The sequence below is a fragment of the Geodermatophilus marinus genome, assembly GCF_003428645.1.
Classification (GTDB): Bacteria; Actinomycetota; Actinomycetes; order Mycobacteriales; family Geodermatophilaceae; genus Geodermatophilus.
In genome coordinates, this window is sequence record NZ_QVQH01000015.1 from 56,282 (window position 1) to 111,354 (window position 55,073).

The window sequence follows — 55,073 nt, forward strand, 5'->3', positions numbered from 1 at the left end:
CGACTGGACGGAGAGGACGGCGACCATGCGCAGAACGGTCGCACAGCGGCCACACGCTCTTCGAAGGCCCTCCGCCCGACTACTGGCCCCCGCGCTGCGCCTCGTCCACGAGCCAGGCGCGCACCTCGGGGCTGGACCGGATGCTCCACGTGCCGTCCGCGCTCCGCCGGGCGGTCACCGAGGCGCCCCCGACGTCGCTGAAGGCCACCGCGACGCGGTAGGTGTGCACGGTGCTCGACGCGTCGGTCAGGACGTAGCACATCCTGACGCCCATCGCGGGATCGCTGAGCTCGTGTCCGGGGTCGCCCAGCACCTGGCACGGTGCAGTCGGACGGAATCCGTAGTCCTCGAGGAAGGCTTCGACCGCATCCCCGGACGACTCCGTCGCGGGGAGATCCGCAGCCGCACCCGTCGGAGCGGGTGGCTCTCCGAAGACACGGATGTCGGTGAACAGCCAGGTCCCCACGGCTCCGGCCAGCGGGAAGGCGGTGGCGACCACGGTGGCCGTCGCGGCCACCGCCGCGGCAGCCTTCGAGGAGACCGTGGCGAGAGCGGAGGGGCCGCGAGTCGGTGGGGATCCCCTGATCACATCCAGCACCTTCTGCAGCGCCTTCCCGAGGCCTGCCACCCAGGCCCACAGGGCGAGCAGCACCGTGAGGGTCTTGGTGCGTTCGGTGGCGGCCTTCTGGTGCGCCTCGGCGTAGGCGACGAGTCGGTCCAGGAGGCCGCGGGGGCGGTTGACCGCATCCGTCTCCTGGACGACTGCTCCGCCCAGCGCGATGTCGTACAGGGCCCGGTGGTCGCGGTCGAACGCGCTGGTGAGCAGCCCCAAGCCGGCCAAGCCGAGGAGGAGGTAGCCGGGCCCGGACCGGGCGAACGCCCACCAGGCCGACCTGTTGCCGCCCGGCCGCACCACCCGGAGCCCGAGGAGCGCCTTGCCGAGCGTCTGCCCGGTCCACCAGGTCAGGGTTCCGTGGTAGAGGACGAAGACGCCGAGCGGCAGTATCGGCGGGAAGGGCTGACCGACCGCGGCCACTGCCGCGACCACGACCAGCAGGTCGATCGACCCGGCGGCGACACGGGCTGGCAGGCGGGCCGGTGCGAGTTCCTCGGGAGGAGGTCGTCCCGAGCTGGGCGCCTGCATGCCCGACGACGGCTCGGACCCGCGGTTCCCGGTCGACTCGTCGTCCACCACGAACCCCCTGACCGACGAGCCGCGGGTTCGGCACGAAGCCCGAGGGTCGTCGTACGCGAGAGCTGTCGAGCCGCTCCCGTGTGGACCTGTCGCCCTCCTCGATGTGCTCTCTTCGACGCCGACACCGAGGGGCGGCCTCCGGATGTCCTCGTGGATGGGCCCGGCGTCGCCATCGCTCGTCAGCGACCTCGTCGATGCGGCCCAGCGGGCCGTGGCCGGCAGCCGGCCGGGGCACCGGCGACCGCCGGGAGCGGCCGGGCAGGATGGGTGGCATGGCAGTGCCTCCCCTGACCTCCTCCGGTGTCGTCGGCGCGGCGGGCCGGGTCGCCGAACCCGTCGAGCTGCGCACCGGCGACCTGCGGCTGGCCGGGCGGCCGGTGCCGGTGACCAGCCCGGCCCGCGTCTACGTCTGCGGCATCACGCCCTACGACGTCACCCACCTCGGGCACGCGGCCACGTTCGTCTGGGCCGACGTGCTCGGGGCGGTGCTGCGCCTGTCCGGCGCCGAGGTGGTCAGCAGCCGCAACGTCACCGACGTCGACGACGTCCTCACCCGTGCCGCCGACGCGCGGGGCCGGCACTACGACGAGTTCGCGCTGTCCCAGGAGTTCGCCTTCGAGCAGGACATGCGGGCGCTCGGCGTCCGCCCGCCGACGCACGCCCCGCGGGCGCGCCACCACATCCCGCACGTCCAGCAGCTGGCCGCGGCCCTGCTGCGCGCCGACCGCGCCTACGTCCGCGAGGGGTACGTGCTCTTCCGCGCCGGGGACGTCGCTGCCCGGGCCGGCCTCGACCCCGACCGGGCCCGGCAGCTGTCGGCCGAGTTCGGCGACACCCCGGACGGCGACCCGGCCGACGCGCTGCGGGAGGACCCGTCCGACGTGCCGGTGTGGCGGCCGTCGGGCGAGCGCGACCCCGCCTGGCCGAGCCCCTGGGGCTGGGGCCGGCCCGGCTGGCACGCCGAGTGCGCAGCGATGGCCACCGCCACGCTCGGCCACGGCGTCGACGTCCTCGTCGGCGGGGCGGACCTCGCCTTCCCCCACCACGCCCACCAGGCGGCCATGGCCGAGGCCGCGGCCGGCATCGCCCCCTTCGCCCGGGCGCAGGTGCACGTCGGTGCCGTGCACCAGGACGGGGCCAAGATGGCGAAGTCCACGGGCAACCTCACCCTCGTCTCCGACCTGCTGGGGCGGGCGACCGGCCCGGTGCTGCGGCTGCTGGTGCTCGACCGCCCGTGGGGCCGCCCCTGGGAGTTCCGCCCCGGGCTGCTGGGGGAGGCGCAGGCCAGGCTGGACGCGCTGTTCTCCGCGGCGGGCCGGCCGTCCTCCTCCCCGGCCGCCGCGCGGGCCGTCACCGACCGGTTGCTGGACGACCTCGACGTCCCGGGCGCCCTCGACGTGGCCGTGGCCGAGGGCGGTGACGCCGCCCGGCTGCTGGTCCGGGTGCTGGCGCTGGGCTGACGCCGCCGGGACCCCGGCCTCGAGCACCCGACCGGGCCCCGGTCCGGGCCCGGGTCGGAGGTCCCGGCCCGGGCCGGACGTCCGGCCGGGTCCGCCGCGGTCGGTGCAGGCCAGGATGGCGGGGTGCCCGGGACCTGCTCGCACCCCGTGTTCGCCCGCGTGTACGCCCGGCTGGCCCCGGCGATGGACCGCGCCGGAGCCGCCGGGCACCGCCGCCGGCTGCTGGCCGGCCTCTCCGGCCGGGTGCTCGAGGTCGGGGCCGGCTCCGGCGCGGACTTCCCGCACTACCCGGCCACGGTGACCGAGGTCGTCGCCGTGGAGCCCGAGCCGCACCTGCGGGAGCTGGCCCGCCGGGCCGCGGCGTCCGCCCCGGTCCCGGTGACGGTCGTGGCCGGCACCGCCGAGCACCTGCCGGCCGCCGACGGCTCGTTCGACGCGGCCGTCTGCGCCCTGGTCCTCTGCAGCGTCCCCGACCAGGGCGCGGCGCTCGCCGAGCTGCACCGGGTGCTCCGGCCCGGCGGCCGGCTCGCCTTCTGGGAGCACGTCCGCGCCGGCACGCCGGGCAGGGCCCGGGTGCAGGACGTCCTCGACCGCACCGTCTGGCCCCGGCTGGCCGGCGGCTGCCACACCGGGCGGGACACCGCGGCCGCGGTGGCCGCGGCCGGGTTCCGCCTCGCGCCCGTGGAGCGGTTCCGCTGGCCGGACACCCGGCTGCCGGCCCCCACCTCCCCGCACGTGCTGGGCAGCGCGGTGCGAGCGTGACCCTGGTGGAGCTCCCGCCCCGGCCGCCGACGCCGGCGACGGGGCTGGCCGCGACCGCGGTCGCCGAGCGGGTCGCCGCCGGCCGGACGAACGCCACCACGGTGCGGACCAGCCGGACGGTCGGCCAGATCGTCCGGGCCAACGTGTTCACCTTCTTCAACGGCCTGCTCGCGGTGCTCTTCGTGCTGGTGCAGCTCACCGGCCGCTGGCAGAACGGGCTCTTCGGCGGGGTGGTGGTCGCCAACGCGGTGATCGGCATCGTGCAGGAGCTGCGGGCCAAGCGGACCCTCGACCGGCTCGCGGTCCTCAGCGCACCGCGCGCCCGGGTCCTGCGTGAGGGCACCGAGACCGAGCTGCCGGTCGCCGACGTGGTTCTCGACGACCTGCTCCGGCTGGCGACCGGCGACCAGGTGCCCGCCGACGGGGTGGTCCGGGAGGCGGCCGGGCTGGCGGTGGACGAGTCGCTGCTCACCGGGGAGTCCGAGCCGGTGGCGAAGGCGCCGGGGGACCCGGTCTGGTCGGGCTCGTTCGTCGTCGCCGGCCGGGGCCTGGTCCAGGCCACCGCCGTGGGCGACGACGCCTACGCCGCCCGGCTGGCGACCGAGGCCCGCCGCTTCAGCCGGACCTGGTCGGAGCTGGTGGCCGGGACCGACCGGCTGCTGCGCTGGATCGCCGTCGGGCTGCTCGTCGTGGGCCCGCTGGTGCTGTGGAGCCAGTTCCGCAGCCCCGACAACGACGGCTGGCGGGACGCCGTCACCGGCACGGTCGGCGCGCTGGTCGGCATGGTCCCCGAGGGCCTGGTGCTGCTCACCACGCTGGCCTTCCTGCTCGCCACGGTGACCCTCGCCCGCAGGCAGACGCTGGTGCAGGAGCTGTCCGCCGTCGAGGCGCTGGCCCGCGTCGACGTCGTGTGCCTGGACAAGACCGGCACGCTGACCCACGGCGACGTCCGCGTCGACCGCCTGGTCCCGCTGCGCGAGGGGGGCGACGGCGAGGTGGCCGCGGCGCTGGGCGGCCTCGCCGCCGCCGACCCCGCCAACGCGACCGCCGCCGCCCTCGCGGCCGCCTTCCCCGCGCCGGCCGGCCCGCCGCCGGTGTCCGTCGTGCCGTTCTCGTCGGCGCGCAAGTGGTCGGCGGTCACCACCCCGGGCGGGACGTGGGTGCTCGGCGCCCCCGAGGTGGTGCTGCCGGCACGCACGGGTCCGGAGGAGGCGTCGGCGCGGGCGCGCGCCGACGCGCTGGCCGCCGAGGGGCGGCGGGTGCTGCTGCTCGCCGCGGCCGGCGGGCCCGCGGGGGAGGACGGCGGTGAACCGGCACTCCCCGGCGGCCTGCGCCCCGCGGCGCTCGTGGTCCTCGCCGAGCGGCTGCGCGAGGACGCCGCCGACGTGCTGCGCTACTTCACCGAGCAGGGTGTGGCGCTCAGGGTGCTCTCGGGCGACAACCCCCGCACGGGGGGCGGTCGCCGCGGCCGTCGGCGTGCCGGGGGTGACCGGGGCCGCGGACGCCGTCGACGCGCGCACCCTGCCCGAGGACCCCGACGCGCTCGGCGAGCTGCTGGAGTCGGTCGGCGTGGTGGGCCGGGTGACCCCGCACCAGAAACGGGCCGTGGTCCAGGCGCTGCAGCGCCGGGGGCACGTGGTGGCGATGACCGGGGACGGGGTCAACGACGCGCTCGCGCTCAAGGACGCCGACATCGGGGTGGCCATGGGCAACGGCTCGCCGGCCACCCGTGCGGTGGCCCAGCTGGTGCTGCTCGACGGCCGGTTCGCGCACCTGCCGGTCGCCGTCGCCGAGGGCCGCCGGGTGATCGCCAACATCGAGCGGGCGGCCAACCTCTTCCTGGTCAAGAACGTCTACTCGCTGGTGCTCGCCCTGATCACCGTGGCCACCGCGGTGGCCTACCCGCTGGCCCCGGTGCAGCTGACTCTCATCTCGGCGGTGACCATCGGCATCCCCGGCTTCGTCCTGGCGCTGGCGCCGAACCGGCGGCGGTACGTGCCCGGCTTCCTGCCCCGGGTCCTGTGGTTCTCGCTCCCGACGGGGGCGATCACCGGGGCCGTCGCCTACGCCGGCTACGCCGCCGCGCGGTGGCTGGAGCCCGGCACGGGGGTGGCCGGCGCGCGGACGGCGGCGACCGTGGCGGTCCTCGTGGTGGCGCTCTGGACGGTGGTCGTGCTGTCGCGGCCGCTGACGGCGTGGAAGGTGGCGCTGGTCGCCGCCCTGGCCGGCATCGCCGGGCTCGCGGTGGGCGTGCCGCTGGTGGCCGAGGACGTGCTGCTGCTGGTGGTCACCCCGGTGCTGGTGCTGCTCGGGCTGGTCGCCGGCGCCGCAGGGACGGTCCTCGTCGAGGTCGTCTGGCGGGCGACCAGGGACGTCCGGGCCGCCGCGGGGACCAGGCCGCGCGGGTCCGCTCGTCCGCCGGCGCGCCGGGCACCGGTTGCCGGGGTGCCGGGTCCCCACCGGGCCCGGTGACGGCCGTCCCTGGGCGCGCCGGTACCGCGGACGGGCAGGCCCCTCCGCGGTACCGGGTCGGTCGGGTCAGAAGGGTGGGGGGTCGTCGGCGGGGTCGGCCGGCGGCGCGGGCGCACCGGCGAGCAGGCGGGAACCGGTGACCGGCAGCATCGGCGGACGGCCGCCGGGCGGTCCTCTGCGTGGGTCGGGCCCCGGCGGTGCGGGCGGCCCCGGTGCTCCCGTGCCGCCGGGTGGGCGACCTCGCGCCTCGTGCTGGACGGGTGGCCGGCTGGTCCGGGTCACTCCGCTGGGGGCTTCCACGGTCAGGACGCCGTCGGGGCCCATCCGGACGAGCCACCCGGGCGCGTGCGTCTTGAGCCGGTGATGCCGTCGGCACAGGCAGCACAGGTTCGCGCAATCCGTCTCGCCGCCGCAGGCGTGCGGTACGACGTGGTCCAGATCCGCCCACCCGGCCCGGTTGCCGCAACCGGGGTGGCGGCAGGTGCGGTCGCGGGTCCGGACGAACAGCCGCTGGGCGTCGGTCGGCCGGTAGGCGTCGGTGGGCGCGGGCCGGTCCAGCACCGGGCAGCCGCAGTCCCCGCCGGGATGGGCGGGGCAACCGCGGCGGGCCAGCCGTTCGAGCTGCCGACGGTCGACCACCGCGCGCAGCGTGCCGTCCGGATCGGTCAGCGCGATGGACAGGCTGCCGCCGGGCGGGGCCTGCAGACCACCGGGGCACAGCGAGTCGAGCTGGGTGAGCAGCTCGCGCAGGTGGCCGGCGGTGATCGGCTCCCCGTTCACGCTCCCGGTGGGGGCGGGGGCCGAGCCGGGTGGGCGGAACGCCGCCGGGGGCGAGCCGCCGTCGGCGAGGAACCGGGCGGGGGTCAGCGCATCGAGCGGCGCGACGACCTCGAGGTGGGCGGTGACCGTCTCGCCGTCGACCGCCCAGGGCCGCAGGACCAGGTCGGTCAGCGCCGCCACACGCAGCACGCCGAGCGGGCGCGGGTCCCCGGCGGCCTTGGCCGCGCGGGCGTGCGCATCGGCGACGCCCCGGCACGCCACCGCCAGGGGGTGCGACATCCGCGCCACCAGCTCGCTCATGCCGTCGCCGAGCGGTTTGACCGTCACGTCCGCCGCGGCCTCCGCATCCCGGCGGCGCCGTTCGCCGGCGTCGGCGTCCCGGGCGAGCAGCTCCCGGATCACCAAGGCTCGCAGCGCGGACACCGACAGCTCGCCGGCGATGGGCAAGACCGCGGCCTCCACCGCTTCGATCACCCGGGGATCGGTGCCGCGCGCCTTCCAGCCGAGCTCCCGGGCGATGGCGCGGGCCCGGGGCCAGTCCAGCCGCCCGTCGGCCAGGGCGGCGCGGGTCGCGGGCAGTTTCTCGACCAGGGTGAGCGCGTCGTCGGCGGTCACCGAGGCCTGGGTGCGGCTGCAGTTCAGGACCAAGGCCAGTTCGTCGGCGAAGAACTCGCTGGCGCCGTCCGGGGTGCCGGGGCCGGGCAGGTCGTGCACGGGAGCCCCCGGCTGCTCCGGCCGCCGGTCGGCGGAATCGGGCCGGTCGGCCGCCAGCCCGGCGATCAGCTCTGCCTCGTAGGCGGCGAGCCGGGCCTTCAACTGCTGCACCCGGCCCAGCTCGAAGGCCTTCTCGCCGGCCGACCGTGCCTCCACCGGTAGCACCTCCGACAGGCGCGCAGCACGCTCGCCCGGCGGAGACTCCTGGGCGGCAGCCCCGGCCAGGTCGGCCACGGCCAGACCGACCCCGAACGCGCCACCGGTGAACACGACCCGAAGCTATCCGGCAGGTACGACACTTCCGGGCGCTGACCAGGGACGACGAGCGACGGTGCGACCCGGCGTGGCGGGACGGCCGTCCCCGGGGGAGGGGACCTCCAGCCCTGAGCCGCCCGGCGCCGGGGCGCGGACGCTGAGGGGGTGAGCAGCGACACCGCCCTCCCCGCGGGGCGCCGGGCCACGCCGGACGCCGACCGGGTGCTCTTCCGCCGCTGGGTGGTCGCCACCACGGCCGGGGAGGCGCTCGGCTTCCTCGTGCCCACGCTGGCCGTGCTCGCCGGGGCCGACGACCCGGGCGACCCGCGGGCGTACGCCGCCCTCGTGGCCGCCGGCGCGGGGGAGGGGGCGGTGCTCGGCTGGGCGCAGGGGGGCGTCCTGGCGCGGGTGCGGCCCGGCCTCCCGCGGCGGGACTGGACGCTGCGGACGGCGGCCGCTGCGGCGGTCGCGTGGGCCCTCGGGCTGGCCCCTGCCGCGCTCGGTGACGCGATCGGCAGGTGGCCCGGGAGCGTGCAGGTGCTCGCCGGGCTGACCGCCGGGCTGCTGCTGCTGGCCTCGCTGGGCGTGGCCCAGTGGACGGTGCTGCGCCGCGTGGTCCCCCGCAGCGCCCGCTGGATCGGGTGGACCGGGGCCGGCTGGCTGGCCGGGCTCGCGGTGTTCGCCGGCCTCACCACGCCGCTCTGGCAGCCGGGCCAGGCGCCGGCGGTCGTGGCCGCGATCGGCGTCGCGGGCGGCGTCGCCATGGCCGTCACCGTCGCGGTGGTGACGGGGTACGGGCTGGTGCGGCTGTTCCGGGCCGCGCCCGAGGGCGCTGGTCACCCGGGTGGCGCCGGGGGGACCGGCTCGCGGCGGGCACCGGGCTGACCGGTCCGGCGACCCGGCGCCGCAGGTGCGGCCGCGGTCACGACCAGGTCGTCCCCCCGCGCCCGTCGGAGACCGGCCGGCGGCCCGAGGGCGCCGCCGGCCCGGCCACCGGCCAGCCGGTCGGTCCGGCGTGGTGCGGGGCGGTCGGCGGACCGGGTGGGCGGGTGCTGTTCTCCACCACGGCGTCCCGGCGCCGCCGCGGTGTCGGGGGCCCGGGGACGGCGCGCCCGATGCGGAGCACGTTCTGCGGGTGGGCGCCCCCGGTGAGGGCCGAGCGCAGCTGCTCGCGGGTGCGGGGCACCTCCACCGCCTGCGTGACGGGGCTCGCGGCCCAGCCGAGCCGGGTGAGCCCGAGCAGCACCCGCTCCAGCGCCTCCCCCGCCCGCAGGCAGGCGTGCTGGTCGTCCTCGCGGCTGGCGAGCAGCACGAGGGTCTGGTCGGGGCCGGAACCGTGGTCGGCGGGCAGCGCCCCGGCGCCGGTGGTGTCGAAGTCGCGCAGCGGCAGGTCGCCGCGCTGCCGGTCGTCGCGCTGCCGGTCGTCGCGCTGCCGGTCGTCGCGCTGCCGGTCGTCGCGCTGCCGGTCGTCGACGTGCGGGACCGCCGACGCGGGGACCCCGTCGCCCGCGCCGCGACGGCGGGTGGTCCACCGCCGGATCTCGGCGCGGTAGGCCGCGTCGGCGTTCTGGAGGTGGTCGGCCTTCCGGGTGAGGCGGGCGAGCAGGCGCCGGTGCTCCTCGCGCACCACCGGGAGCAGCTCGGTGCCCTCCTGCGCGGCCTCGGCGGTGAGGTGCCGCAGGAGGTCGTCGGGCACCGGGGTGCCGCTGAAGCGCCGGCGGTCGGTGTGCCGCTGCGGGACGGCGGCGGCCAGGGCGGCCAGGGCGGGGTCCGGGCCGCTCGCGACCGGGTGGACGACGGCCAGGAGGTCGGGGTCCTCGGGATCGGGGAGCCGGTGCACCTGCGCCGCCCACCCGCCGGCGGCCAGGGCCACCCGGGCGTTGAACAGGGCCGCGCCGACGCTCTGGGCCAGTTCCCGGCCGCCGGGGTCGACGGTGGTCAGCTGCCGGGTGCGGTCGGCCCGCAGGTCGAGCCGGTCGGCGTGCAGCACGATCCGCCAGGGCTGCGTGTTGTGGACCGACGGTGCCGCCATCGCGGCGTCGGCGGCCTCCTCCAGCAGGTCGGGCAGGGGCCGCGGGGGAGCGGCGGGGGAGGGAGGAGGTGCGGGGGGAGGTGGGAGAGCCATGCGAGTCCCTCCTGGGGTGGACCGGTCCGAGCCTCCGCCCGGCGGCCCGGGCGCCGCACCGGGCGGCGGTCCCCGGCCGGGACGACCAACGACCCCGTCGCCCCAGGGACCCCGGGGACCCCGGGGCCTGCCGGAGGGGCGCTGCCGGATGCGCTGTCAGCTCGGCGGCGTCACGTCGCCGGTCCGCGCCCGTGCGGGGCGTGCGGCCGGAGGGTGGCGTCGGGCCCGGGGAACACGACGCTCCAGCGCTCGTCGTCCAGCCAGTGGACGACGTAGGGCGGGCTGCCGTCGGCATGGGGGACGGCGGTGATCAGGCCCGTGCGGACGCCGTCGTCCACCCTCCGGCTGTGCACCACCAGCCAGTCACCCACCTCGGCGTGCACGGCGGCCTCCTCGGTCTCGGACGGGTCCCGGCCAGGACACCAGGCCGGGACGAGGCCGGCGGTGGGCACCACGGCCGGGCGGCTCTGCCGGCACGGACGTCGGGCCCTGCGTGCACGGCCGGCACGCCCTCCACCTCGGGGCCATCGCCCGGCCGGTCCCCTCAGTGCCAGGTCGGCTGCGGGGGACCCGTCGAGGCCCACCACGACCCGGCCGGGGGGTCGGTCCGCGCTGCCCGTGCCGGCCACGACGCCCTCCCGGTCCCCGGCGGCCGGTCAGCGCGGGGACGGGACGGGCGCCGGGCCGCCGACCCGCCCCTCGACCAGGCACGTCACCCCGGCCACCCGCGTCCGCGGGTCCTGCACGCGCCGGCGCGCCTGGTCGAGCACCGTGCCGCTGTGCCGCGGGACGCAGACCAGCACCGGGTGGTGCGGGCGGACGGCGGGCAGCGCGAAGGCCCGCGTCACGAGCTGCTCGCCGAGCTCGGCCGGCAGGCCGGGCTCGTCGGCCCAGAACTCGACGACGACCTGCTCGTCCTGCTCCGTCACGCGGGCCTCGGCGACGGTCCCCGCGGGCGTGACCGCCGTGACGCGGCTGGGTCCGCTGTGCAGCTCCCACGGGGTGCCGGGCGGTGGACGTCGGGCCATCGTGACCTCCTGTCCCGTGCGCGGGTCCGCGCGGCGGGTCTCCGGTGCGGTCCCCGTCCCGTAGCCGCCGCCGGGGGACGGGAGCCCGGGTGGCGGCTGCGGGTGCCGGGTGTGCGGGTGCCGGTTCACCCGTGCTCGACCCGGATCTTCCGGGGCTCGTTGCGGACCTCCGCCGACGCCACCGGGACGCGGATCTCGAGGACGCCGTCCTTGTAGCCGGCCGTGATGTCGTCCTCGGTGGCACCCTCGGCGAGCGGCAGGGTGCGGCTGAAGCTGCCGTAGCGCAGCTCGCGGCGGGTGTACCCCTTCTCCTCGGTCCGCTCCTCGACGCGGCGCTCGGCGTCGATGCGCAGCATCCCGCCGGAGACGGTCAGCCGGACGTCCCGGTCGGGGTCGATGCCGGGCAGCTCGGCGCGGATGACCTGGGTGTCGTCGTCGCGGTACTCGTCGACGCGGATGACGGCCTCGCCGGGCGCCTCGCCCAGCAGCCGGCGCATCGGCATGGTGCGCATCCACTCGTCGAAGAGGCGGTCCAGGCGGCTCCACGGCGACTCGAGGGTCGGCTTGCCGCGTTCCTGCAGGGCGGTCATCGGTCTCCTCCTCCGTGACGGTCCGGCTCGGGTACCTCCACCCTGGGTGGGCGCCGGGCCGGTGGAGCAGGGCCGGAGGTCCTGTCCGGAAGACCCGTTGCACCCTCTCCCCGGGGCGCTCACATCACCAGGTGCGCCGGCTCGCCGCTGACCTGTTCGAGGTCACCGCCCGCGGTGTCGAGCAGGCGGCGGGCCAGGTCGGACAGCGCCCGGGCCACCGCGATCTCGTCCCCGATCTCGGGGACGTCCGGATCGGCGGGGTTGAGGCGGGCGAAGCCGACGCCCACGAGCCTGTCGTCGCCCTCCCGGTCGGTGTCCTGCGTCTCGAGGTGGGCCACGGCGCGCGTCCGCCCGTCGTGCTCGCCGATGTCGACCCGGACGCTCCAGGTCTTGGCCTTGTCCATGTCAACCTCCTCGGGGGAGCGGAGCGCTGCCGACCCTGCTCCTGCCCCCGCGGGCGCAGAAGCGGCCGGAAGGCCGGACGCCGAGGGACTTCCGGCCCCTGCCCGGGCCTGGCCGCGGGCCGACGGTGGTCCCGTGACCGCACAGTCGCGGGACCTGCGCCCGGGCCCCCCGGTCCCGCGGGCACCGGTGCCCCCCGGCGTTCCCCGGGCCGACGGCGCCGGTGGTCGCCGTCGGGTCCGGGTGCTCCTGTCGGACGGCGTGCCGGCCCTGATCCGGCCCCTCGACCCCGAGGACGCCGGCCACCCGGAGCACCCCGGCGCAGCCACGGGCCGGCCCACGGCCCCGGGTGCCGTGACTCCGGGTGCCGTGACCCCGGGCGCCCTGGCCCCGGGTGCCCTGGCCCTGGGCGCCGTCGTGCGCGGGCGGGTCGTCGGCACCGTGCGGATGCTCCCGGTCGGCGGCGAGGCCGCGGAGGTCGGCGTGGTGGTGGCGCGCGAGTGGCGGGACCACGGTGTGGCCACGGCGCTGCTGGAGGAGCTGGCCGCGGTGTGCCTGCGGGCCGGGATCCGCACGCTGCTGGCCGACGTCCCGGCGGACGACGGCCGGACCGTGCGCGTCCTCAGCGACCTGGGGCTGCCGCTCGGCGTGACCCGCGAGGGTCCGTCCCTGCGGATCGAGGTGGCCCTGCACCGCGACGCGCGGTACGCCGCCGCCACCGAGGAGCGCCACCGCCGGGCCGCGGCCGCCTCGCTCCGGCCGGTGCTCCGCCCGAGGTCGGTCGCGGTCGTGGGCGCCGGCTCCGGGGAGCACTCCGTCGGGCGGGCGGTGCTGCGCAGGCTGAAGGACGCCGGCTTCCCGGGTGCCGTGCTGGCGGTCAACCCGCACGCCGCCGCCGTCGAGGGGGTGCCGTGCCGGCCGCGGGTCGCGGACCTCCCGTGCGGCACGGACCTCGTCGTCGTGGCCGTGCCGGCCGGGGCCGTCGCCGAGGTCGTGCGGGACTGCGGGGAGCGCGGGGTCCGGGGGATCGTCCTCCTCTCCTCGGGGCTGGCCGCCGTCCCGGGGCTCATCGAGCAGGTGGCCCGGCTGGTCGACGAGCACGGGATGCGGCTGGTCGGCCCGAACACCGTGGGCGTCGTCGGACCGGGCGGCGCGGGGCGGCTCGACACGACCTTCGCGGCGGGCACCGCCGAGCCCGGGGACGTCGGCCTGGTGGCGCAGTCCGGTGGCATCGCGATCGCCGCGACCACCGCCTGGCAGCACCTCGGCCTGGGGCTCTCGGCGATGGTCGCGGTCGGGGACGCCCTCGACGTCGGCGTCCGCGACGTGCTGGCGTGGTTCGACGAGGACCCCGGCACCTCGCTGGTCGCCGTCTACGCCGAGTCCGAGCCGGACCTGCGCGGGCTGGTCCCGACCGCGGCCCACCTGGCGGCCCGGGTGCCGGTCGTCGCCCTGACCTCGGGCACCTCCCCGGCGGGCCGGCGCGCCGCCACCTCGCACACGGCGGGGTCCGCGACGCCCGAGGTCGTCCGGGAGGCGGCCTACACCGCGGCCGGCATCGCGTCGGTCGGCGATCCGGGCGACCTGGCGACGGTGGCGGCGCTGCTGCGCGGGCAGCCGCTCCCGGGCACCCGCGCGGTCGCCGTCCTCACCAACGTCGGGGGCGGGGGCGTGCTGGCCGCCGACGCCTGCGTCGCCGCCGGGTTGCGGGTCGACCCGCTGCCCGGTGACGTGCAGGAGGGCCTGCGGGCGCTGCTGTCCCCGCTGGCGACGACGGGGAACCCCGTGGACACCGGTGCCGCGGTGGACGCGCCGGTCTTCGCCGACGCGCTGCGGCTCCTCCTGGACAGCCCCGCCGTCGGCGCCGTCGTCACGGTGACCGCCCCGACGGCGGTGAGCGACCCGGCCCCCGGCGTCGTCGCCGGGGCGGCGGCGGCCGCGGCCGCCGGGCGGGCCACCCCCGTGGTCGACGTCCGGCTCACCCGGGCCACCACCGTCGAGCGCCTCGAGCTGCCGGGCGCCCCGGAGGGCCGCTTCCTCGTGTCGGTCACCAGCCCGGCCGCGGCGGCGCGCGCCCTCGCCGTCGCCGCGCGACGCCGGGAGTGGCTGACCCGGCCGGCGGCTCCCGCGCACGCGCCGGCCTCCGTCGACGTGCGGGCCGCCCGGGAGGCGCTCGCCGCGGTCCTGTCGCGCGCACCCGCGGGCGACTGGCTCCTGCCGCCCGAGGTGTCCGCGCTCTGCCGCGCCGCGGGCCTCCGGGCGGTCCCGTCCGCCTGGGTGCGCAGCGCCGACGAGGCGCGGACCGCCGCGCGCACCCACCGGGGGCCGGTCGTGGTGAAGGGGTACGTCGCGGGTGTCGTGCACAAGGGCGACGCCGGCTACCTGCGCCTGCCGGTGGACGGGCCCGCCGAGGCCGCCGCGGTGGTCGCCGGGTTCCGGGCGCGGGCGGGGGAGGCCTGGCTGGGCGCCGTCGTGCAGCCGCTGGTGCCGCCGGGTGACGAGCTGCTGGTCGGTGCGGTCCGGGACCCGTCCGCGGGGCCGGTCGTGGTGCTGGGTCCCGGCGGCCGGGCCACGGATGCGCTCGGGCACCGCGTCCACCGGCTGGCGCCCGTGGGCGACGCCGACGCCGAGGGGATGCTCGACGGCACCGGGCTGTGCGACACGGCGCACGGCCGGGCCCTGGACCGGCCCGGAGTCACCGACTGCGTGCGCCGGGTCGGCTGGATCGCCGACGTCCTCCCGGAGGTGGCCGAGATCGAGGTCAACCCGCTGGTGGCGACGTCGCGTCGGGCCACCGCCCTGGACGTCCGGGTCCGGGTCGAGCCGCCGGGCTGACCGGGCCGGGCCAGCCGAGCGCGGCGCCGCCCGGGTCGCCGGTCAGGCCCAGGGGGCGTCCGGTGCGTCGATGGTCTCGTCCACCGGCAGCCGGGCGCTGGCGGGCACCGGCTCGGCGGCGAGCGGGGCCCAGCCCAGCCGCACCAGCAGCTGCGGCTCGCCGTCGTCGCCCAGGCAGGTCGAGCGCAGCTCGGCCCGGGTGGCGGGCACCTCCAGCGGCTGGCTGACGGGGTCGGTGGCCAGCCCGGCGCGGGTGGCGGTCAGCAGGACCGCGCTGAGGGCCTCGCCGGCGCGCAGCTGGTCGACCGGGTCGTCGGCGGCCGTGGTCAGCAGGGCCAGCACGGTGCCGTCGGACTCGCCCCGGCCCAGGGCGTTCTGCGCCTGCTCCCCGGCCGAGAAGCGCCGCACGGGCACGGTCCCCGCCGGGTCGGTGGGGACGTTGGCGGCCGGGACGCCGTCCCGGGCCGACCGGCTCCGCCCGGTCCAGACGGCGGTCTCCCGCGACAGGCCCGGGGTGAGCGCCTGCTCGACGGCCGCCTCCCGCACCAGCCGGGCCACGGTGAGCCGGCGGCGCTCGTCGTCCAGGACGACCAGCCGGGCACCCTCGGCCGCCGCGGCGGCGGCGAGGTCGGCCAGGAACCCGGTCGGCACGGGCCAGGTGGAGAACACCCGGCGGTCGCTGCGCCGGGTCTCGATCGCCCGGGCCAGGGCGAGGTCGTCGGCGGCCGGGCGGGCCGGCACGGTCTCCACCGCGGCGAGGTGGCCGGGGGAGTGCCGGTCGGGCAGCCGGTGCACGCGCGCACCCAGCCCGGTGGCCAGCAGCGCCACCCGCAGGTGGTGCAGCGCGGCGCCGCAGCTGATCCGCAGGTCCCGGCCCTCGGGATCGGTGGCCGGCAGCGCCCGGGCGGGGTCGGCGAACAGGTGGAGGGACGACGGGCCGATGCGCCACCGCCACGGCTGCGAGTTGTGCACCGACGGGGCCCGGTTGGCCAGGGCGACCACCGTGCGGGCGGTGCTGCGGTCGAGGGAGGCGGTGAGCACGGCAGCTCCTCGGGCGGTGGGGCGGGTGGGTCCCGGGCGTGGTCAGCGGCCGGGGGCGGGGGGAACGGCCGAGGTCCCCCGGGCGGCGGGCCGCTCGTCCCCGGCGGGGGAGGCGGCGCGGCGGACCGTGGGCAGGGCCGCGGCGATCCCGTCGGCCCAGCGGTCGACGGCAGCCCAGTCCCGGTGGTCGCCGGGGCGCCCGCCCAGGGCCAGCCAGAACAGCCGGCCCCACAGCGGCATCCCCCGGAGCACGACGACGCCGCCGAAGAGGCGGTGGTCGCGGGGGGCGAGGCCGCTGGGGAAGCCCCGCTCCACCCGCTGCAGCTCGCGGTCGGTGACCAGGCGGCGCACCGGGTCGCGCGGGGCCACGCCGGCCACGCTGAAGCACCACAGCGGGCGGTCCCCGAGCGTGACCCGGGCCCGGCGGAGGAGGTGCGTGGCGGCCGGCAGCCACGCCATGTCGTGCACGGCGCTCCCCAGCACGACCGCGTCGAAGGAGCGCACGTCGAGCTCCGGGTCGGCCGGGCGCACGACGACCTCGGCGGCGTCCCCGACCACCTCCCGCAGCCGGTCGGCGATGCGATCGGCGATCCCCCGCGTCGAGCCGGCCGCCGTGGCGTAGGCGACGAGCACCCTGGTCCGCTCCATGACCGCACGCTGCCCGGCCGGCGCCGGGACCGCGAGGGGCCGGAGGTCGCGAGGGACCGGGCACTCCGTCACGCAGGACCTTGGACCCTGAGCACCGGCCGCCGCCGACGCCCTAGCCTGGGCGCGTGTCTGAGAGCGACGGCGGCCGGGCGGGCGGCGCGGGGCGGGAGCAGATCCGGGTGTTCCTCCTCGACGACCACGAGGTGGTCCGGCGCGGGGTGGCCGACGTCCTGGAGGGCGACCCGGGGATCACGGTCGTCGGGGAGGCGAAGAACGCGGCCGAGGCCCTGGCCCGGGTCCCGGCCCTGCGGCCGGACGTCGCCGTCCTGGACGTGCGGCTGCCGGACGGGGACGGGGTGTCGGTGTGCCGCGAGCTGCGCTCGAAGATGCCCGACCTCAAGGTGATCATGCTGACCAGCTACAGCGACGACGAGGCGCTCTTCGAGGCGATCATGGCCGGTGCCTCGGGCTACCTGCTCAAGCAGATCCTCGGCTCGGACCTGGTCAGCGGGGTGCGCGCGGTGGCCGCCGGGGGCTCGCTGCTCGACCCCACGGCCACCACCGCCGTCCTGGACCGGTTGCGGCGCGCCGCCGAGCCGGCCGGTCCGCTCGCCAAGCTCAGCGAGCAGGAGCGGACCGTGCTGGAGCTGATCGGCGAGGGCCTGACCAACCGGCAGATCGGCGAGCGCATGTTCCTCGCCGAGAAGACCGTCAAGAACTACGTCTCCCACCTGCTGGCCAAGCTCGGCCTCGAACGGCGCACGCAGGCCGCGGTGCTCGCCACCGAGCTGCGCAACACCCCGCGCACCCCCCGGTAGCGGGGGTCACCCGCGGGGTGCTCCTTCAGCGCAGCGGCGCCCACCAGCGCAGCCGCGTGCCGGACCCCGGCAGCGCCTCGACGGTGCACCCGCCGCCCCGGCGCACGGCTCGGTCGGTGAGGTTGCGCAGGCCGCTGCGGGCGGCCCGCGCGTCGATGCCCCGGCCGTCGTCGGTCACCTCGAGCACCACCTCGTCGGCCACGTCCAGGGTGATGGTGACGTGCCGGCCCCCCGAGTGCCGGGCGGCGTTGCTCACCGCCTCCCGTGCCACCGCCTCGAGGTCGGCGACCAGGTCGCCGGTGACCAGGCTGTCGACCGCGCCGGACATCCGCACCGTCGGCCGCAGGGCGTCACCGGCGGTCTCGGTGACGACGTCGAGCACCCGCCGCCGCGGGCTGGCGCCCGGGTCGGCGCCGTCGGCGCTGTGCAGGTCGAAGATGGTGGTCCGGATGTCGCGGACCGTCTCGTCGAGCTGGTGGACCACCTGGCGGATCCGCTCCTGGGCGTCGGCGTCGGGCACCCGCGGCAGGACCGCCTGCAGGCTCAGGCCGGCGGCGAAGACCCGCTGGATGACCAGGTCGTGCAGGTCGCGGGCGATGCGGTCGCGGTCCTCGTAGACGTCGAGCTGGCGGGCCAGGCGCCGGCGGGCGGCCATGTCGAGCGCCGCGGCGATCTGGTCGCCGAAGGTGGACAGCTGCGCCCCGAGGGCGGCGGGGAACGGGGCCTCCCCGGCCCGGCGGGCGGCGATGACGACGGCGTCCTCCGCGTGGCTGCCGCGCAGCCGCACGCCGGTGCACGGCCCCCAGGGGATGTGCGCGTCGGGGCCCTCGTGGTCCAGCCCGCTGCCGTCGACGGTCACCACGGCGTCGGCCGCGGTGACCGCGTCGAGCACCGGGTTGGCGGCCGGGTGCAGGTGGACGCCGACCGACGGCTCCAGCCCGTCCCCGGCCTGGGCGCGGACGGTGTACGTGCCGTCGTCCGCCGGCCCGACGAGGACCCACGCACCGTCGGCCCGGGTCAGCTCGGCCACCCGGGCGGCGACGAGGGCCAGCGCCTCGTCCTCGCCGGCCTCGGACAGCAGGCACGCGCGGACGTCGGAGACCGCGGTCATCCAGCGGCGGCGGGCCTCGCCCTCCTCGTAGAGGCGGGCGTTGTCGATCGCGATGCCGGCCGCGCCGGCGAGGGCGGTGAGCACGGCCTCGTCCTCGGCGGTGAACTCCCCGTGCCGCTTCTCGGTGATGTAGACGTTGCCGAAGACCTCGCCGCGGACGAGCACGGGGACCCCGAGGAAGGAGTGCATCTCGGGGTGGTGCGGGGGGAAGCCCACCGACGACGGGTGCTGGGCGAGGTCGCGGATGCGCAGCGGGTACGGCTCGGTGATCAGCAGCCCGAGGACCCCCTTGCCCTCGGGGAGGGACCCCATCCGGGCGGCGAGCTCGTCGTCGATGCCGACGTGGATGAAGGCGGCGAGGCCGCCGCCGGGGGAGAGGACGCCGAGCGCGCCGAAGCGGGCGTCCACCAGGTCGACGGCCGCCTCGACGATGCGCCGCAGGGTGCTCTCCAGGTCCAACCCGGTGGAGACGCTGAGGAACGCGTCGAGCAGGTGCTGGACGCGGGTCTGGCTGCGGGCGACGGTGGCCAGCCGCTCCTGGACCTCCTCGAGCAGCTCGGTCAGGCGCATGCCCGCCAGGGGCGACTCGACGGCCCGCCGGGACCCCGGGGTGCTCGTCATCGTCGGACCACCTCCTCGGCCCCCGAGACTGGCACGGTCCCCGGACCGGGAGGAAGTGCTGTGCCCGGCGTCACCCGGCGTGACCGGCCCGCCGGAGCCGGCCCCCGTCGGGGGAGGGGTGGACGACGGCGACCGCGGGGTCGGGGACGGCCCGCCAGCCGCTGACCATGCCCAGCTCGACGCAGATGTAGCGGCGGTCCGGCCGGAGGGCGCCCGGCCAGGGCAGCCCGTCGAGCGCGGCCACGTCCACGGGGTCGGTCACCGACCGGGCCGGGCCGACCACGGTGACCGTCCAGCCGGTGCGGGTCTCCGCGTCGAAGGCGTCGGCCTGGAAGGCGACCACCGCGCCCCGGGTGCCGGGCACCATGCGGCTGCCGGCGCGGGCGGGGATGACCACCCGGTCGCCGTGCAGCCGGAAGGTCACCGGCTGGATCGCCGGGAGCGCGTCGCAGGTGAAGCCGAGGCGGCCGATCCGGACGCCGGCCAGCAGGTCGCGGCACTCGCCGTGGTCGAGCAGCTCGACCAGGCGGTCGGGGTCGGTCGTGGGCACGCTGCTCTCCTCGCACCGCGGCTCCGGCCGCGGAAGCCGTGGAAGGCGGCACCGCCGTGTGCTCGACGGTGCCGCCGCTCGACCACCGGCCGGGACGGCCGGGGCGGCGGGGGCCGGACGTCCCGCGTCGGCCGGTGTCAGCCGCGCGGGTCCGGCGCACCGACCGACGCCGGTTCACCGGCGAGCTCACCGGCGACCTGCTCGGCCCAGGCGCGCACCGCGGCCCAGTCGCGGACGTCCCCGACGGGGGCGCGCATCGCGGTGACCATGGCCCGCTCCCCGACCGAGAGCAGCGCCGGGTCCAGCCGGCCGGGGAAGACCCGGTGGCCGCGGGCGCGCACCAGCGCGGCGACGGGGACGGCGTCGTGCGGCTCGTCGGGCGGGTGCGGCGGGGGGCCGATGGGGCCGCTGGAGAACAGCCAGACCGGCCGGCCCCGCAGGACCTCCGCCCGCTCCGAGACGTACTCCCGCGCCACCTCGAGCCACCGGCCGGCGTAGACGGCGCTGCCGAGGACGACGGCGTCGTAGGGCGCCGGATCGGGCCGGGACTCGAGCGTGGCCGGCACCGCGGTGAGCCCGGCGGCCCGCCCGGCCGGCGAGGCGGCCAGGTCCCGGGCCAGGGCGCGGGCGATCTCGTGGGTCGCGCCGTGCCGGCTCGCCGCGGTGACCAGCACCCGGGGTCCGTGCGCCGCGGTCACCGCGACCCGCCGAGGGGGACCACGGCCACCGGGCAGCCGGCCCGGTGCAGGACGCCGTAGGTGGTCGAGCCCAGCCGGGCCAGCCGGTGCCGCCGGTGCCCGACGACCAGCAGCTGGGCGCCCAGCGCGGCCGCGACCAGCGCCCGCGCGGTGCGGTCGCGGACGACGAGCTCGCGGACCGGGACGGCGGGGTCCTTGTCGTGCCAGCCGGCCAGCGCCTCGGAGAGCAGCCGTTCCTCGGCGTCGAGCACACCGGCCCAGTCGGCCACCGGGCCCAGGGACTGGAAAGCGGTGTCCAGGGCGGCGTCCTGCCAGGCGTGCACGGCGACGAGGTCGGTGCCGCGGGCCGCCGCCGCGGCGAAGGCGACGGCGAGCACCTCCTCGTCGCCGGGGCGCCCCTCGACGCCGACGACCACCGACCTCCGGTCCCGGGCGCGCACCGCGGTCTCGTCCGGGAGGACCACCACCGGGCAGGGCGCGTCCAGGACCACGCCGCCGGCCGTGGAGCCCAGGAGCAGCCCGGACAGCCCGCCGCTGCCGCGACTCCCCACCACCAGCAGCTGGGCGCCGGCGCCCTCGGCGCGCAGCACCTCCACCGGGTGCCCGTCGCGGACCTCCCAGCCCACCCGGCCGGCGCCCAGTGCGGCCTCCGCCCCGGCCGCGGTCTCGGCCACGAGGGACTCCGCGCTGCGCCGGACCGCCCCGGCCAGCCGCCCGGCGGAGGTGGTGAGGTCGGCCGCGGGCCAGCTCAGCGCGTGCACGAGGCGCAGGGGCGCGCCGCGCAGCCCGGCCTCCTCGACCGCGAGGGCGACCGCGCGGGCCGCCTCGGGCGAGGCGTCGACACCGGCCACGACCGGCCGCTGGGGGACGCTCACGTCGGACCTCCTCAGTGCTGGCTCGGGACGGCGGTGGCCGCGGGCAGGACGCGCACGCCGATGACGCCGCTCACCGTGCGGGCGAGGGCCCGCACGGCCTCCTCCTCGGTCTCCGCCGAGGTCTCCGGGACGCCGCCGGTCCGCTGGACCGTGGCGATCCCCTCGCTGACCTCGACGTGCCAGGCGTCGGGCTCCCCGGTGTAGGCCTCGACGAGCCGCAGCAGGTCGCCGCGCAGCTGCGCGTCGTCGCGGACCAGGGTGCGCAGCAGGTCCCGGCGGCTGACGATGCCGACCAGGCGGCCGCCGTCGACCACGGGGGCGCTGCGCAGCTGCTCGTCGACGAAGAGCCGGGCCACGTCGGCGACGTCCGCCGTCGCCTCCACCGCGCGCACGGCGCGCGTCATGACGCCGTGGACGAGCACCGGCGGCGGGGCCGCCGCGGTGTCCTCCTGCCGCCGCAGGTGCGGCCGCGGGTCCTGCGGCAGGCGGTCGCGCAGGACGTCGGCCTCGGCGACGATGCCGACCAGCCGTTCGTCGTCGTCGACCACCGGCAGGGCGGCGAAGCCCCGGTCGGCGAGCACCTCGGCCGCGTACCTGGCCGAGGTCTCCGGCCCGACGGTGACGACCTCCCGGGTCATGACGTCTCGAGCCTGCACGGGGGCGCCTCCTCGGGTGGACCTGTCCTCGCCGCCGACGCTAGGCGCGGGCGGCTCGGCCGACCCAGGGTCTCCGGGTGCCCCCGGTCGGGACCTCCGTCCCTGCCACCGGGAGCCACCCGCGGCGGATCGTCGGGGCCTCCCGCCGGGGTGCCGACCCGGCGCGTCCCGAGGAGGTCCCCGTGACCGACGCCGGCGCACCCCGCCCCGACGGCGACCGGCCCCGCGTGGTCGTGGGCGTGGACGGCAGCCCGCCCGCCCGCGCCGCGCTGGTGACCGCGCTGGGGGAGGCCGCCGACCGCGGCGCGGCGCTGGAGGTCGTCGCCTGCTACGCCGGGGAGCTCTACCTGATGACCAGCATGGTGGCCACGGCGCCCGATCTCGCCGGCCTGCGCGAGGACACCGCGGCCCGGGCCCGTGAGCTCGTCGCCGACGCCCGCGGCGATGCGGCGCTGGAGGCCGTGCCAGGGGTCGGGGACGTCCCGGTGGACGTCGTCGCGTCCCCGGAGCCGGCTGCCCACGACCTGGTCGACCGGTCGGCCGGCGCCGACCTGCTGGTCGTCGGCAACCGGGGCCGCGGCGCCGTGCGCAGCGCCGTGCTGGGCTCGGTGGCGCTGCACTGCGTCACCGCCGCCCGCTGCCCCGTGCTCGTCGTCCACGGCACCCCCGAGCAGCGGACCGCACCCGGCCCCGTCGTGGTGGGCGTGGACGGTTCGCCGGCCTCGCGGGCGGCGCTGAACGCCGCGGTGGACGAGGCGGCCCGGATCGGTGCCGACGTCGAGGTGCTCGCCGCCTTCTCCCTCGACGACGCCTGGAGCGACCTCTGGACGGTCGTCCTCCCCCCGGTCGACCAGGTGTACGGCCAGGTGCTCCGGCGCACGCGGGCCGTGGTCGACGAGGTCCTCGCCGGGCGGACCGACGCCCCGGACGTGCGCGTGCTGGCCGAGGAGGGACCGGCCGGCGAGCTGCTCGTGGCCCGGGCGCGGGAGGCGTCCGTGCTGGTCGTCGGCGGCCGCGGCCACAGCACGCTGCGCGGCCTGCTGGTGGGCTCGGTGGCGCTGCACTGCGCCGTCGCCGCGCCCTGCCCGGTCCTCGTGGTGCACCCGGCCGACCGGGCGGTGGCGGCCGCGGAGCACGCGGGGGCGGTCGCGGCCGCGGGCTGAGCCGGCCTCACCCGGCGGCCGGCACCGGGCGGCCGCCGACGTCCGCCCGCCGGCCGGCGGACGGGACGCCGGCCGGGGCGCCGATCCGCAGCAGGGCCTGCGGGTGGGCGGCCCAGGACAGCGCGGAGCGCAGCTGCGTGCGGGTGAGGGGCACGTCGAGCACCCCCGGCAGCGGGGAGGCGGTCCAGCCGAGGTCGGCCAGCACCAGCCGGAGCCGCTCGAGGACCTCGCCGCAGCGCGCCCAGGCCCGGCGGTCGTCGGTTGCGGTGGTGAGCATCAGCAGCACCTGACCGGTGAGGTCGGCGCCGGTCGGCCGGGTCACGAGCTCCCGGTGCTGCTCCCGCCGGACGGGCACCAGCCCGACGTCCCCGTCCGCGGCCAGGCCGGCCAGCCGGTCCAGGACGTCGTCCGGGACCGGCCGCCCGGGCAGCGGCCGCCCGGGCAGCGGCCGGGCGGACCGCGACCGGTCGAGCAGGGAGGAGCGGGCCGCCAGCTCCGGGTCGGCGGGGCCCGCGGCCGGCCGGACGGCGGCGACGAGCGCGGGGTCCCCCGGCCGGGGGAACCACCGGACCGCCGCACCGCGGCCCGCGCCGGCCAGCGCGACCCGCAGGTCCAGCACGGCCGCGCCCGCGTCGATGACGGCCCGGCGAGGTGGCGGGGCCGGTGCCCCCGGCCAGCCGTCGCCGGACCCGGCCCGGACCTCGAGGGCGCCGTCCCGGACCACGACGGCCCAGGGCTCCCCTCCGCGGGGTGACGGGGCCGGCCGGACCCGCCGGGCGATCTCCTCGAGCGGGGCCGGGCGGTCCGGCGGGGTCGGGTGCATGGCGGACTCCTCGGTGCGTGGTGCCGGGCCAGCGTTCCCCGCGCGGGCGGACCCGGGCGCGAGCCGGGCGTCACCGGGCGCTGCGACCAACGTCCCGCCCCTCCGGGACCTCGTCCCGCACCGGTGGGCCCGGCGCCGCGGCGACGATGCGGGGGCCGGGGACCCGGGCGGCCGGGTCGACGCCACCACAGCTGGGAGCCGACGTGGACGCCACCGCACCGACCGACCGGGGACGACGCGTCGTCGTGGGGGTGGACGGCTCACCCGGTGCCGACGCCGCGCTGGCGTGGGCCCTGCACGCGGCGGCCCGCACCTCCGCCCGGGTCGACGTGGTGACCGCCTTCCCGATCGACGTGTACTGGGCCGACGCCTACCTGCTCGACCAGCGGCGCATCGAGGTCATCCGGTCGGACACCGCGGCCCGGGCCCGCGACGTCGTGGCCCGCGTGCAGCACACCGACCCGGCCGTCCGGGAGGTGCCCGTCGAGCTGACCGTCGCGGCCGGCGCGCCCGCCCCGCACCTGGTGGCCCGGGCCGACGGCGCCGACCTGCTCGTCGTGGGCAGCCGGGGCCGGGGCGCGGTGCGCAGCGCGCTGCTGGGCTCGGTGGCGTTGCACTGCACCACGCACGCGCCGTGCCCGGTCGTGGTCGTGCACCCCTCGCGCGGCCCGGTCGAGCCCCGCGTGGTCGTCGGCGTGGACGACACCCCGGTCGCGCGGCACGCCCTGGCCCGCGCCGCGGTCGAGGCCGAGCGGCTGGGCGCGCGGCTGGAGCCGGTCGCCGTCCACCAGCCCCTCGACTTCTGGGGCGACCTGCCCCCGGCGAGCGCGCCCCTGGTGGCCGAGACCCGGGAGCAGGCCGCCCGGCGCGCGCAGGCCGTGGTCACCGACGTCCTCGGCCCCGCGGCGACGGTGGACGTGGTCGAGGGCGCCCCCGGCGACGTGCTGGTCCGCCGCGCCGAGGGCGCCGCCCTGCTCGTCGTGGGCAGCCGCAGCCGGCTCGGCCTGCCCGGGGTGCTGCTCGGCTCGGTCGCCCTGCACTGCGTGGTGCACGCCACCGGACCGGTCATGGTCGTGCACCCGGCCGACCCCGACGCGACGCCGGCCGGCACCGTGGGCGCCGTCCCCGCCCGGGCCTGAGCAGCGCGGTGCGCGCCTGGGCCGTCGGGCGGCCGGGTCCGGTCGACACCGGCCCCCTGGTCCGCGTGGACCGCGAGCTGCCCGGGCCCGGGCCCGGGCAGCTCCGCGTGGACGTCACCTGCTGCGGCGTCTGCCGCACCGACCTGCACCTGGCCGAGGGCGACCTCGCGCCGCGCCGCCCGCTGGTGGTGCCGGGGCACGAGGTCGTCGGCCGGGTGGCCGCGCTCGGCCCCGGGACCGGCCGGTTCGCGGTCGGGGACCGGGTCGGGGTGGCCTGGCTCGGCGGTACCGACGGCAGCTGCCGGTTCTGCCGGCGCGGTGACGAGAACCTGTGCACCGCCCCGGTCTTCACCGGGTGGGACGTCGACGGCGGGTACGCCGAGGCCTGCCTGGTCGACGAGCGCTTCGCCCACCGGCTGCCCGACGGCGTCGACGACGAGCACGCCGCCCCGCTGCTGTGCGCCGGGCTCATCGGCTACCGGGCGCTGCGGCTGGCCGACGTCCCGCCGGGGGGCGTGCTGGGCGTGTACGGGTTCGGCGGCAGCGCGCACCTCACCGCCCAGGTCGCGCTCGCCCAGGGGCTCCGGGTGCACGTGCTCACCCGCGGCGAGCACAACCGGGCGCTGGCCCGGCGGCTCGGTGCCGACTCCGTGGGTGACGCCCGGGACCCCCCGCCCGAGCCGCTCGACGGCGCGGTGCTCTTCGCCCCCGCCGGGGACCTCGTCCCGGTCGCGCTCCGGGCGCTGGACCGCGGCGGCACCCTGGCCGTGGCCGGCATCTGGCTCTCCGACGTCCCGCCGCTGGTCTACGCCGACGAGCTCTTCCAGGAGCGCCGGCTGCGCAGCGTCACGGCCAACACCCGCCGGGACGCCGAGGAGTTCCTCACCCTGGCCGCCCGGCTCGGCGTCCGGGCCACCACGGTGCCCTACCCGGTGGACGAGGCACCGCGCGCGCTGGCCGACCTCGCGCACGGCCGCTTCGGCGGGGCCGCCGTCCTGCACGCCCGGTGAGCGGAGTGGATCCGTCGGCGTCACGCCGATGTCACGCCGACGGATCCACTCCGCTGCGGGGTCCGGCCGGGACGCCGAGCACCAGGTTGAGCGCGGCGCCGAGCGCCGCGCCGAGAGCCGCGCCGCCGACCACGTCGAGCGGGGCGTGGCCGCCGAGGTAGACCCGGGCCACGGAGTTGAGCAGGGACAGCGCGACCAGCAGCACCAGCCACCGGCGCCGCACGTAGGGGGCGAGCAGGACGACGATCCCGGCGGTGATCACCGCGTGCCCGGAGGGGTAGGCGATGCCGGCCGAGGGGACGTCGCGCAGCACCGCGCCGGGGATGGTGCTCCCCGGCCGCTCCCGCTGCACCAGCGCCTTCACGACCTCGCCGTGGACCAGCAGCTTGAGCGGTACCAGCAGCACCAGCCCCGCGAGCAGCCGCCACCGGCGCAGCGCCAGGGCCACGACGCCCACGAGCAGCGGCATGCCCAGGACGCCCAGCAGCTGGAAGGCCCACAGCGGCCAGCGCACGGCCTCCGGCCAGCCGTTCACCCAGGCGAACACCGCCCGCTCGCGCGGGCCGACCTCGCCGGAGGAGACCAGCCACGAGCACAGCACCGCCACGGCGACCGCGACCAGCAGGGTCCACAGGTCCGCCCGCCGCCGGGTGGTCACCGGGGCACCCCGACGCCGCGCCGCCACAGCACGAACGCCACCGCGCCGACCGGGATCGGCAGGAACCAGGTGAGGAACCGGAACAGCAGCACCGTCCCGGCGGCGGCCGTCGCCCCCACCCCGGCCGCGGTCAGCCCGGCGACATAGCTGAGCTCGGCCACCCCGAGCGCGCCCGGCGTGACCGGTACCAGCGTCACGAGCCGGGTGATCGAGAAGACCGCCAGCAGCTCCACCCAGGACAGCTCGGCGCCGCCGCCCACCGCGCGCAGGCAGGTGAGCAGGACCAGGAACAGCGCGGTGTGGCTGGCGACCGCGGCCGCGGTCAGGTGCGGCCAGCGGGCGCGCACCAGGTCCTCCGACCCGGCGCGGAACCGCTCGGCGCGCTCCGGCCAGCCCGTGGGCGCGCTCCGGCGGACCAGCGGCGCCGCCCACCCGGCCAGCCGCTCGGCGGCGCCGGCGAGCAGCCGGGTCGCCCGCTCGTGCGTCACCGCGAGGAGCAGCAGACCGACGACGGCGACCAGGACGGCGCTGCCGACCGCCGCGGCGATCCCGAGCCCGCTGTCCACGTCGCCGAGCAGGGCGACCCCGCCCAGGGCGAACGCCGGCATCCCGAGCTTGACCAGGTTGTTCCAGACGCCGGTCAGCGCCACGGCGCGGGTGATCTCGGCCGCCGAGAAGCCGAACGAGTGGTACATCGCGGCGTTGGTGCCGACCCCGAAGGCGAAGCCCGCGGGCACCGTGTTGGAGACCGCCGTCGAGGCCTGGTCGCTCATCACCGCCCGCCCGAGGGTCAGGCCGGGCATGGCCGCCATCCACAGCGGCGCGTAGGAGAACAGGTTGACCAGCGCGATGCCGGCCACGGCGACGACCTCGGCGCCGGTCATGGCGCGCACCAGGTCCCACGCCGCCGAGTAGTCGGCGATCCGCGGCAGCACACCGGCGAAGACGGCCACCACGACGGCGACGGTGAGCAGCGCCCGGGCCCACCGACCGGTGAGCACCCGCCGGAGCCGGCGGCCCCGCGTGGGCCGGGGCGGGGCCGCCGTCACGTGCCGAGCGGGTGATCGGCGCGTGCCGTCAGCAGCGTGCCGGTGAGCGCGGGGCCCCAGAAGGTGACGAGCCGGAAGACCAGGACCGCGGCGCAGGCGGCGGCCAGCGGGGCGCCCAGCGCGGTGAGCACCAGGAGCAGGGCGACGTCGGCGGCGCCGGGCACCCCGGTCTCGGGCACCAGCCACCACAGCATGTGCAGGACGCCGTACACCGCGGCGGTGACCAGCAGGGGCACCGGGCCCCCCACCGCGTGCAGCGCCGCGACGAGGACGGCGGCCTCCAGGAGCACCCCCAGCACCGCCCAGCCCAGCTGCGCCCCCCGGCGCCACGCGGTGCCCTCGGGACCCCGGCGGAACAGCTCGCGCAGGGCATCGCGGACGCGGTGCGCGGGCTCCTCGGCGGGGTCCCGCCGGCGGGCCAGCCACTGCCCGGTCAGCACCAGGACCCACGCGGCCAGCCCGACGGCCACCGCGTCGGCGAACGCGTCCGGCACGCGCCAGTCGGTCAGCTCCCCCTCCACCAGCGCCATCACCGACGTGCCGACGGCCACCAGGACGGCGGCGACCACGGCGACGGCGACGAACCGGGCGACGGCGCGGGCCGCGGCGTCCGGCAGCACCCCGGCCCGCTCCAGGTACCGGGCCGCCGAACGCCGCCACCCCGGCCGGCCGTGCAGCAGCGAGGCCCCCTCCGCCGCCATCGAGGCGCCGAAGGTGCGGCCCAGGGCGAGCCGGCGCTCGACGGTCAGCAGGGCCGCCGCCGCGGTCGCGGCCCGGGCGAGGACGGCCAGCGCCAGGGCCGCGCCCACCCAGCGCCACCCACCGTGCTCCACCGACTCCAGCAGGGGGGCCGCCCCGCCGAGCAGCGGGACGGCGACCAGGGCCAGCGCGGACCCCGCGGCGACGGCCAGCCGGGCCGCGACCCCGGGCGGGCCGAACTCGGGGCGGTCGGGGTCGGGGAGGTCGAGCCGGCGGCGCACCTCGTCGCGCAGCCGGTCCAGCCGGTCGCGGTGCCCGCGCAGCTCGGCCCGGGTCGCCGAGGTCAGCGCCAGCGGGGCCAGCCGGGGCAGCGCCGCGCCCACCGCCTCCCGGCCGAGGCCCGCGATCGCGGTCCCGGCGACCACCGCCGGGTCCAGCCGCACCGCCACGGAGGCCATGAGCTCGGCGACGTCACCGGCCAGGGCGTCGTCGTCGGCCCCGGTGAGCGCGTTGCCGAAGTCCACCAGCCAGGCCCGGCCCTCGGCGTCGACCAGGACGCTGCCGGCCACGAGGTCGTGGTGGGCCACCCGTGCCGCGTGCAGCCGGGCCACCTGGGCCCAGACGCGGGCGAGCAGCCCGGGGGTGAGCTCCTCCGGCGGGAGGGCGTCCAGGCCGCGGGCGGTCACGTGCTCCTGCACGACGACCGCCTCCCGCCCGGTGCCGCGCGCCAGCAGCACGCGCGGGGTGCGCACCCCCCGCTCACGGGCGGTCATCGCGGCCACCGCCTCGTGCTCGGCCTGCTGCCCGAGCGGGGCGACGGCGTCGGCGTCCTTGACGTCCCGGGCGGCGAGCAGCCGCCACAGCCGGTGCAGCCAGTCCCGCTCGGCGCGGTCGGGCTCGAGGAACTTCACGTACAGCCGCTGCCCGTCGGCGTCCACGGCCTCGAAGGGGTGCGAGCTGCGGGCGACGACGTCGGCCGGCCGCAGGTCGCGGACCGGCAGGCCGAAGCGGTCGAGCAGCCGGCGCACGCGGTCGGGCTCGACGTGCCGCCGGGGCACGCCGAACACCCAGTGGACCAGCGAGCCGATCGCCCAGCCGCCGGCCAGCCCGCCGACGACGTCCAGCGGCAGGTGGGCGCCGACGTAGATGCGCGCCAGGCCGACGGACCAGGCCAGCGTCCAGACCACCCGGCGGCCGCGGCGGGTGAGGTACGGGACGGCGGCGGTCGCCAGGGCCGCGGCGACGGCGGAGTGCCCGGAGACGAAGCCGAGCCCGGCGACCGGGCCCTCCGGGAAGTTGACCTCGCCGACCAGCCCGACCGGCCGCTCCCGCTGCACGACGCTCTTGACCAGGTCGGCGGCGACGTAGGCGGCCAGGCCGGAGACCAGCAGGTCCCGGGCCAGGCGGAGGCGGTCGGGGAGCGCGAGGCGGCGGTAGGCCAGCGCGGCCGTCGCGAGCACCGGGACAGCGACCACGTTGCCCAGCTGCATGACCACCCAGACCACCGGGAAGACGGTGGCCGGCAGCCCGTTGAGGAGCAGGAAGACGTTGCGCTCGAAGACCGGGAGCTCGCCGCGCCGGGCGATGAGGAAGCCGACGCCCAGGATCGCCAGCCCCAGCACCACGCGGACGAGGTCGACGGGGAGCCGCTGCACCGGCCGGGCGGCCGGCGACGGGTCGCGGCGCAGCCGCTGCTCCGGCCCGGGGGTGGTCACGACGCGGGCGGTCACGCCCCGAGTGGACACCTGCGGGCCGCCTCCCGCTCAGGGTCTTCCGGCCCGGGCCGGGGTGCCCGCCGTCCCGTCAGGTGACGACCGCGACCGGGCACGGGGCGTAGTGGGCGACGGCGTGGCAGACGCTGCCCAGGGGAGCCGGTGCCGCGCCCCGGCCGTGCCGCCCCACGGCGAGGAGGGCCGCACCGGCCGCCCGGTCCAGCAGCGCGGCGGCGGGGTGGTCGGCGGCGGCGACCTGCCGCAGGGGTACGGCCGGGTGCTCGGGGTGGACGTCGGCCACGAGCGCGGCCAGCGTCGCGGCGGCCCGCTCCCGGGCGGCCGCGCGGTCGAGGTCCACCCGGCCGGTCAGCGCCTCGAGGGGGAGGTCGGACCACGCGTGGACGGCGGTCACCTCCCAGCCCCGCCGGCCGGCCGCCGCCAGGGCCGCTCGGAGCACCCGGGCGGAGGCGGGGGACCCGTCCACACCCGCGACGACCTGCTGCGCCACCCCGGCCCGGCGGACCGGGGTGTCGCGGACGACCACCACCGGCCCCGCCGTCCCGCGCAGCAGCTCGGCCGCGCTGGAGCCCAGCAGCACCGACGGGGCCGCGGTCTGCCCGCAGGCCCCCAGCACCAGCAGCTCCGCGTCGGCGGCCAGCCGGGAGAGCACCTCGACCGCCTCCCCCCGGAGCACCTCGACCCGCGCCTCCAGCCCCGGCGCGTGCTGCCGGCAGCGCTCCGCCGCGAGCTCGATCGCGGCCGTGGCCGCGGCGCGGGCGCGCTCGCCGTCGAGGGCGGCCTCCGGCAGGCCGAGACCGGCCAGCGCCCGCACCGGCCAGTGCAGCACGTGCACCAGCTGCAGCGGGCAGCCGCGGGCCACGGCCTCCTCCGCCGCCCAGTACGCCGCCTCGCGGGCCGCGACCGACCCGTCGAAGGCCACCACCACCGCCCCGGTCATCGCCGGCGACCCCACCGGAACCAGGCCAGCGGGCCGACCCAGTTGACCGCGATCACCACGGCCCACAGGCCTCGGCTGCCGTCCACCTCGTCCGGCCGGCGGCGCGCCAGGTCCGTCCAGGCGCCGACCGCGAGGGCGAGCTGCACCGCGGCCAGGGCCGCGAGCGCGGCGCGCTGCCGTCCCGACAGGTCGGCCCAGCGCCGTCGCGTCCGCCCGGTCATGCCGGTCCTCCCGTCGTCGGGGCGCCGTGGTCGGGCGCGGTGGTCAGGGCACGCGGCGGGACCAGCCCGGTTCGACCGCCGCCCACTCGCGGGTCCAGGTCCGGTCGCGGTGCCGGTCCACCAGCCAGAGGACGACGGCGTGCAGGGCCACCAGCACGGCCACGCTCGCCACCCACCCCAGGCCGGTGAGCACCACGGTGCTGCGGGTGGTCTCCCAGGCCGTCATCGGCCGGCCGGCCGGCTCCCCGTCCGCGGTCAGCCAGACGGTCAGCCGGTCGCCGGCGCGGACGGCGCCGGTGACGGGGACGTCCCCCTCGGCCGGGCGGCCGTCCGGTGCGGTCCACTCCGCCGCGACGAGGAGCCGCCCGCCGTAGGCCGAGTCGACCCGGGCCGTGGCGTCCCGCGTGGCGACCGCCGTCACCGCGAGCCGGTCGCGCGCCTGGTCCTCGGCCACGGTGCGCACCTGCTCGTGGACGAGGGTGCCCGCGGTCAGCGCGACCGGGACGGTGAGGAGCAGCAGCAGGGCCAGCAGCACCCACGAGGCCGCCTCCGCCCGGTCCGAGCCCCGCCGCAGCGGCCGGCGCACCAGGCCGAGACGCCGGTGGGCCCGGCCGGCGGGGCCTGGGGTCGGGGCGGTCACCGCGATCTCCTCTCGTCGGTGCGGCACCGGGGGCGCTGCCGCCAGCATTCCCGCGGACGACGCCCGTCGGGAGGGGCCCAGGTCCCGGTGGGACCCCGCCGCAGGTCCCGGTCCGGGGCCGGCAGGCGGCCGCCGGCGCCCGCGGCCGAGGTTCCCGGTCCCCATGGGCGGCGGGACCTCCGCCCCCGGGGACCGCCGACCTGCGGACGTGTCCCGGCCGGCGCCGGGCGCCGAGGCTGGGGGACGACCCGCCGGCGGCCGCGGCTCCCGCACGGCCCGCGCGGGCGGACGGAGGGAGACCGGAGTGACCGAGGACCGCACGCCGTACCCCGTGCGCGTGGACGCGGCACTGGACGCGCCCCTGTCGCGCTGGCTCTGGCTGGTCAAGTGGTTCCTGCTGATCCCGCACTACGTGGTGCTGGCGTTCCTCTGGCTCGCCTTCACCGTGCTCACGGTGGTGGCCTGGGTGGCGATCCTGGTCACCGGCCGCTACCCGCGCGCGCTGTTCGACTTCGACGTCGGGGTGCTGCGCTGGAGCTGGCGGGTGCACTACTACGGCTACGCGGCGCTGGGCACCGACCGCTACCCGCCGTTCACCCTCGCCGACGTGCCGGACTACCCGGCCCGGCTGGACGTGCCCTACCCCGAGCGGCTCTCGCGCGGGCTGGTGCTGGTCAAGTCCTGGCTGCTGGCCATCCCGCACTGGCTGGTGCTGGCGGTGTTCGTCGGCGGCGGCCTGTGGTTCGGGGCGTCGGCCGCCGACGACGGCGCCTGGGACGGGGGCTGGGGGGCCGGCGGGCTGGTCGGCCTGCTGGTGCTGGTCGCCGGTGTGGTGCTGCTGTTCACCGACCGCTACCCGGCGCCGGTCTACGACTTCGTGATGGGCATGGACCGCTGGGTGCTGCGCGTGGCGGCCTACGTGGCGCTCATGACCGACCGCTACCCGCCGTTCCGCCTGGACACCGGCGGTGCCGACCCCGGCACGCAGCCGGTGGGCCCCGGTCCCGGCCCGCTCCCGCAGGCCGCCCCGCCGGCAGCCGCCCCCGTGGCCGCCCCCGCGCGCTCGTCGTGGACCGCGGGGCGGGTGGTCGCGGTCGTCGTCGGCGCCCTGCTGCTCGTGACCTCGACCGGCCTGCTCGTCGGCGGCGGCAGCCTGGCGTGGGCCGACACCACCCAGCGCGAGGACGGCTTCGTCATGACCGGGCGCGAGGACCTGTCCACGGCGCGGTACGCCCTCGTCTCCGGGTCGGTCACCCTGGACACGGCCGGGGACGAGTGGCTCATCGACGACGTCCTCGGCCGGGCCCAGCTGGAGGTCACCGCCGCCGACCCCGGCACGGAGGTGTTCGTCGGCGTCGGCCGGACCTCCGACGTCGAGGGCTGGCTGCAGGGCGTGGGGTACCGCGAGCTGGACGACCTCGGGCCCACCGGGGAGCCGCGCGGGCGCGACGTGGCCGGGGGCGCCCCGGCCGGACCGCCCGGGGAGCAGGACCTGTGGGTGGCCCAGGACGAGGGGACGGGGACCCGCACCCTCACCTGGCGGCCCGCGGACGGCGACTGGACGGCGGTCGTCATGCGCGCCGACGGGGCGGCGGGGGTGGACGTCGTCGTGCGGGCCGGCCTCACCGCGCCGGGGCTGACGTGGCTGTGGGTCGGGCTGCTGGTGACCGGCGCGGCCCTGCTGCTCGCCGGAGCCCTGCTCGTCGCGCTGGCCGTCCGCGGCGCCCACCGCGGCCCCACGGGAGCGGCCCCCGCGCAGCCCGGCCCGCCGGGACCGGTCGCCCCGCCGGCCCCGCGGGGCGCGCCGCCGGCGGACCGGCCGGCCGGCACCACGCCGGGTGGCCCGCGGTGACGTGCGCGGCGGGGTGACCGCCCCGGTCGAGCGGGCCGGGGCGGCCGACCTGGCGATGCGGACGGTGGGCTCCCGGAGCCCGGTGCCGAACCAGCTGGGCGCCGTCCTGGTCCTCGACACCCGGCAGGAGCCCGACCCCGGCCGGCTGGGGCCGGAGGTGGCCCGCCGCCTCGCCGCGGTGCCCCGCCTCCGCCAGCGGCTGGTCCGGCTCCCGCCGGGGGCCGGGGGCCCGGCCTGGGTCGACGACCCGGCGTTCGACCCCGCTGCGCACGTCCGCGAGGTGCCCTGCCCCGAGCCGCGGGACGACCGGGCGCTGCTGGACCTCGCCACCGCGCTGGTGGCCCGGGCCCTCCCCGCGGACCGGCCCGCGTGGGGCGTGGTCCTCGTGCCGGGCCTGGCCGGGGGGCGCACCGGGCTCGTCGTGATCGCCTCCCACGAGGTCGTCGACGGCATCGGCGGCCTGGCGGTCCTGGCCCACCTGGCCGACGGCGCCGCACCGCGGCCCGCCCGCATCCCCGCCCCCCGGCCCCGGCCGCCGTACCCGGTCCTGGTCGCCGACGCCGCCCGGGCGAGGGTGCGGGCGGTGCGCCGGTGGCGGTCCTGGCTGCGCGCGCTGCGGCGGTCCCTCGCGGCCGGCGGTGGCCTGTCGGCGGCACCCGCGGCGCCCTGCTCCCTGCTGGCGCCCACCGGGTCGCGGCGGTGCGCCGCGGCGGTGCGGGTCGACCTGGCGGCCCTGCGGGCGGCGGCGCACGCGGCCGGCGGCACGGTCAACGACGCGCTGCTGGTCGCGGTCACCGGTGCGCTGTCGGCGCTCCTGGCCGCCCGCTGGGAGGCGGTGGACCCGGTTGTCGTCGTCGTGATGGTCACCGCCCGGCGGTCGGCCGGGCTGGCCGAGCTGGGCAACGCCGCGACGCCGCTGGTGGTGCCGGTTCCGGTGGCGGGTGAGCCGGGCGACCGGCTGCGCCGCTTCGCCGGGACGGTGCGGCGCGCGCGGGACCAGGCCACCGCGCCGCCGCTCGTCGCGCTCCTCGGCCCGCTGTTCCGGGCGCTCGCGGGGACGGGCGCCTACCACTGGTACCTCTCCCGCCAGCGGCGCTTCCACACCCTGGTCAGCGACGTCCCCGGGCCCGACCGGCCCGTCACCGTCGCCGGAGTGCCGGTGACCGCCGTCGTCCCGGTCGCGGTGGGCGAGGCCGGCAACGTGACGGTGGCCTTCGACGCCCTGTCCTACGCCGGGACCCTCATGGTGACGGCGGTCGCCGACCCGGAGCGGCTGCCCGACCTGCCGGTGCTCGTGGCGGCGCTCGAGCGGGAGCTCGCCGCGCTGGTCAGCCGGCCGGTGCCGGCAGCGTCGTCGTGAGCCGGGTCGGAACCGCCCGCAGCAGCCGCCGGAGCAGCCCGGCCCCGACGAGCCCGAGGACGCCGAAGCCGGCCACCGGCCCGACCACCTCGGGGACGGTGAAGGAGATGCCGGCGGCCGCCTGCAGCGCGGTGCTCACGCCGATGGTGGGCAGCAGCATCGCGATCAGCACGAGCAGGGGCGCGGCGAGCAGGTAGCCCCGCGGGTCCCGGCGGCGGACCAGCAGCCCGGCCAGGGCGGCGGCCGGGGTGACGACGGCGAGGTCCAGCGCGTGGGTCACCGGGGTCGTGGCGCCCTCCAGCAGGTCCGGCGGGCGCCCCTCCAGGAGGGCGGTGACCAGCGGCGGCGTCCAGACGGCGGCGGTCGTGGCGGCGGCGGCGAGCAGGAACCACGACAGCGCCCGGTGCGGCACGGCGGGGTCCGCGGCCGCCACGGCCAGCGCGGCCCGGTCGGTGGCGGCCGCCGCCGCGGCGAGCCCCCAGAGCGCGGTCGCGGTCAGCGTCACGTAGGCCAGGAAGAGGGGGTTGTAGGCCACGCCGACGGCGTAGGTCGCGTAGACGTAGAGCAGGTAGCCGAAGGCCCCGGTGAGCAGGAGGGAGCCGCGCGGCGACCCGGCCCGGTGCTGCTGCCACGCGGTGATCACCAGCGGCACCCCGAGCGCGAGCACGACCGCGTCGACGGCGGTGTTGCCGGCCGCGGTGAACACCGAGTCGTACCGGTAGAGCCCGCTACCGGCCAGCGGCACGGTCTGCCCCCGCGGGGTCACGACCGGGACGGGGGCACCGGTGGGCCGCCGCAGCAGGCCGGTCGCGGCGGCACCGGCCGCGACGACGGCGGCGAGACCGGCCGCCCGTGCGGCCACGGCGCCGGCCGCCCGCGGAGCGGGTGCCCCGGGCCGCCGGCGCAGCGCCGCGCGCCTGGCCGTCACCGGTCGTCCGCGGGACCGGGCCCGGCCGGCGTCGCCGCCAGCCCGCTGCCGAGCACCACCAGGGAGAGGGCCACCGGGTAGACGATCCAGCGCTCGGTGCCGCCCTCGCCCAGCGCGTCGAACACCCCGGAGCCGCCGAGGAGCTGGTAGCCGACCAGCGCGACCAGCGCGACGGCCCCCAGCAGCACCGGCACGGGGCGCAGCGGCCGCGGCAGCAGCCGGGCGGCGAGGACCGCCGCGAGCCCGCCGCCGGCGAAGGCCACGAGGGACACCAGCTGGTGCACGGCCATGACGGTGTTGCCGGGGAACAGCCCGACGCCGACCATGCCGAGGGCCAGCGCGGCGAGCGGCAGCACGGCCGACGCCCCGGCGCGCAGCCGGGCCAGCAGGGCGGCGGCGACCCCGATGAGCAGGCCGCCGACGACCATGGTGACGTCGAAGACCGCCGCCGAGGGCTGCCGGACGACGTCGTCGGGCCGCATCGCGGCCAGGTCGCTGACCGTGTTGACGCTGCTGCGGTAGTCGGCCGGGTAGAGCGCCTCCGCGGTGACGACCGCCAGCAGCACGCCGGCGCCGGCGGTGAGCAGGAGCAGCCCGGCGAGGGCGCGGGCGCGGCTCCGGGGCGCGGTGCGCGCGCGGGTGCGGGTGGGGCTCGACGTCACGGGTCCTCCTCGGCGGGCGTCCGGAGGGTCCTCCGGCCGCGGGTGTCCGGTCGGGGTCCACGGTCGCGGGCCACGCCGCCGCGGCGGAGGGGCCGGAGGTCCCGGCGGCGGGGGCGCTGGTCCCCGGGCCGGCGGGACGGGACGCAGTGCTCGCCGGGCAGGGACCTCCGGCCCGGGACCCGGGACCGGACCGGCGGGGCACGATGGCCCGGTGAGCGGCGAGGGACCGGCCGGCCCCGGCCTGCGCGCGGGCGGCGACCTGCACCCGGGCCTGCCGCTGCCGTCCGCCGCCGAGAGCCGTCCACCCGTGCCCGCCGCGCGCGCCCGGCGGCCGGTCCGGCCCGAGGGGGCGGCCCTGCGCCGTCCCTCCGGCCGGGACCGCACGACGCGCCACCGGGTGCCGCGCGCGGCCTGGCTCGGCGCCGCCGGCACCGCCGTCGCGGTGGCGCTGCTGGCGCTGTGGGCGGGCCGCCCCGGGGGCCTGCCGGCGCTCGACCGCGCCGTGCGGGAGTGGCTGGCCCCGGCCGGCGTGCCCCCGGGGTGGGCGGTCGACGCCGGCTCGGTGGGTGCGGCGCTGGGGTACCGCGTGCTGTGGGTGCCGGCCGTCGTCGCCCTGGTCTGGGCCGCGCGCTGGCGGCACCTGCTGGTCTACGCGGGCAGCATCAGCGTGATCGCGGCGACCGCGCAGGTCGTCTCCGGCGACGCCGCGCTGGTCCGCGTGGTGCGGGAGGGGGTCACCGGGTCGCCGGGGCACCTCGGCCTGACGGCGTGGCCGGTGATCGTGCTCTCGACCGTGGCCACCGGCAGCCTGCTCGTGCTGGCGCCGCCGGGCCGGGTGCGGCGCTGGGGGTGGGCCGCGGTGGTCGCCCTGGTCGGCGGGCTGGTGGCCGTGCGGGTCGCGCTCGGCCTGGACGCCGTCTCGAACGCGGTCGCGGGCGCGCTGCTCGGCTGCAGCCTGACCGTCCTGGTCGTCGCCCTCCTCGCGCCGGTGGAGCAGTTCCCGGTCACCTACCGGCGGGAGGTCAAGGCGCACCTGCGCCTCGACGCCGCGCGCACCGGGCGGGTGCGCACCGCCGTCCGCGAGCAGCTCGGTCTCGCCCTGTCGGGGATCGAGCCGTACCGGCTGGACGGATCGGCCGGCTCGACGCCCTGCCGGCTGCGGCTGGCCGACGGCCCGCCCGAGCACCTCTTCGGCAAGCTGTACGCGACCACCCACCTGCGCTCCGACCGCTGGTACAAGTGGGCGCGCGTCCTGCGCTGGGGCCGGCTGGAGGACGAGGCCCCGTTCTCCTCCGTGCGCCGGCTGGTGGAGCACGAGGACTACATGCTGCGCCTGCTGCGGGACGGCGGCGTGCGGGTCCCCGCACCGGTGGGCGTGGTCGAGGTCGTCCCCGGCCGGGAGTACCTGCTGGTCACCGAGCTGGTCCCCGGGGCGGTGGAGCTGCTCGACGCCCCGGTCGACGACGCCCTCGTCGACGACGCCCTGCGGCAGGTCCGCCGGCTCCGGGCGGCCGGCGCGGCGCACCGCGACATCAAGCCCTCCAACGTGCTCGCGCAGGGGCGCCGCGCCTACCTCGTCGACGTCTCCTTCGGGGAGCTGCGGCCCTCCCGCTGGCGCCAGGCGGCCGACCTGGCCGACATGCTGCTGGTCCTGGCGCTGGCCGTCGGGCCCGAGCGGGTGGTGGCCCGCGCCACGGCGTTCTTCGACCTCGACGAGCTCGCCGAGGCCCTCGCCTCGACCGGCTCGCTGACGATCCCCCGGCAGCTCGCCCGGCTCCTCGCCGAGCAGGACCGCGACCTGGTCGAGGACCTCCGGGCGCTGCTGCCCCCGCACCCGCGCATCCGGGTGCAGCGGTGGAGCTTGCGCCGGGTGCTGCTGGCGCTGGCGACCGCGGGCGGGGTGGTCCTGGCCGCCGCCCTCCTCACGCTGAACCTGGCCGCCGGCGGCCTGCTGTGACCGGCCCCGGCGCTCCCGTCGCGGGCGTCCGCGGCCGGGACGGCCGGCGCAGGGGGACGGCCAGGCTGCTGCGGGGGTCGAGCCGGTGCTCCTGGTCGCGGACCCGCAGCGGCAGCGTCGCGGCCCGGTGCGCGTCACCGCCGATGACCAGGGCGTCGTGGGTGATGGCCACCTCCACCTGGCGGTGCCCGCGGTAGCGCAGCCGGAACCGCATGCCGGTCAGCTGGTCGGGGAGGCACGGGTCCAGCCACAGCGCGTCCCGGCGGGTCTCCAGGCCGGTGAAGGCCCGCTGCAGGAGGTCGATCGTCCCGGCCATCGCGCCCAGGTGGATGCCCTCCGCCGTGGTACCGCCCTGCACGTCGGCGACATCGCTCTCCAGGGCCTCGAGGAAGTAGCCCCAGGCCCGGCGGCGGTCGCTGCGCGCCAGCACCCAGGAGTGGACGACCTTCGACAGCGTCGACCCGTGGGCGGTGCGGTCGAGGTAGTAGGCGACCGTGCGCGGGATCGTCTGCCGGTCGTGGCGGTAGCCCAGCCGGTCGAGGACGGCGTACAGCTCGTCGGCGGTCAGCAGCTGGAACAGCATGAGGACGTCGGCCTGCTTGGACACCTGGTAGCGGTTCGTGCTGTCGCCCTCGGCCTCGAGGATGCGGTCCAGCCGGCTGATGTCGCCGTAGCGGCGGCGGTAGCCGGCCCAGTCGAACTCCTCCAGCCGGTCGTAGTCGCGGAACTGGGACAGCACGCCCCCGCCGTGCCAGCACAGCCGCAGCTTGCGGCTCACGTGGTCCCAGCGCTCGAGGTCGTGCTGGCGCAGGTCGACCAGGTCGAGCATCTCCCGGCGCCGCTCGGGCGGCAGGACGTCGAGGCACTGCAGGGCCCGCGTGAGGGTCCAGGCCGCCATGACGTTGGTGTAGGCGTTGTCGTCCACACCCGGCTCGCCGCGCCACGGCAGGGCGTCGTGGTACTCGTCGGGCCCCATGACCCCGCAGATGTCGTACCGGTCGTCGGTCGGGTCGTAGGTGGCCAGGTCGGCGAAGTAGGACGCGACCTCGAGGACCATCTCGGCGCCGTACTGGGCCAGGAAGTCCACGTCCCCGGTGGCCTCGTGGTACCGCCAGGTGTTGTAGGCCACCGCCAGCCCGATGTGCCGCTGCAGGTGCGAGTGGTCGGGCAGCCAGTGCCCCGACCGCGGGTTGAGGTGCACCGTCTGGGACTCCTCGCGCCCGGTGGCGCCGCTCTGCCACGGGAACGCCGCCCCCCGGTGGCCGGCCGCCCGCGCGGCGGCGCGGGCCTGCGGCAGCCGGCGCCACCGGTACAGCAGCATGGCCCGCGACACCTCCGGCAGCCGCAGGTCGAAGAACGGCAGCACGAAGACCTCGTCCCAGAACACGTGGCCGCGGTAGGCCTCCCCGTGCAGCCCGCGGGCGGGGATGCCGACGTCGAGGTCGATGCTGTGGTGCGAGACCGACTGCAGCAGGTGGAAGACGTGCAGCCGCAGGGTGAGCGAGGCCCGCCCGGCCGGCTCCATCCGCACGTCGCACCGGTGCCAGAGGTGGCCCCAGGCGAGCTCGTGGCGGGCCAGCGCGGTGGCGAACCCCCCGGCCCGGGCCACCTCGTCCACCGCGGCCTCCCCGGGCTCGCCGATGCCGGGGTCGCGGGAGGTGCACAGCCCGGCCATCTTCTCCACGGTCAGGCGCCGTCCCGGGGCCATCGCCACCGTCAGGTCGACCGCCACCCAGCCCGGCTCGTCGACCGGCACCGGGGGCACCTCCCGCGGCGCGCCGTCGACCAGCACGCGGTGGCGCGCGGCCAGGCCGACCCGGATCCGGGACTGGCTGGTGCGCGCGGTCAGCGCGAGGACGCCGTCCGCACCCACGCCGCACTCCTCCAGCACCAGGTGCCGCCCGGCGAGGCCGCGGTAGCGGGCGACCCCGTCGTTGGTCACCCGACCGTCGAGCCCCGAGCGCACGGTCAGCTCCCCGGACCAGTTCTCCGCCAGCACCGTGCAGTCCAGCGCGGCCAGGCACGGGTCGGCCATCGAGACCAGCCGCCGCTGGGCGATCCGGGTGCGGCGGCCCTGGTCGTCCTCGACGCGGAACCGGCGGGTGAGGACCCCGCGGCGCAGGTCGAGCTCCTGCACGTGGTCGGTCACCGTGACCGCGGCCAGGTCCAGCCAGTCCCCGCCGTCGACGCGGACGGTGAGCGACTGCCAGTCGGGCAGGTTGACCATGCTCTCGTTGGCGATCTCGCGTCCGTCGACCCGGTCGACGAGCCGGTTGTGCACCCCGGCGGCGTACGTGCCGGGGTAGTGGACGCCGTCGGCGCGGGACTCCGGCGCGGCGGCGCGGGTGGCGAACCGGCCGTTGCCCAGGGCGCAGAGCGACTCCCGCAGCCGCTCACCCTCCGGGTCGAGCCCCTCGTAGCGCAGCAGCCAGCCGGTCACGCCCCGAGCGTCCACCCGGCCGCCGCGCCGCACGGCGGCTGACCGGCCCTGTCCTCCGGGACGTCCGTCACTCCCGCGGGCACCGCGCCCGGCGGTGGACCGGAGGTCGTCCACGGCCAGGAGGGACGACCGTGGAGGCGCTGGTGTGCTACGGCCCCGGCAAGCGGTCGTGGGAGGACGTCCCGGCGGCCGGGTGGCCAACATCGGCGTGCACGGGCGGCCCACCACGCTGCACTTCGAGGACCCCTGGATCCGCGACGTCACCATCACCACCGGGCTGGTGGACACCTCCACCACACCCGTGCTGCTGCGCATGCTGCAGGACGGGAAGCTGGACGCCGGCCGGATCATCACCCACCGGTCCGGCTCCGACCAGGTGCCCGAGGCCTACGACCTCTTCGACGACCCGGTCGCCTCGGGCGCGCTGGAGGTGGCCGTGCTGCGCTGACGGGTGCGGCGGCCGGGCCGGTCAGCCGGCCCGGCCGGCCGCCTCCCGGAGCCACCCGGCCACCTCGCCGTCGATCTCCGCCGGGTCGCGCACCTCGAGGTGGTGCACCCAGTGCCGCCCGGAGGGGTGGACCACCTGCTTCCACCGCGGGGAGGGGTCGGGCCGGCCGAGCGCCACGGAGAGCACGACCTCGGCGACCGGGCCGCGCAGGTACCGGCCGGGGCGCCACAGCCAGGCGAACCCGCGGCGGCGGCGGAAGGTCACCTGGCTGCGGCCCACCCGCACCTGCGCGCCCCCGGCCTCCTGCAGCACCTCCGCCACCCGCCGGTGCACCGCGAGCCCGGCCGGGCTGCCGGCGAAGAAGTCCTCGGGGGTCGGCCCGGGGGCCGCCGGTCCCGGCACCGCCTCCGTCATCGCGGCCCCGGGCCCGGTCTCCTGCCCGCCGGGGGCGCGTGCGCCGGCCTCCCGCCCGCCGGCCTCCCGCCCGCCGGCCTCCCGCCCGCATGGGTTCCGCCCCGGGGTCCTACGTCTCTGAGTGCCCCTGCACTCAGAGACGTAGGACCCCGGGAGGGAAGACCGGTGCGCGGCGGCGTCGACGCGCGGCCCAGCGTCACCGCCCGGCCCGCCGTCACCGCCCGGCCCGCCGTCACCGCCCGGCCCGCCGTCACCGCCCGGCCCGCCGTCACCGCCCGGCCCGCCGTCACGCCTCGGCCGGCGCGGTGGCCCGGGCCGCGGCGACCAGCTCGTCCAGCCCGGCCTCGATGCCGGCGGCGAGGACGGCGACGTCGGGCACCGCGGCGGCGTCGGCGGTGACCCCGACGGTGACCGCACCGCAGTAGCTGAAGACCGCCACCCCGGTGCGCAGCGTGGAGGCGATCGGCACGTACGGGACGATCTCGACGCACCGCCGGCCCAGGGCGTAGAGCGGCCGGCGGGGGCCGGGCACGTTGGTCGTCACGGTCACGACGGACCGCTGCCGCAGGTGCGCGGCGATCCGGACCGGCGAGGCGACCGCGGGGAACACGCCGTGGCCGGCGACGGCCACGACGGTGGCGCCCGCCTCGGCCTCGTGCCGGGCCTTCAGCTCGGTCAGGTGGGCCCGGACGGCGGCCAGCCGCTCGACCGGGTCGGCCAGGTGCACCGGCAGGTCGGCCAGCAGCAGGGACACCCGGTTGTCCCGGACGCCCTCGGCGCCGGGCGGTCGCACGGAGACCGGGACGAGCGTGCGGACCGCGTGCGGTCCCGGCAGCTCCCCGCGGCGGAGCAGGAAGTGCCGGAACCCGGAGGTGATCGCGGCGAGCACGACGTCGTTGAAGGTGCCGCCCAGGGCGTGGCGGACCTCGCCCACCTGCGCCACCGAGCCGCGGGCGAAGGCGAACCGGCGCGACGCAGACAGGGGGCCGGTCAGGGAGGACCGCGCCGCGGGGACGAGGGCACCGGCCAGGCCGGCCAGCCCGCGCGCCGTCTCGCGGGTGGCCCGCGCCAGCTCACCCGGCCGCCGCAGCAGCCCGCCGAGGGCGCGGGCCTGGTCGACGGGGAGCGCGGCCATCGACGCGGCGGCGGCGCCGGCCAGCCGCAGCCGCGAGGGCATCGGGTCGGGCTCCCACGCGTCAGGGACCGGCGGCCCCGGCTCGGGGGAGTCGTCGAGGACGACGCGGTAGAGGTCGGTGCCGGAGATGCCGTCGGCCATGCAGTGGTGGATCTTGGAGATCAGCGCCCACCGGTCACCGGCCAGGCCCTCCACCAGCCAGTACTCCCACAGGGGGCGCCCGCGGTCGAGCCGGCCCGACATCACCCGGCCCATGAGCGTGGCCAGCTCGGCGTCCCCGCCCGGTGCGGGCAGCGCCGTCCGGCGCAGGTGGTAGCCGAGGTCGAAGTCGGGGTCGTCCACCCACACCGGCGGACCGAGGTCGAAGGGCACCTCGACGGCCCGCTGCCGGTACCGCGGGATGAGCGGCAGCCGGCCGGCGAGCATCGCGGCGAACTCGCGCTGGGCCGGCGCCGGGCCCTCGAAGACGGCGATCGAGGCGATGGCGAGGGAGACCCCGGCCTCCTCGTCCTCGCCCTGGAGGAACGCGGCGTCCAGCGGTCCCATCCGCTCCATCAGCCGACCAGGTCCCGCTTGAGGACCTTGCCGGTCGCGTTCAGCGGCAGCTGGGCGCGGAAGTGCACCGAGCGGGGGTACTTGTAGGAGGCGACCCGCTCCCGGACGTACCCGATGAGCTCCTCCTCGGTGGCCCGCTGCCCGGGGCGCAGCGCGACGAAGGCCGTGACCTCCTGGCCCAGGCGGTCGTCGGGGGCGCCGACGACCGCGGCCACGGCGACCGCCGGGTGCGTGTGGAGGCCGTCCTCGACCTCGCGCGGGTAGACGTTGTAGCCGCCGCGGATGATCAGGTCCTTCGCGCGGTCGACGACGAAGAAGTAGCCGTCCTCGTCGACGTAGCCGAGGTCGCCGGTGTGGAACCAGCCGCCGGCCATCGCCTCCGCGGTCGCTCCGGGGCGCCCGTGGTAGCCCTTCATCACGTTGAAGCCGCGCACGACGAGCTCGCCGACGTGCTCCCGGCCGGGGGGCAGCGGCCGGCCCTCGGGGTCCCAGACCTCCACCTCGACGCCGTAGACGGGCCTGCCGATGCTGTAGACCCGCCGGTCCTGCTCGCTGACGTTGAACGTCGTCGTCGAGGCGGTCTCCGACAGCCCGTAGCCCTCGAGGACGACGGCGCCGACGGTGCGCTCGAACCGGTCGAGGACCTCGGCCGGGATGGGGGCGCCGCCGGAGATGCCGACCCGCAGCGAGGAGAGGTCGTACCGCTCGCGGTCGGGGTGGTCGAGCACCGAGATGAACATCGTCGGCACGCCCTCGAAGACGGTGACGCGGTGCCGCTGGATCGTCTCCAGGACCGCGGTGGCCTCGAAGCGGGGGACCAGGGCCAGCGTCGCGGCGAACCGGACCCCGCAGTCCAGGATGCTCGAGAGCCCGAAGACGTGGAACAGCGGCAGCACGGCCAGGACGACGTCGTCGTCCCGGAGGTCGAACAACGGCCCCGGGGTGTCGGCGTTCATGAACAGCTGGACGTGGGTGAGCTCGGCGCCCTTGGGCCGGCCGGTGGTCCCCGCGGTGTAGACGATCACCGCCGTGTCGCCGGGGTCGGGCTGGTGCAGCGGGGGCCGGCCGACGACCGGTGTCTCCAGGAGCTGCTCGAAGGGCCGGCCGACGGCGGCGTGCGGGGCACCGGGGGTGGCGAGGACGACCAGGTCGGTGACCCCGGCGTCCGCTGCGCCCTTCGCCGCCTCGTCGGCGACGCCGCTCCAGGTGACCAGCAGGCGGGCACCGGAGTCCCCGAGCACGTAGCCGACCTCGCCGGCCTCGAACAGGACGTTCACCGGGACGGCGACGCACCCGGCCTTGAGGACGCCGAAGCAGGCGACGGCGAACTGCGGCACGTTGGGCAGCTGCAGCGCGACCGCGTCCCCGGGACCGAGCCCGCGCGCGGCCAGGCCGGCGGCGAAGCGGTCCGAGGCCGCGTCCAGCTCCGCGTAGCTGACCGCGCCGCCGTCGAAGAGCAGCGCGGCCTTCTCGGGGTGGGCGCGGGCGGCCTCGCGGAGGATGGTGGCGAGGTTCAGGCTCACGGCGGATCCTCTCGGGACGACGCGGTCGGTGGCCCGGCCCCCGGGCGGGGAGCGGTCCCGTTCGACGTCACCGTGGCCCCCGGCGCACCCGGGCAGCACCGGTCCGAAGGCGGTGGGGGCAGGGACCTCGGGCCCCGGGTGGGCGCCGGGCGCCGTTCGTACGGTTCGGGCATGACCACCGTGCGCACCGTGCGCCGCCCGCCCGTGGGCCGGCGGAGGGCCGGCTACCTCGTGGGAGCCCTGGTCGACGGCGTCCTGCTCTGGCTCATCCACGTCTGGCCGGGGTGGGAGGCGGTGCCCTTCCTCACCGACGCGACACCGCAGGTGCTGGGCCTGGTCGACGCGACGCTGGTGGCCGGCATCGTGGTCGCCGGGGTGGAGCTGGTCTGGGATCCCCGCCGGCTGGTCGCGCTGGGGGAGCTGGTCACCAGCGCCCTCGGGCTGGCCGCGACGGTGCGGGTCCTGCAGGTCTTCCCGTTCGACCTCGAGGGCGCCTGGCCCGCCGTCGTCCGCGTCGTCCTCTGGATCGGGGTCGTGGGCGCCGCGATCGGGGCGCTGGTCGCGCTGGTCCGCCTGGTGCGACCCGCGGCCCGGTGACCCGGGGCCGCCCCGTTTGGACGGCTGCGGCGTGAGCCACCAGGGTGGGCGGAGGACCGCGACCGCCCGGAGGCAGCCTTGGAGACCAGCCTGGACATCACCGCGACGCCGGAGTGGGGTGCGCTGGCCGAGCACCACCGCGCCGTCGCCGGACGGCACCTGCGCGAGCTGTTCGCCGAGGACCCCGACCGCGGGCGGCGGATGACCGCGCGCGCCGGCGACCTGTACCTCGACTGGTCGAAGCACCGGGTCACCGACGAGACGCTGCGGCTGCTGGTCACGCTGGCCGAGCGGGCCGGCCTCCGGGAGCGGATCGAGGCCATGTTCGACGGCGCGCACGTCAACCCCACCGAGGACCGCGCCGTCCTGCACGTCGCGCTGCGGGCACCGGCCGGCCGGCCGCTGACCGTGGACGGCCAGGACGTGACCGCCGACGTGCACGAGGTGCTCGGCCGGATGCGGGACTTCGCCGGGCGGGTGCGGTCGGGGGAGTGGGTCGGCTCCACCGGCCGGCGGATCCGGGCGGTCGTGAACATCGGCATCGGCGGCTCCGACCTCGGCCCCGCGATGGCCTACACGGCGCTGCGCGCCTACAGCGACCGCGAGCTCACCGCGCGCTTCGTCTCCAACGTCGACCCCACCGACTTCGCCGAGGCCACCCGCGACCTCGACCCGGCCGAGACGCTGTTCGTCGTCTGCTCCAAGACCTTCACCACCCTGGAGACGCTCACCAACGCGCAGGTCGCCCGCGACTGGCTGCTGTCCGGCCTGGGCACCGATGCGTCGGCCGTCGCCAAGCACTTCGTCGCGGTGTCGACCAACACGGAGGCGGTCCGCGAGTTCGGCATCGACCCGGAGAACATGTTCGAGTTCTGGGACTGGGTCGGCGGCCGGTACTCCTACACCTCCGCCATCGGCCTGTCGCTCATGGTCGCGATCGGCCCGGAGGCCTACGACGAGATGCTCGCCGGCTTCCACACGGTCGACGAGCACTTCCGGACGGCGCCGTTCGAGTCGAACCTGCCGGTCCTGCAGGGCCTGCTCGGGGTCTGGTACGCGGACTTCTTCGGCGCGCAGACCCACGCCGTCCTGCCCTACAGCCAGTACCTCTCCCGGTTCCCGGCCTACCTGCAGCAGCTCACCATGGAGAGCAACGGCAAGTCCGTGCGCTGGGACGGGCAGCCGGTGACGACGGCGACCGGCGAGGTGTACTGGGGCGAGCCGGGCACCAACGGCCAGCACGCGTTCCACCAGCTGCTGCACCAGGGGACGACGCTGGTGCCGGCCGACTTCATCGGCTTCGGCGAGCCGGTCCACGACATCGGCGAGATGCACGACCTGCTGATGGCCAACATGTTCGCCCAGTCCGCCGCGCTCGCGTTCGGGAAGACCGCGGAGGAGGTCGCCGCCGACGGGACACCCCAGGAGCTGGTGCCGCACAAGGTCATGCCCGGCAACCGGCCCTCGACGACGGTCCTGGCCCCGCGGCTGACGCCGTCCACGCTCGGCCAGCTGGTGGCCCTCTACGAGCACACCGTGATGACCCAGGGCGTGATCTGGCAGATCGACTCCTTCGACCAGTGGGGCGTCGAGCTGGGCAAGGTCCTGGCCCGCGAGCTCGGGCCGGCGCTGACCTCGCCCGACGCGCCCGAGCTGGACCAGGACGCCTCCACCACGGCCCTCGTCGCGCACTACCGGGAGCTGCGCGGCCGCCGCGTGTGAGCCGCGACGGGGCCGTCACCCGATCGACACGTGCGGGGGCCTTGAGGTCGGCGGGTGCCGGCGGGACGGTGGGGCAGGGCACCGGCAGCCCGACCGGTGCCGCGACCGGCGGACGCACGAGGAGACCGCCATGACCCGCACCACGCAGCTCCCCGTCGACCCGGTCGAGCTCCGCGACCGGGTCCGGGAGAAGTACCGGCAGGTCGCCGTCGACCCGACCGGGGGGTACCACTTCCACACCGGCCGGGTGCTGGCCCGGCGGCTGGGCTACGACGCGGACGCCGTCGGCGCGCTCCCGGACCGCGCCGTGGAGTCCTTCGCCGGGGTAGCCGACCCGGTCGCGCTGCGCCGGCCGGAGCCCGGCGAGCGCGTGGTGGACGTCGGCTCGGGCGGCGGCCTCGACACCTTCCTCGCCGCCCGCCGGGTCGGCCCCGGCGGGCACGTCGTCGGGGTCGACATGACGCCGGAGATGCTCGAGCGCTCCCGCGCCACCGCCCGCGAGCTCCGGCTCGACCACGTGGAGTTCCGCGAGGGCCTGGCCGAGGACCTCCCGGTGGAGGACGGCTGGGCCGACGTGGTCCTGGCCAACGGCGTGGTCAACCTCTGCGCCGACAAGCGGGCCGTGCTCGGGGAGGTCGGCCGCGTGCTGCGCCCCGGCGGCTGGTTCTCCTTCGCCGACATCGCCAACGGCCGGCCCGTGCCCGAGGCGGCGGTGCGCGACATCGACCTCTGGACCGGTTAGATAGCCGGCGGGCTGCCCCGTGCGGGCTGGCGGAGGATGCTCACCGAGGCCGGCTTCACCGACGTCGTGGTCGGCGAGCCCTGCGACACCTTCGGCGAGGCCGGGGGCGAGGCGAACGCCCGCGCCTACGAGGTGTACGGGCACCCCTTCCTGGCCCGGAAGCCCGGCTGAGCCCCGCCGTGGACCTCGCCCGGGCCGGTGGTCTGACGATCGCCTACCGCCGCGCGGGATCGGGTGAACCGCTGCTGCTGCTCCACGGTGGGTGGAGCGACGGCCGCGAGTGGGCGCGGCAGCTCGACGACCTGTCCGACGAGTTCGACGTGGTGGCGTGGGACGCGCCCGGCTGCGGCGGCTCGCCGGACCCGCCCGCCGACCTGACCATGGCCGGGTACGCCGACGCCGTCGCCGACCTCGCCGGCGCGCTGGGCCTGGGCCCGGTGCACCTGTGCGGCCTCTCCTTCGGCGGCGGCCTGGCGCTCGCGGTGTACCGGCGCCACCCGGACCTGGTCCGCTCCCTGGTGCTCGCGTCCGCCTACGCCGGCTGGAAGGGGTCGCTGCCGCCGGAGGAGGTCGAGGCCCGCGTGTCCCGGGTCCGGGCCGAGCTGGACCGCCCGCCGGCCGAGTGGGTCGACGCGTACCTGCCGGGGTTCTTCGCCGGGCCGGTGCCGCAGGAGACGCTCGACCTCGTGCGCACCGTCATGCTCGACGTCCGCCCCGCGGGGACGCGGTCGATGCTGACCGCGTTCGCCGACGCCGACCTGCGCGACGTGCTGCCGACCGTCGCCGTCCCCACCCTCCTGCTGTACGGCGCCGAGGACGTGCGGGCGCCGCGGTCCGTGGCCGAGGCGCTGCACGCGGCGATCCCCGGCTCCCGGCTGGTGTTCCTCCCGGGGGTCGGGCACGTGACCAACCTGGAGGCCCCGGAGGCCTTCGACGCCGAGCTCCGGCGCTTCCTGTGATCCGCCCGCCGTGATCATGGAGATGTTGCCGCCGGACACGCCGGGGACGGCGCGTCGGCGGGCCGGATTCCCATGATCACGGCGGGAGGGGCGGCGGGGAGGGGTACGGCGCGAGGGTCAGCGCCAGCAGTACGAGTCGGACGACGCGTCACCGCCCTGCAGGCGCACCTGGTGCACCCGCAGCCCCCGGAAGTCCTCGCCGCGCGGGAAGAACCGCTCGTCGAGGGTGAGGCCGCCCGCGGCCGGATCGGTGTCCACCTTGGCCATCCAGGCGCCGACCCCGGCGGGGAAGAACTGGTCGTCCCAGGCCCCGTACAGCGAGTTGGTCAGGTAGACCCGCCGCCCGTCCCGGCTGACCTCCACCATCTGCGGGCCGCCCGCGAGCCGTTCCGCGGGCGCGGCGGGGTGCGGGGTGCGCCGCACGATCCCGCCGAGGTGCACCGAGCCGACCTCGCGCGGCGCGGCCGGGTCGGAGACGTCGTACTGCTTGAGCTCGCCGGTGCCCCAGCAGGAGACGTAGAGCATCCGGTCGTCCACCGACAGGTCGATGTCGGAGACCAGCGGCGGGACCGCCCCGAAGGGCTGCAGCGCCGGCGGGAGGTCGGCGGGGTCCGCCGGCTCGGCCGGGATGCTGATCACCTCGTCGACCCGCCACTCGTCGCCCTCGCGGTGCCACCGCCACACCGAGGCGGACAGGTCGGCCGTGGAGATGACGACACCGACGAAGCCCCAGGTGGCGTCCGGGTCGTGCGAGGGGCGGATCTCGAGCACCATCTGGTGCTCGGGCCCGAGGTCGACGGTCTGCCGGTGCTTGCCCTCGGCGAGGTCCCAGAAGTGCAGGCGGTGCCCGTACTGCTGGCCGAGCAGCAGGTCGGGGACGAGGCCGTCCTCGATCATCGAGGGGGTGCCCCACTCGCTGGAGACGAGGGTGTTCTGGTTGAGGTGCCACCAGGCGTCGTAGGCCAGGTGCTGGTCGCCCCGGTCGGTCTCCCACGGCCCGATGACGTCGAAGGTGGCGTGGTCGAGCAGGGCGATGCCGCCGGGGCCGCCCCCGTCCTCCGCGCCGCCGAGGCAGGTGAGGAACACCCCGTCCGGCCCGCAGTGCAGCGTGTGCGGCCGGGAGTAGCCGGCCTTGGCGCGCAGCTCCTCGGCCTCGATCGTCTTGTGCAGCCGCGGGGACCGGGGGTCGGGGTGGGTGTCGAAGACGTGCACCCGGGAGCTGCGGATGCCCGGCACCAGCAGGTAGCGCCGCTGCAGCCCGTCGTCCCCCGTGTCGTGCCCGGCGTGCATGAGGGCGCTGGAGCAGGCGTTCCAGCCGAAGTGGTGCAGCTCGTCCCCGGTGGTCGGCATGTCGGCCCACCCGACCACCTGCCCGTAGGAGTCGGAGGCCGGGTCGGTGTCCACGACGGTCAGCGCGTCCGGGCGCTGCCCGGACCGGTCGAAGGCCACCACGTAGGCCAGCTCCTCGGTCGGCGCGGCGATGGCCTCGGCCGGGCTGCGGTAGAAGGTCGGGTCGGTCGGGACGGCGGTGCCGGTCGGTCCGCTCATCGTCTGCTCTCCTCCGCCACGGGGTCGTCGTGATGGGCCGATGCTTCGCCGCCCCGGAGGACGCGGACAGGGACCTCGGGCCCGCCCGACCGGGGACCGCGCGGCCGCCGGCCGCCGGCTCCGGCAGGATCGCGACCGGACCCGGGCGCCTCTCCCCGGGCGGTGGGAGGTGCGCGTGCGGGTACGACCCCGGGTCCTGGTCGCCCTGGTGGCCCTGGCGTCGGCGGTGGCGCAGGCCTTCGGCCGGTTCTCCTTCGCCATCCTGCTGCCGTCGATCAACGCGGACCTGCTCGGCTCCTACGCCGTCGCCGGCCTCGTGGGCACGGTCAACGTCGCGGCCTACCTGCTCGGCACCCTGCTGGTCAGCGCCGTCGCCGCCCGCGTCGCACCGGCCACGCTGATCCGGGCCGGGCTGGCCGCGAGCACCGCCGGCCTGGTGCTCGCGGCCTCGGCGGGCGGGGCGGGCCCGCTCGCCGCCGGCCTGGGCCTGACCGGGCTGGGCGGCGCGCTCATCTGGGTGCCGGCGCCCGGCCTGGCCGGGTCGGTGGTGCGCCCCTCGCGGCGGGGCGCCGCCATCGGCGTCGCCGGCTCCGGGATCGGGCTCGGCATCGTGGTCGCCAGCGCCCTGGCCGCGGCGCTGCACCCGGTCGGGGGCGACGCCTCCTGGCGCACCGTCTACCTGGTCGAGGCGGGCATCGCGGGGGTCACCCTCGCGCTGTGCCTGGCGTTCCTGCGCCCGGCGCCGGGCCGCGACGACGCCGCACCCGCGCGCCCCCGGGCGCTGCGCCGGGTCCCCGGCTGGGTGGGCCTGGCCGGCGGCTACGCCGCCTACGGACTGGCCTACTCGGTCTACACGACCTACCTGGTGAGCGCGCTCGAGGACGACGCCGGGTTCTCCGACCGCCACGCCGCCGCCGTCTACACCCTGGTCGGCGTGGCGCTGGTCTTCGGGGGCCTGCTGCTCGGGCCGCTGTCGGACCGGTGGGGGCGGGGCCGCGCGCTGGTGGTGGGCTACCTGGGCATGGCGGCCGCCATCGCCGCCGTCCTGCTGGGCGCCGAGCCGTTCGCCGCCCTGTCGGCGCTGCTGTTCGGCCTCACGATGTCCGGGCTGCCGGCCGTGATCGCCGCCCACCTGTCGGATTCGCTCACCCCGCGGGAGTTCGCCGGTGCGTTCGGCCGCTGCACCCTCGCCTTCGGCGTCGCGCAGCTGTGCGGCCCGCCGCTGGGCGGGTTCCTCGCGGAGTCCGCGGGCACCTTCCTGCCGGCCTTCGCGCTGGCCGCCGGGGTGGCCCTGGCCGGCGCCGCCCTGAGCGTCCCGGTGGTCCGGTCCGCGGCCGGGCGGGGGGAGCCGGTGGCCGGCGCGCGCCGCTGACCGCCCGCGGCCGGCCCGGCGGTCAGCGGCCGAGGTGCGCTCGCACCGCCGCGACGACCACGCGGTGGTCGGCGAGCTGCGGCAGCCCGGAGACCGCCACCGCCCCGACCGGCCCGACCGAGCGGACCGAGACCGGGAAGGCGCCGCCGTGCGCCGCGTAGCGCAGGGGGTCGAGGCCGAACTCCGCCTCGAAGGTGGTCCCGCGCTCGACCGAGGCCTGCCGGACGTACAGGCTGCCGTGCCCGAACCGGTGCACGACCCGCATCTTCCGCTCGATCCAGGTGTCGTTGTCGGGGGTCGCCCCGGGCAGCGCGGCGGAGAACAGCCGGTGCCCGTTGCGGACGACGGCGACCGCCACCGGGGCGCCGTCGCGGCGGGCGGCGGCCACGAGCGCCGAGCCCAGGTCCCACGCGTCGTCGTTGGTGAAGCCGGTGAACTGCAGCTCCTCCTCCTCGGCGGCGAGCTCGGCGAGGGACGGGAAGTCGTCGGCCATGTCCTCCTTCCTACCGGTCGCCGCGCCCGGACCCCCGGGCGGGAGGACGCCTCATCCCCGGCGGGGGAGGCGGCCGGGCCGCGCCCCGGCTGGGATGTCGGCATGTGCCGCTGGCTCGCCTACTCGGGGGATCCCGTCCTGCTCGAGGACCTGCTGTACCGGCCGGCGAACTCGCTGGTGATGCAGAGCCTGCACGCCCGGCTCGGTGCCGAGCCGACCAACGGGGACGGCTTCGGGGTGGGCTGGTACGACGGCCGGCCCCGGCCCGGGCTGTTCCGGAGCACCGACCCGGCCTGGAACGACCGCAACCTGCAGGAGCTCTCCGCGCACGTCGAGGCCCCCCTCGTGGTGGCCCACATCCGGGCCTCGACGGGGACGGCGGTCCAGCAGACCAACTGCCACCCGTTCCGCCACGACCGCTGGCTCTGGGCGCACAACGGCGTCCTGACCGGTTTCCCGCTGGTCCGGCGGGACCTGGCGTTCGCCGTCGCCCCGGAGCTGTTCCCCCTGATCGAGGGGTCCACCGACTCGGAGCTGTTCTTCCACCTCGCGCTCACCCTCGGGCTGGAGGAGGACCCGCCGGCCGCGGTGGCCCGCGCCGTGGGGCTGGTCGAGGAGACCGGCCGGCGGCACGGCATCGACTTCCCGGTGCAGATGACCGTGATCACCACCGACGGCGAGACGCTGTGGGCCTTCCGGTACTCCAGCGAGGGCCGCTCGCGCTCGCTGTTCACCAGCACGGACGTCTCGACCCTGCGGGCCCAGTACCCGGACAACCCGCTGCTGCAGCGGGTGTCCGACCGGGCCCGGCTGGTGGTCTCCGAGCCGCTCGGTGACCTCCGGGGGGCCTGGCACGAGGTGCCCGAGTCCAGCTGCGTGGTGGTGCGGGCCGGGGAGCAGCAGCTGCTGCCGTTCGCCCCCGCCGTCCCGGCGGCGGCCTGAGCCGGCCTCCGTGGGAGGGCACACCGTGGCGCGGCGTCCTCCGGCGCGGCGGTGGTCGCGGTGACCGCCGGGCCGGCCCCGCCGACCGGGAGCGGCCCCACCGCCGTCCCCGCCGGCCCGCTGCCCGCCGCGCCGGCGACGACCCTCGGCGTGGAGGAGGAGTTCTTCCTCCTCCGCTCGGGCGGCGCAGCCGCGACCGTGGCCCCCGAGCTGCTGCGCGCCCTGGACGGTGCGGTCGACCTGCAGGCGGAGTTCATGCAGTTCCAGGTGGAGAGCACCTCGCAGGTGCGGACGGACCTGCACGCGCTCGCCGGGGACCTGACCCGCGGACGCCGGGCGCTCGCGGCCGCGGCGGGTGAGCTCGGCGCCCTGCTCGTGGCCAGCGGCACCCCGCCGTTCCGCGTGCCCGGGCGGGTCGCCGTCACCCCCTCGCCTCGGTACCGGGAGATGCTCGACCGGTGGAGCCGGGCGGGGGAGGACGTGTCCTGCGCGACCCACGTGCACGTCGGCGTGCCGTCCCGCGACCTCGGCGTGGCGGTGGTCGACCGGGTCCGCGGGTGGCTGCCGGTGCTGCTGGCGCTGGGGGCCAACTCGCCGTTCTGGCGGGGCCGGGACACCGGCTGGGCCAGCTACCGGCACGCCGTCCTCCGGGCCTGGCCGACGGCCGTCCTGCCCCCGCGGTTCCGGGACGCGGCCGCGTGGGACGAGGGCGTCGCCGAGCGGATCGCCGAGGGGGCCGCGCTCGACCGGGCCAGCGTCTACTGGTTCGCGCGCCTCTCCCCGCGCTACCCGACGGTGGAGATCCGGGTCGCCGACGCCGCACTCACCACGGCCGAGGCGGTGCTGATCGCGGGCCTCTGCCGCGCGCTCGTGGTCACCGCGCTGCGGGAGGCGGTCGCCGGCGCCCCGCCACCGGAGCTGCCGGACGCGGCGCTGGCGGCCTCGGTGGTGGCCGCCGCGCGCCGCGGGCTGGGCGGTCTCCTCCTGGACCCGTGGACGAGGCGGTGGCTGCCCGGGCGGGACGCGCTGCCCGGGCTGCTCGCCCACGTGGCGCCGGCCCTGGAGGAGGCGGGGGACGCCGTCCTGGTGCGCGGGCTGCTGGAGGCGCGGCTCACCGCCCGCTCGGGTGCCGCCCGCCAGCGGGCCCTGCGCCGCGGGACCGGACCCGGGGGTCTCGTGGCGGCCCTGGCCGCCGCGACCCTGGCGGACGGCGGGGTGGGCTACCTACCGCCCACCCCGCGCGTCCCGGAGGGCTGAGGGCCCGCGCCGAGCGGCCCGCGGCGGCGGTCAGCCCCCGGCGAGCTCGGTGAAGGTGTCGGCAGGCCACCCGGCCTGCGCCCGCAGGGGCGCGCTGGGCCTGCACCGGCTCAGCGCCATCGGCTGCCGTTCCATGCGGCTCACCAGGGTTGACCCGCGTCGTCGGACGTGGAGCCGGGTCACAGCGCGGCTCCACGTCGGGCCGGGCGGCTCGACCCGCGCCGGAGCACGCCGACGTGCGCACGAAGGGTCACACCTGGCTGCCGAATTCAGCCCCGGGTGAGCACGGCGAAGGTGTCGGCCACCCAGTCGGCGACGAAGGTGCTGACATGGGGGAGGTGGTCCAGGCCGATGTGCTCGGTGGCCCCCTCCTCGGGCGTGAAGACCCGCAGCTCCCGCTTGGGGGAGTTGACCGCCTGGTCGTAGGAGCGGTGCGCCATCTCCAGCGGGATCTGCCGG

The 55,073-nt window shown here is 78.0% G+C and carries 51 protein-coding genes and 2 pseudogenes (1 of these 53 cut by a window edge); 22 read left to right on the forward strand and 31 right to left on the reverse strand.

Annotated features, from left to right (window positions below):
• Positions 1-27, reverse strand: partial view of a pyridoxal kinase PdxY gene (gene pdxY / locus D0Z06_RS16235; protein WP_117378597.1) — the 5' end (the start) only. 825 nt of this gene lie to the left of the window's left edge; the window shows 27 of its 852 coding nt (coding positions 1-27); the start codon lies at positions 25-27; its stop codon lies off the left edge, out of view.
• A 52-nt stretch (positions 28-79) separates the two neighbouring features.
• The gene (locus D0Z06_RS16240; RefSeq protein ID WP_117378598.1) at positions 80-1,192 is read right to left on the reverse strand and encodes an RDD family protein; all 1,113 of its coding nucleotides are present in this window, start codon (positions 1,190-1,192) and stop codon (positions 80-82) included.
• A gap of 275 nt (positions 1,193-1,467) precedes the next feature.
• On the opposite strand from D0Z06_RS16240, the gene D0Z06_RS16245 reads away from it, so the two are divergent.
• The 4 genes and pseudogenes from D0Z06_RS16245 to D0Z06_RS26745 all read left to right on the forward strand — a co-directional run bounded on the left by D0Z06_RS16245 (position 1,468) and on the right by D0Z06_RS26745 (position 5,889).
• The gene (locus D0Z06_RS16245) at positions 1,468-2,655 is read left to right on the forward strand and encodes a cysteine--tRNA ligase (protein ID WP_117378599.1); all 1,188 of its coding nucleotides are present in this window, start codon (positions 1,468-1,470) and stop codon (positions 2,653-2,655) included.
• 123 nt (positions 2,656-2,778) lie between these two features.
• Complete coding sequence (locus D0Z06_RS16250) at positions 2,779-3,417, forward strand: class I SAM-dependent methyltransferase (RefSeq protein WP_233517738.1); 639 nt, start codon at positions 2,779-2,781, stop codon at positions 3,415-3,417.
• 260 nt (positions 3,418-3,677) lie between these two features.
• Positions 3,678-4,820 (forward strand): annotated as a pseudogene (locus D0Z06_RS27175) (HAD-IC family P-type ATPase); the annotation flags it as partial.
• 82 nt (positions 4,821-4,902) lie between these two features.
• A complete protein-coding gene (locus tag D0Z06_RS26745) occupies positions 4,903-5,889 on the forward strand; it encodes an HAD-IC family P-type ATPase (protein WP_255419353.1) in 987 nt (328 codons plus the stop codon).
• 66 nt (positions 5,890-5,955) lie between these two features.
• Here the strand turns inward: D0Z06_RS26745 and D0Z06_RS16260 are convergent, their stop codons facing one another.
• A complete protein-coding gene (locus tag D0Z06_RS16260) occupies positions 5,956-7,539 on the reverse strand; it encodes an HNH endonuclease signature motif containing protein (protein ID WP_158580003.1) in 1,584 nt (527 codons plus the stop codon).
• A 264-nt stretch (positions 7,540-7,803) separates the two neighbouring features.
• Between D0Z06_RS16260 and D0Z06_RS16265 the strand changes: the two genes are divergently transcribed.
• Positions 7,804-8,523, forward strand: coding sequence for a hypothetical protein (locus D0Z06_RS16265; protein WP_199522362.1), 720 nt, complete (start codon positions 7,804-7,806; stop codon positions 8,521-8,523).
• 37 nt (positions 8,524-8,560) lie between these two features.
• Here the strand turns inward: D0Z06_RS16265 and D0Z06_RS16270 are convergent, their stop codons facing one another.
• The 5 genes from D0Z06_RS16270 to D0Z06_RS16290 form a co-directional block, all read right to left on the reverse strand.
• A complete protein-coding gene (locus D0Z06_RS16270; RefSeq protein WP_147332067.1) occupies positions 8,561-9,763 on the reverse strand; it encodes an Acg family FMN-binding oxidoreductase in 1,203 nt (400 codons plus the stop codon).
• 170 nt (positions 9,764-9,933) lie between these two features.
• Positions 9,934-10,218, reverse strand: a complete 285-nt coding sequence (locus tag D0Z06_RS16275; protein WP_233517739.1) for a DUF1918 domain-containing protein — start codon at positions 10,216-10,218, stop codon at positions 9,934-9,936.
• Positions 10,219-10,419: 201 nt separating this feature from the next.
• Positions 10,420-10,791, reverse strand: coding sequence for a hypothetical protein (locus D0Z06_RS16280; protein ID WP_147332068.1), 372 nt, complete (start codon positions 10,789-10,791; stop codon positions 10,420-10,422).
• Positions 10,792-10,916: 125 nt separating this feature from the next.
• A complete protein-coding gene (locus D0Z06_RS16285) occupies positions 10,917-11,381 on the reverse strand; it encodes an Hsp20/alpha crystallin family protein (RefSeq protein WP_199522363.1) in 465 nt (154 codons plus the stop codon).
• Between the two features lie 119 nt (positions 11,382-11,500).
• The gene (locus D0Z06_RS16290) at positions 11,501-11,785 is read right to left on the reverse strand and encodes a DUF1876 domain-containing protein (RefSeq protein WP_117378603.1); all 285 of its coding nucleotides are present in this window, start codon (positions 11,783-11,785) and stop codon (positions 11,501-11,503) included.
• A 367-nt stretch (positions 11,786-12,152) separates the two neighbouring features.
• Here D0Z06_RS16290 and D0Z06_RS16295 point away from each other — a divergent pair, with 367 nt between their 5' ends.
• Positions 12,153-14,618, forward strand: a complete 2,466-nt coding sequence (locus D0Z06_RS16295; RefSeq protein ID WP_158580004.1) for a bifunctional acetate--CoA ligase family protein/GNAT family N-acetyltransferase — start codon at positions 12,153-12,155, stop codon at positions 14,616-14,618.
• 42 nt (positions 14,619-14,660) lie between these two features.
• Here D0Z06_RS16295 and D0Z06_RS16300 read toward each other — a convergent pair whose 3' ends face one another.
• Together D0Z06_RS16300 and D0Z06_RS26750 are read right to left on the reverse strand one after the other, a co-directional pair.
• Positions 14,661-15,659: an Acg family FMN-binding oxidoreductase gene (locus D0Z06_RS16300; RefSeq protein WP_117378605.1), complete on the reverse strand. Its 999-nt coding sequence runs from the start codon at positions 15,657-15,659 to the stop codon at positions 14,661-14,663.
• 42 nt (positions 15,660-15,701) lie between these two features.
• A complete protein-coding gene (locus tag D0Z06_RS26750) occupies positions 15,702-16,307 on the reverse strand; it encodes a flavodoxin domain-containing protein (protein ID WP_117378645.1) in 606 nt (201 codons plus the stop codon).
• 125 nt (positions 16,308-16,432) lie between these two features.
• Between D0Z06_RS26750 and D0Z06_RS16310 the strand changes: the two genes are divergently transcribed.
• Positions 16,433-17,125 (forward strand): response regulator, encoded by a 693-nt coding sequence (locus tag D0Z06_RS16310; protein WP_304999760.1) that lies wholly within the window; start codon positions 16,433-16,435, stop codon positions 17,123-17,125.
• Between the two features lie 25 nt (positions 17,126-17,150).
• Here D0Z06_RS16310 and D0Z06_RS16315 read toward each other — a convergent pair whose 3' ends face one another.
• From D0Z06_RS16315 to D0Z06_RS16335, 5 genes are all read right to left on the reverse strand, one after another.
• Positions 17,151-18,857, reverse strand: a complete 1,707-nt coding sequence (locus tag D0Z06_RS16315; RefSeq protein WP_117378606.1) for a GAF domain-containing sensor histidine kinase — start codon at positions 18,855-18,857, stop codon at positions 17,151-17,153.
• A gap of 70 nt (positions 18,858-18,927) precedes the next feature.
• A complete protein-coding gene (locus D0Z06_RS16320) occupies positions 18,928-19,407 on the reverse strand; it encodes a pyridoxamine 5'-phosphate oxidase family protein (RefSeq protein ID WP_158580005.1) in 480 nt (159 codons plus the stop codon).
• A 137-nt stretch (positions 19,408-19,544) separates the two neighbouring features.
• The gene (locus tag D0Z06_RS16325) at positions 19,545-20,081 is read right to left on the reverse strand and encodes a flavodoxin domain-containing protein (protein WP_199522364.1); all 537 of its coding nucleotides are present in this window, start codon (positions 20,079-20,081) and stop codon (positions 19,545-19,547) included.
• Between the two features lie 20 nt (positions 20,082-20,101).
• Entirely contained in the window at positions 20,102-20,980 is an 879-nt protein-coding gene (locus tag D0Z06_RS16330; protein ID WP_158580006.1) for a universal stress protein, read from the reverse strand.
• 11 nt (positions 20,981-20,991) lie between these two features.
• Positions 20,992-21,636, reverse strand: coding sequence for a CBS domain-containing protein (locus D0Z06_RS16335; RefSeq protein ID WP_147332069.1), 645 nt, complete (start codon positions 21,634-21,636; stop codon positions 20,992-20,994).
• A 182-nt stretch (positions 21,637-21,818) separates the two neighbouring features.
• Between D0Z06_RS16335 and D0Z06_RS16340 the strand changes: the two genes are divergently transcribed.
• The gene (locus D0Z06_RS16340; protein ID WP_158580007.1) at positions 21,819-22,799 is read left to right on the forward strand and encodes a universal stress protein; all 981 of its coding nucleotides are present in this window, start codon (positions 21,819-21,821) and stop codon (positions 22,797-22,799) included.
• 7 nt (positions 22,800-22,806) lie between these two features.
• Here the strand turns inward: D0Z06_RS16340 and D0Z06_RS16345 are convergent, their stop codons facing one another.
• Entirely contained in the window at positions 22,807-23,622 is an 816-nt protein-coding gene (locus D0Z06_RS16345; RefSeq protein WP_117378612.1) for a hypothetical protein, read from the reverse strand.
• A gap of 203 nt (positions 23,623-23,825) precedes the next feature.
• Between D0Z06_RS16345 and D0Z06_RS16350 the strand changes: the two genes are divergently transcribed.
• Together D0Z06_RS16350 and D0Z06_RS16355 are read left to right on the forward strand one after the other, a co-directional pair.
• The gene (locus D0Z06_RS16350; protein WP_158580008.1) at positions 23,826-24,761 is read left to right on the forward strand and encodes a universal stress protein; all 936 of its coding nucleotides are present in this window, start codon (positions 23,826-23,828) and stop codon (positions 24,759-24,761) included.
• 8 nt (positions 24,762-24,769) lie between these two features.
• The gene (locus D0Z06_RS16355) at positions 24,770-25,771 is read left to right on the forward strand and encodes a zinc-dependent alcohol dehydrogenase family protein (RefSeq protein ID WP_117378614.1); all 1,002 of its coding nucleotides are present in this window, start codon (positions 24,770-24,772) and stop codon (positions 25,769-25,771) included.
• Positions 25,772-25,802: 31 nt separating this feature from the next.
• On the opposite strand, the gene D0Z06_RS16360 is transcribed toward D0Z06_RS16355, so the two are convergent.
• From D0Z06_RS16360 to D0Z06_RS16385, 6 genes are all read right to left on the reverse strand, one after another.
• Positions 25,803-26,429 carry a phosphatase PAP2 family protein gene (locus D0Z06_RS16360; RefSeq protein WP_117378647.1) on the reverse strand — a complete coding sequence of 209 codons (627 nt, stop codon included), beginning with the start codon at positions 26,427-26,429 and terminating at the stop codon, positions 25,803-25,805.
• Entirely contained in the window at positions 26,426-27,430 is a 1,005-nt protein-coding gene (locus D0Z06_RS16365; RefSeq protein WP_158580009.1) for a lysylphosphatidylglycerol synthase transmembrane domain-containing protein, read from the reverse strand. The genes D0Z06_RS16360 and D0Z06_RS16365 overlap by 4 nt, the downstream gene beginning before the upstream one ends.
• 44 nt (positions 27,431-27,474) lie before the next feature.
• Positions 27,475-29,907, reverse strand: a complete 2,433-nt coding sequence (locus D0Z06_RS16370) for a phosphatase PAP2 family protein (RefSeq protein WP_117378616.1) — start codon at positions 29,905-29,907, stop codon at positions 27,475-27,477.
• 73 nt (positions 29,908-29,980) lie between these two features.
• Positions 29,981-30,847 (reverse strand): universal stress protein, encoded by an 867-nt coding sequence (locus tag D0Z06_RS16375; RefSeq protein WP_147332071.1) that lies wholly within the window; start codon positions 30,845-30,847, stop codon positions 29,981-29,983.
• On the reverse strand, positions 30,844-31,068 hold the full coding sequence (locus D0Z06_RS16380; protein WP_117378618.1) for a PLDc N-terminal domain-containing protein: 225 nt from the start codon (positions 31,066-31,068) through the stop codon (positions 30,844-30,846). Before D0Z06_RS16380 ends, D0Z06_RS16375 begins: the two co-directional genes overlap by 4 nt.
• Positions 31,069-31,111: 43 nt before the next feature.
• The gene (locus D0Z06_RS16385) at positions 31,112-31,708 is read right to left on the reverse strand and encodes an Rv1733c family protein (RefSeq protein ID WP_117378619.1); all 597 of its coding nucleotides are present in this window, start codon (positions 31,706-31,708) and stop codon (positions 31,112-31,114) included.
• Positions 31,709-32,012: 304 nt separating this feature from the next.
• On the opposite strand from D0Z06_RS16385, the gene D0Z06_RS26430 reads away from it, so the two are divergent.
• On the forward strand, positions 32,013-33,560 hold the full coding sequence (locus D0Z06_RS26430; protein ID WP_233517740.1) for a DUF4389 domain-containing protein: 1,548 nt from the start codon (positions 32,013-32,015) through the stop codon (positions 33,558-33,560).
• Positions 33,561-33,573: 13 nt separating this feature from the next.
• The gene (locus D0Z06_RS16395) at positions 33,574-34,920 is read left to right on the forward strand and encodes a wax ester/triacylglycerol synthase domain-containing protein (protein WP_147332072.1); all 1,347 of its coding nucleotides are present in this window, start codon (positions 33,574-33,576) and stop codon (positions 34,918-34,920) included.
• Here D0Z06_RS16395 and D0Z06_RS25440 read toward each other — a convergent pair.
• Together D0Z06_RS25440 and D0Z06_RS16405 are read right to left on the reverse strand one after the other, a co-directional pair.
• Complete coding sequence (locus tag D0Z06_RS25440) at positions 34,889-35,848, reverse strand: hypothetical protein (protein WP_158580010.1); 960 nt, start codon at positions 35,846-35,848, stop codon at positions 34,889-34,891. The two genes, D0Z06_RS16395 and D0Z06_RS25440, sit on opposite strands and share 32 nt — an antisense overlap.
• Complete coding sequence (locus tag D0Z06_RS16405) at positions 35,845-36,510, reverse strand: DUF998 domain-containing protein (RefSeq protein ID WP_117378622.1); 666 nt, start codon at positions 36,508-36,510, stop codon at positions 35,845-35,847. Before D0Z06_RS16405 ends, D0Z06_RS25440 begins: the two co-directional genes overlap by 4 nt.
• Positions 36,511-36,721: 211 nt before the next feature.
• Between D0Z06_RS16405 and D0Z06_RS16410 the strand changes: the two genes are divergently transcribed.
• Complete coding sequence (locus D0Z06_RS16410; protein WP_117378623.1) at positions 36,722-38,467, forward strand: lipopolysaccharide kinase InaA family protein; 1,746 nt, start codon at positions 36,722-36,724, stop codon at positions 38,465-38,467.
• Here the strand turns inward: D0Z06_RS16410 and D0Z06_RS16415 are convergent.
• A complete protein-coding gene (locus D0Z06_RS16415; protein WP_117378648.1) occupies positions 38,433-40,907 on the reverse strand; it encodes a glycoside hydrolase family 65 protein in 2,475 nt (824 codons plus the stop codon). The genes D0Z06_RS16410 and D0Z06_RS16415 overlap by 35 nt on opposite strands.
• Before the next feature lie 169 nt (positions 40,908-41,076).
• Between D0Z06_RS16415 and D0Z06_RS16420 the strand changes: the two genes are divergently transcribed.
• Complete coding sequence (locus D0Z06_RS16420; protein ID WP_147332073.1) at positions 41,077-41,355, forward strand: MDR/zinc-dependent alcohol dehydrogenase-like family protein; 279 nt, start codon at positions 41,077-41,079, stop codon at positions 41,353-41,355.
• 21 nt (positions 41,356-41,376) lie between these two features.
• Here D0Z06_RS16420 and D0Z06_RS16425 read toward each other — a convergent pair whose 3' ends face one another.
• From D0Z06_RS16425 to D0Z06_RS16435, 3 genes are all read right to left on the reverse strand, one after another.
• On the reverse strand, positions 41,377-41,757 hold the full coding sequence (locus D0Z06_RS16425; RefSeq protein ID WP_199522365.1) for a DUF5655 domain-containing protein: 381 nt from the start codon (positions 41,755-41,757) through the stop codon (positions 41,377-41,379).
• A 298-nt stretch (positions 41,758-42,055) separates the two neighbouring features.
• Complete coding sequence (locus D0Z06_RS16430; RefSeq protein ID WP_199522366.1) at positions 42,056-43,450, reverse strand: WS/DGAT/MGAT family O-acyltransferase; 1,395 nt, start codon at positions 43,448-43,450, stop codon at positions 42,056-42,058.
• An 8-nt stretch (positions 43,451-43,458) separates the two neighbouring features.
• Positions 43,459-44,982, reverse strand: coding sequence for a long-chain-fatty-acid--CoA ligase (locus D0Z06_RS16435; protein ID WP_117378626.1), 1,524 nt, complete (start codon positions 44,980-44,982; stop codon positions 43,459-43,461).
• Positions 44,983-45,153: 171 nt separating this feature from the next.
• On the opposite strand from D0Z06_RS16435, the gene D0Z06_RS16440 reads away from it, so the two are divergent.
• The 5 genes from D0Z06_RS16440 to D0Z06_RS16455 all read left to right on the forward strand — a co-directional run bounded on the left by D0Z06_RS16440 (position 45,154) and on the right by D0Z06_RS16455 (position 49,002).
• The gene (locus tag D0Z06_RS16440; RefSeq protein WP_117378627.1) at positions 45,154-45,579 is read left to right on the forward strand and encodes a hypothetical protein; all 426 of its coding nucleotides are present in this window, start codon (positions 45,154-45,156) and stop codon (positions 45,577-45,579) included.
• 78 nt (positions 45,580-45,657) lie between these two features.
• On the forward strand, positions 45,658-47,301 hold the full coding sequence (gene pgi / locus D0Z06_RS16445; protein ID WP_233517741.1) for a glucose-6-phosphate isomerase: 1,644 nt from the start codon (positions 45,658-45,660) through the stop codon (positions 47,299-47,301).
• Positions 47,302-47,431: 130 nt separating this feature from the next.
• Positions 47,432-48,043 (forward strand): methyltransferase domain-containing protein, encoded by a 612-nt coding sequence (locus D0Z06_RS16450; RefSeq protein WP_117378628.1) that lies wholly within the window; start codon positions 47,432-47,434, stop codon positions 48,041-48,043.
• A 36-nt stretch (positions 48,044-48,079) separates the two neighbouring features.
• On the forward strand, positions 48,080-48,214 hold the full coding sequence (locus D0Z06_RS26755) for a hypothetical protein (protein WP_255419354.1): 135 nt from the start codon (positions 48,080-48,082) through the stop codon (positions 48,212-48,214).
• An 8-nt stretch (positions 48,215-48,222) separates the two neighbouring features.
• Positions 48,223-49,002 (forward strand): alpha/beta fold hydrolase, encoded by a 780-nt coding sequence (locus D0Z06_RS16455; RefSeq protein ID WP_117378629.1) that lies wholly within the window; start codon positions 48,223-48,225, stop codon positions 49,000-49,002.
• A 117-nt stretch (positions 49,003-49,119) separates the two neighbouring features.
• Here D0Z06_RS16455 and D0Z06_RS16460 read toward each other — a convergent pair whose 3' ends face one another.
• A complete protein-coding gene (locus D0Z06_RS16460) occupies positions 49,120-50,550 on the reverse strand; it encodes a selenium-binding protein SBP56-related protein (protein WP_117378630.1) in 1,431 nt (476 codons plus the stop codon).
• Between the two features lie 175 nt (positions 50,551-50,725).
• On the opposite strand from D0Z06_RS16460, the gene D0Z06_RS16465 reads away from it, so the two are divergent.
• Positions 50,726-51,922 carry an MFS transporter gene (locus D0Z06_RS16465; RefSeq protein ID WP_158580011.1) on the forward strand — a complete coding sequence of 399 codons (1,197 nt, stop codon included), beginning with the start codon at positions 50,726-50,728 and terminating at the stop codon, positions 51,920-51,922.
• A gap of 22 nt (positions 51,923-51,944) precedes the next feature.
• Here the strand turns inward: D0Z06_RS16465 and D0Z06_RS16470 are convergent, their stop codons facing one another.
• The gene (locus tag D0Z06_RS16470; protein ID WP_117378632.1) at positions 51,945-52,415 is read right to left on the reverse strand and encodes a heme-degrading domain-containing protein; all 471 of its coding nucleotides are present in this window, start codon (positions 52,413-52,415) and stop codon (positions 51,945-51,947) included.
• Between the two features lie 102 nt (positions 52,416-52,517).
• Here D0Z06_RS16470 and D0Z06_RS16475 point away from each other — a divergent pair, with 102 nt between their 5' ends.
• Together D0Z06_RS16475 and D0Z06_RS16480 are read left to right on the forward strand one after the other, a co-directional pair.
• Positions 52,518-53,357, forward strand: coding sequence for a class II glutamine amidotransferase (locus tag D0Z06_RS16475; protein ID WP_117378633.1), 840 nt, complete (start codon positions 52,518-52,520; stop codon positions 53,355-53,357).
• Between the two features lie 60 nt (positions 53,358-53,417).
• A complete protein-coding gene (locus D0Z06_RS16480; protein ID WP_158580012.1) occupies positions 53,418-54,614 on the forward strand; it encodes a carboxylate-amine ligase in 1,197 nt (398 codons plus the stop codon).
• A 269-nt stretch (positions 54,615-54,883) separates the two neighbouring features.
• On the opposite strand, the pseudogene D0Z06_RS16485 reads toward D0Z06_RS16480, so the two are convergent.
• Positions 54,884-55,073: pseudogene (locus D0Z06_RS16485) on the reverse strand (alpha/beta hydrolase); the annotation flags it as partial.

What these genes read in the sequence shown, in the direction of transcription:
- D0Z06_RS16245 (WP_117378599.1), top strand. Translation starts at nt 1,468, where the DNA reads ATGGCAGTGCCTCCCCTGACCTCCTCCGGTGTCGTCGGCGCGGCGGGC.
- D0Z06_RS16270 (WP_147332067.1), bottom strand. Translation starts at nt 9,763, where the DNA reads ATGGCTCTCCCACCTCCCCCCGCACCTCCTCCCTCCCCCGCCGCTCCC.
- D0Z06_RS16280 (WP_147332068.1), bottom strand. Translation starts at nt 10,791, where the DNA reads ATGGCCCGACGTCCACCGCCCGGCACCCCGTGGGAGCTGCACAGCGGA.
- D0Z06_RS16285 (WP_199522363.1), bottom strand. Translation starts at nt 11,381, where the DNA reads ATGACCGCCCTGCAGGAACGCGGCAAGCCGACCCTCGAGTCGCCGTGG.
- D0Z06_RS16290 (WP_117378603.1), bottom strand. Translation starts at nt 11,785, where the DNA reads ATGGACAAGGCCAAGACCTGGAGCGTCCGGGTCGACATCGGCGAGCAC.
- D0Z06_RS26750 (WP_117378645.1), bottom strand. Translation starts at nt 16,307, where the DNA reads ATGGAGCGGACCAGGGTGCTCGTCGCCTACGCCACGGCGGCCGGCTCG.
- D0Z06_RS16315 (WP_117378606.1), bottom strand. Translation starts at nt 18,857, where the DNA reads ATGACGAGCACCCCGGGGTCCCGGCGGGCCGTCGAGTCGCCCCTGGCG.
- D0Z06_RS16345 (WP_117378612.1), bottom strand. Translation starts at nt 23,622, where the DNA reads ATGCACCCGACCCCGCCGGACCGCCCGGCCCCGCTCGAGGAGATCGCC.
- D0Z06_RS16375 (WP_147332071.1), bottom strand. Translation starts at nt 30,847, where the DNA reads ATGACCGGGGCGGTGGTGGTGGCCTTCGACGGGTCGGTCGCGGCCCGC.
- D0Z06_RS16380 (WP_117378618.1), bottom strand. Translation starts at nt 31,068, where the DNA reads ATGACCGGGCGGACGCGACGGCGCTGGGCCGACCTGTCGGGACGGCAG.
- D0Z06_RS16430 (WP_199522366.1), bottom strand. Translation starts at nt 43,450, where the DNA reads ATGGGACCGCTGGACGCCGCGTTCCTCCAGGGCGAGGACGAGGAGGCC.
- D0Z06_RS16440 (WP_117378627.1), top strand. Translation starts at nt 45,154, where the DNA reads ATGACCACCGTGCGCACCGTGCGCCGCCCGCCCGTGGGCCGGCGGAGG.
- D0Z06_RS16450 (WP_117378628.1), top strand. Translation starts at nt 47,432, where the DNA reads ATGACCCGCACCACGCAGCTCCCCGTCGACCCGGTCGAGCTCCGCGAC.
- D0Z06_RS26755 (WP_255419354.1), top strand. Translation starts at nt 48,080, where the DNA reads ATGCTCACCGAGGCCGGCTTCACCGACGTCGTGGTCGGCGAGCCCTGC.
- D0Z06_RS16460 (WP_117378630.1), bottom strand. Translation starts at nt 50,550, where the DNA reads ATGAGCGGACCGACCGGCACCGCCGTCCCGACCGACCCGACCTTCTAC.
- D0Z06_RS16470 (WP_117378632.1), bottom strand. Translation starts at nt 52,415, where the DNA reads ATGGCCGACGACTTCCCGTCCCTCGCCGAGCTCGCCGCCGAGGAGGAG.
- D0Z06_RS16475 (WP_117378633.1), top strand. Translation starts at nt 52,518, where the DNA reads ATGTGCCGCTGGCTCGCCTACTCGGGGGATCCCGTCCTGCTCGAGGAC.